General features: G+C 68.3%; 61 protein-coding genes, 1 tRNA gene, 1 pseudogene and 1 riboswitch (1 of these 64 running past the window's edge). Of the genes and pseudogenes, 23 read left to right on the top strand and 40 right to left on the bottom strand.

Features of this window, described 5'->3' with window-relative positions; genetic code table 11:
* Positions 1-193: 193 nt before the first annotated feature.
* Both ACIRG5_RS13385 and glyA read left to right on the top strand, forming a co-directional pair.
* On the top strand, positions 194-1297 hold the full coding sequence (locus ACIRG5_RS13385; RefSeq protein ID WP_319976539.1) for an FAD-binding oxidoreductase: 1104 nt from the start codon (positions 194-196) through the stop codon (positions 1295-1297).
* A gap of 6 nt (positions 1298-1303) precedes the next feature.
* Positions 1304-1388, top strand: a riboswitch (ZMP/ZTP riboswitch).
* A 13-nt stretch (positions 1389-1401) separates the two neighbouring features.
* The gene (gene glyA, locus ACIRG5_RS13380) at positions 1402-2619 is read left to right on the top strand and encodes a serine hydroxymethyltransferase (RefSeq protein WP_402904411.1); all 1218 of its coding nucleotides are present in this window, start codon (positions 1402-1404) and stop codon (positions 2617-2619) included.
* Here the strand turns inward: glyA and ACIRG5_RS13375 are convergent.
* Positions 2602-3177: a TetR/AcrR family transcriptional regulator gene (locus ACIRG5_RS13375; protein WP_402904409.1), complete on the bottom strand. Its 576-nt coding sequence runs from the start codon at positions 3175-3177 to the stop codon at positions 2602-2604. The two genes, glyA and ACIRG5_RS13375, sit on opposite strands and share 18 nt — an antisense overlap.
* An 83-nt stretch (positions 3178-3260) precedes the next feature.
* On the opposite strand from ACIRG5_RS13375, the gene ACIRG5_RS13370 reads away from it, so the two are divergent.
* Positions 3261-4160, top strand: a complete 900-nt coding sequence (locus ACIRG5_RS13370) for an SDR family oxidoreductase (RefSeq protein ID WP_402904407.1) — start codon at positions 3261-3263, stop codon at positions 4158-4160.
* Here ACIRG5_RS13370 and ACIRG5_RS13365 read toward each other — a convergent pair.
* From ACIRG5_RS13365 to ACIRG5_RS13325, 9 genes are all read right to left on the bottom strand, one after another.
* Complete coding sequence (locus ACIRG5_RS13365) at positions 4142-4645, bottom strand: hypothetical protein (protein WP_402904405.1); 504 nt, start codon at positions 4643-4645, stop codon at positions 4142-4144. The genes ACIRG5_RS13370 and ACIRG5_RS13365 overlap by 19 nt on opposite strands.
* On the bottom strand, positions 4642-5070 hold the full coding sequence (locus tag ACIRG5_RS13360) for a heat shock protein transcriptional repressor HspR (protein ID WP_360040674.1): 429 nt from the start codon (positions 5068-5070) through the stop codon (positions 4642-4644). Before ACIRG5_RS13360 ends, ACIRG5_RS13365 begins: the two co-directional genes overlap by 4 nt.
* Positions 5071-5075: 5 nt before the next feature.
* Positions 5076-6239, bottom strand: a complete 1164-nt coding sequence (gene dnaJ, locus ACIRG5_RS13355; protein WP_402904403.1) for a molecular chaperone DnaJ — start codon at positions 6237-6239, stop codon at positions 5076-5078.
* 34 nt (positions 6240-6273) lie between these two features.
* Complete coding sequence (gene grpE, locus ACIRG5_RS13350) at positions 6274-6894, bottom strand: nucleotide exchange factor GrpE (protein WP_402904402.1); 621 nt, start codon at positions 6892-6894, stop codon at positions 6274-6276.
* Entirely contained in the window at positions 6891-8759 is a 1869-nt protein-coding gene (dnaK, locus tag ACIRG5_RS13345) for a molecular chaperone DnaK (protein WP_319976531.1), read from the bottom strand. Before dnaK ends, grpE begins: the two co-directional genes overlap by 4 nt.
* A gap of 188 nt (positions 8760-8947) precedes the next feature.
* Entirely contained in the window at positions 8948-9790 is an 843-nt protein-coding gene (locus ACIRG5_RS13340) for a DUF4097 family beta strand repeat-containing protein (RefSeq protein ID WP_402904400.1), read from the bottom strand.
* 80 nt (positions 9791-9870) lie between these two features.
* Positions 9871-10425: a hypothetical protein gene (locus tag ACIRG5_RS13335; protein WP_402904398.1), complete on the bottom strand. Its 555-nt coding sequence runs from the start codon at positions 10423-10425 to the stop codon at positions 9871-9873.
* Between the two features lie 4 nt (positions 10426-10429).
* Entirely contained in the window at positions 10430-11002 is a 573-nt protein-coding gene (locus ACIRG5_RS13330) for a TetR/AcrR family transcriptional regulator (RefSeq protein WP_402904397.1), read from the bottom strand.
* Between the two features lie 14 nt (positions 11003-11016).
* The gene (locus ACIRG5_RS13325) at positions 11017-11340 is read right to left on the bottom strand and encodes a DMT family transporter (RefSeq protein ID WP_402904395.1); all 324 of its coding nucleotides are present in this window, start codon (positions 11338-11340) and stop codon (positions 11017-11019) included.
* 144 nt (positions 11341-11484) lie between these two features.
* Here ACIRG5_RS13325 and ACIRG5_RS13320 point away from each other — a divergent pair, with 144 nt between their 5' ends.
* Positions 11485-13710, top strand: coding sequence for a (Fe-S)-binding protein (locus tag ACIRG5_RS13320; RefSeq protein ID WP_402904393.1), 2226 nt, complete (start codon positions 11485-11487; stop codon positions 13708-13710).
* 134 nt (positions 13711-13844) lie between these two features.
* On the opposite strand, the gene ACIRG5_RS13315 is transcribed toward ACIRG5_RS13320, so the two are convergent.
* The 4 genes from ACIRG5_RS13315 to ACIRG5_RS13300 form a co-directional block, all read right to left on the bottom strand.
* Positions 13845-14225, bottom strand: coding sequence for a phage holin family protein (locus ACIRG5_RS13315; protein WP_402904391.1), 381 nt, complete (start codon positions 14223-14225; stop codon positions 13845-13847).
* Positions 14226-14257: 32 nt separating this feature from the next.
* Positions 14258-15529, bottom strand: coding sequence for a hypothetical protein (locus ACIRG5_RS13310; protein ID WP_402904390.1), 1272 nt, complete (start codon positions 15527-15529; stop codon positions 14258-14260).
* A 156-nt stretch (positions 15530-15685) separates the two neighbouring features.
* Complete coding sequence (locus tag ACIRG5_RS13305) at positions 15686-16237, bottom strand: MarR family winged helix-turn-helix transcriptional regulator (RefSeq protein ID WP_402904388.1); 552 nt, start codon at positions 16235-16237, stop codon at positions 15686-15688.
* A gap of 175 nt (positions 16238-16412) precedes the next feature.
* Entirely contained in the window at positions 16413-16793 is a 381-nt protein-coding gene (locus ACIRG5_RS13300) for an SdrD B-like domain-containing protein (RefSeq protein ID WP_402904386.1), read from the bottom strand.
* A 188-nt stretch (positions 16794-16981) separates the two neighbouring features.
* On the opposite strand from ACIRG5_RS13300, the gene ACIRG5_RS13295 reads away from it, so the two are divergent.
* Complete coding sequence (locus ACIRG5_RS13295; protein ID WP_402904384.1) at positions 16982-17962, top strand: cation diffusion facilitator family transporter; 981 nt, start codon at positions 16982-16984, stop codon at positions 17960-17962.
* On the opposite strand, the gene dcd is transcribed toward ACIRG5_RS13295, so the two are convergent.
* Entirely contained in the window at positions 17959-18540 is a 582-nt protein-coding gene (dcd, locus tag ACIRG5_RS13290) for a dCTP deaminase (protein ID WP_402904383.1), read from the bottom strand. The two genes, ACIRG5_RS13295 and dcd, sit on opposite strands and share 4 nt — an antisense overlap.
* Positions 18541-18634: 94 nt before the next feature.
* Here dcd and ACIRG5_RS13285 point away from each other — a divergent pair.
* Positions 18635-18708, top strand: a tRNA-Gly gene (locus tag ACIRG5_RS13285).
* A gap of 75 nt (positions 18709-18783) precedes the next feature.
* Positions 18784-19215, top strand: coding sequence for a PH domain-containing protein (locus ACIRG5_RS13280; protein ID WP_402904381.1), 432 nt, complete (start codon positions 18784-18786; stop codon positions 19213-19215).
* Here the strand turns inward: ACIRG5_RS13280 and ACIRG5_RS13275 are convergent.
* Complete coding sequence (locus ACIRG5_RS13275; protein WP_402904379.1) at positions 19212-19628, bottom strand: hypothetical protein; 417 nt, start codon at positions 19626-19628, stop codon at positions 19212-19214. The genes ACIRG5_RS13280 and ACIRG5_RS13275 overlap by 4 nt on opposite strands.
* 117 nt (positions 19629-19745) lie before the next feature.
* Between ACIRG5_RS13275 and ACIRG5_RS13270 the strand changes: the two genes are divergently transcribed.
* On the top strand, positions 19746-20108 hold the full coding sequence (locus tag ACIRG5_RS13270) for a hypothetical protein (protein ID WP_402904377.1): 363 nt from the start codon (positions 19746-19748) through the stop codon (positions 20106-20108).
* Here ACIRG5_RS13270 and ACIRG5_RS13265 read toward each other — a convergent pair.
* The gene (locus ACIRG5_RS13265) at positions 20068-21576 is read right to left on the bottom strand and encodes a sodium:solute symporter family protein (protein ID WP_402904375.1); all 1509 of its coding nucleotides are present in this window, start codon (positions 21574-21576) and stop codon (positions 20068-20070) included. The genes ACIRG5_RS13270 and ACIRG5_RS13265 overlap by 41 nt on opposite strands.
* Before the next feature lie 242 nt (positions 21577-21818).
* On the opposite strand from ACIRG5_RS13265, the gene ACIRG5_RS13260 reads away from it, so the two are divergent.
* Entirely contained in the window at positions 21819-22457 is a 639-nt protein-coding gene (locus tag ACIRG5_RS13260; RefSeq protein WP_402904373.1) for a response regulator transcription factor, read from the top strand.
* Here the strand turns inward: ACIRG5_RS13260 and ACIRG5_RS13255 are convergent.
* On the bottom strand, positions 22419-22994 hold the full coding sequence (locus ACIRG5_RS13255) for a TetR/AcrR family transcriptional regulator (protein ID WP_402904371.1): 576 nt from the start codon (positions 22992-22994) through the stop codon (positions 22419-22421). The genes ACIRG5_RS13260 and ACIRG5_RS13255 overlap by 39 nt on opposite strands.
* A gap of 82 nt (positions 22995-23076) precedes the next feature.
* Between ACIRG5_RS13255 and ACIRG5_RS13250 the strand changes: the two genes are divergently transcribed.
* Positions 23077-24111, top strand: a complete 1035-nt coding sequence (locus tag ACIRG5_RS13250) for an FAD-dependent oxidoreductase (protein ID WP_402904370.1) — start codon at positions 23077-23079, stop codon at positions 24109-24111.
* A gap of 151 nt (positions 24112-24262) precedes the next feature.
* Positions 24263-26098 (top strand): acyl-CoA dehydrogenase, encoded by a 1836-nt coding sequence (locus ACIRG5_RS13245; protein WP_402904368.1) that lies wholly within the window; start codon positions 24263-24265, stop codon positions 26096-26098.
* 71 nt (positions 26099-26169) lie between these two features.
* On the opposite strand, the pseudogene ACIRG5_RS13240 reads toward ACIRG5_RS13245, so the two are convergent.
* Positions 26170-27127, bottom strand: a pseudogene (locus tag ACIRG5_RS13240) (MFS transporter); the annotation flags it as partial.
* A gap of 173 nt (positions 27128-27300) precedes the next feature.
* Here ACIRG5_RS13240 and ACIRG5_RS13235 point away from each other — a divergent pair.
* Positions 27301-27747, top strand: coding sequence for a hypothetical protein (locus tag ACIRG5_RS13235; protein ID WP_402904365.1), 447 nt, complete (start codon positions 27301-27303; stop codon positions 27745-27747).
* On the opposite strand, the gene ACIRG5_RS13230 is transcribed toward ACIRG5_RS13235, so the two are convergent.
* The 4 genes from ACIRG5_RS13230 to ACIRG5_RS13215 all read right to left on the bottom strand — a co-directional run bounded on the left by ACIRG5_RS13230 (position 27737) and on the right by ACIRG5_RS13215 (position 32792).
* A complete protein-coding gene (locus ACIRG5_RS13230) occupies positions 27737-28528 on the bottom strand; it encodes a DUF1206 domain-containing protein (RefSeq protein WP_402904362.1) in 792 nt (263 codons plus the stop codon). The genes ACIRG5_RS13235 and ACIRG5_RS13230 overlap by 11 nt on opposite strands.
* Positions 28529-28574: 46 nt before the next feature.
* Positions 28575-30359: a VanW family protein gene (locus tag ACIRG5_RS13225; RefSeq protein ID WP_402904917.1), complete on the bottom strand. Its 1785-nt coding sequence runs from the start codon at positions 30357-30359 to the stop codon at positions 28575-28577.
* A gap of 282 nt (positions 30360-30641) precedes the next feature.
* On the bottom strand, positions 30642-30935 hold the full coding sequence (locus tag ACIRG5_RS13220; RefSeq protein ID WP_084401587.1) for a co-chaperone GroES: 294 nt from the start codon (positions 30933-30935) through the stop codon (positions 30642-30644).
* Positions 30936-30971: 36 nt separating this feature from the next.
* Positions 30972-32792 (bottom strand): NHL domain-containing thioredoxin family protein, encoded by a 1821-nt coding sequence (locus ACIRG5_RS13215; RefSeq protein ID WP_402904359.1) that lies wholly within the window; start codon positions 32790-32792, stop codon positions 30972-30974.
* Between the two features lie 127 nt (positions 32793-32919).
* Between ACIRG5_RS13215 and ACIRG5_RS13210 the strand changes: the two genes are divergently transcribed.
* A complete protein-coding gene (locus ACIRG5_RS13210) occupies positions 32920-34089 on the top strand; it encodes a Shedu anti-phage system protein SduA domain-containing protein (protein WP_402904357.1) in 1170 nt (389 codons plus the stop codon).
* Positions 34090-34153: 64 nt separating this feature from the next.
* Here the strand turns inward: ACIRG5_RS13210 and ACIRG5_RS13205 are convergent, their stop codons facing one another.
* The 3 genes from ACIRG5_RS13205 to ACIRG5_RS13195 are packed head-to-tail and all read right to left on the bottom strand — an operon-like array spanning position 34154 to position 36023.
* Positions 34154-34576, bottom strand: coding sequence for a DUF4259 domain-containing protein (locus tag ACIRG5_RS13205; protein ID WP_402904354.1), 423 nt, complete (start codon positions 34574-34576; stop codon positions 34154-34156).
* A gap of 9 nt (positions 34577-34585) precedes the next feature.
* Positions 34586-35485: a pentapeptide repeat-containing protein gene (locus ACIRG5_RS13200; protein ID WP_402904352.1), complete on the bottom strand. Its 900-nt coding sequence runs from the start codon at positions 35483-35485 to the stop codon at positions 34586-34588.
* 22 nt (positions 35486-35507) lie between these two features.
* Complete coding sequence (locus ACIRG5_RS13195) at positions 35508-36023, bottom strand: hypothetical protein (RefSeq protein ID WP_402904349.1); 516 nt, start codon at positions 36021-36023, stop codon at positions 35508-35510.
* 107 nt (positions 36024-36130) lie between these two features.
* Between ACIRG5_RS13195 and ACIRG5_RS13190 the strand changes: the two genes are divergently transcribed.
* Positions 36131-37183: an NAD(P)-binding domain-containing protein gene (locus ACIRG5_RS13190; protein ID WP_402904346.1), complete on the top strand. Its 1053-nt coding sequence runs from the start codon at positions 36131-36133 to the stop codon at positions 37181-37183.
* Here ACIRG5_RS13190 and ACIRG5_RS13185 read toward each other — a convergent pair.
* Together ACIRG5_RS13185 and ACIRG5_RS13180 are read right to left on the bottom strand one after the other, a co-directional pair.
* Positions 37180-37848 carry a dienelactone hydrolase family protein gene (locus tag ACIRG5_RS13185; protein WP_402904343.1) on the bottom strand — a complete coding sequence of 223 codons (669 nt, stop codon included), beginning with the start codon at positions 37846-37848 and terminating at the stop codon, positions 37180-37182. The two genes, ACIRG5_RS13190 and ACIRG5_RS13185, sit on opposite strands and share 4 nt — an antisense overlap.
* Positions 37849-37873: 25 nt before the next feature.
* Complete coding sequence (locus ACIRG5_RS13180; protein WP_402904340.1) at positions 37874-38791, bottom strand: SDR family oxidoreductase; 918 nt, start codon at positions 38789-38791, stop codon at positions 37874-37876.
* A 97-nt stretch (positions 38792-38888) separates the two neighbouring features.
* Here ACIRG5_RS13180 and ACIRG5_RS13175 point away from each other — a divergent pair, with 97 nt between their 5' ends.
* Positions 38889-39548: a TetR/AcrR family transcriptional regulator gene (locus ACIRG5_RS13175; protein ID WP_402904337.1), complete on the top strand. Its 660-nt coding sequence runs from the start codon at positions 38889-38891 to the stop codon at positions 39546-39548.
* A 21-nt stretch (positions 39549-39569) separates the two neighbouring features.
* A complete protein-coding gene (locus tag ACIRG5_RS13170; RefSeq protein WP_402904334.1) occupies positions 39570-40343 on the top strand; it encodes an HAD family hydrolase in 774 nt (257 codons plus the stop codon).
* Here the strand turns inward: ACIRG5_RS13170 and ACIRG5_RS13165 are convergent.
* The 5 genes from ACIRG5_RS13165 to ACIRG5_RS13145 form a co-directional block, all read right to left on the bottom strand.
* On the bottom strand, positions 40340-40684 hold the full coding sequence (locus ACIRG5_RS13165) for a hypothetical protein (RefSeq protein WP_093595428.1): 345 nt from the start codon (positions 40682-40684) through the stop codon (positions 40340-40342). The genes ACIRG5_RS13170 and ACIRG5_RS13165 overlap by 4 nt on opposite strands.
* A 14-nt stretch (positions 40685-40698) precedes the next feature.
* Entirely contained in the window at positions 40699-42069 is a 1371-nt protein-coding gene (locus tag ACIRG5_RS13160) for an aminopeptidase (RefSeq protein ID WP_402904332.1), read from the bottom strand.
* 52 nt (positions 42070-42121) lie between these two features.
* Complete coding sequence (locus tag ACIRG5_RS13155) at positions 42122-42985, bottom strand: NAD(P)-dependent oxidoreductase (protein ID WP_402904329.1); 864 nt, start codon at positions 42983-42985, stop codon at positions 42122-42124.
* 214 nt (positions 42986-43199) lie between these two features.
* A complete protein-coding gene (locus ACIRG5_RS13150) occupies positions 43200-43346 on the bottom strand; it encodes a hypothetical protein (RefSeq protein WP_169746017.1) in 147 nt (48 codons plus the stop codon).
* Positions 43347-43559: 213 nt separating this feature from the next.
* Positions 43560-44699, bottom strand: a complete 1140-nt coding sequence (locus tag ACIRG5_RS13145) for an AAA family ATPase (RefSeq protein WP_402904326.1) — start codon at positions 44697-44699, stop codon at positions 43560-43562.
* Between the two features lie 154 nt (positions 44700-44853).
* Here ACIRG5_RS13145 and ACIRG5_RS13140 point away from each other — a divergent pair, with 154 nt between their 5' ends.
* Positions 44854-45468, top strand: coding sequence for an SIMPL domain-containing protein (locus ACIRG5_RS13140; RefSeq protein WP_402904323.1), 615 nt, complete (start codon positions 44854-44856; stop codon positions 45466-45468).
* Between the two features lie 2 nt (positions 45469-45470).
* Complete coding sequence (locus ACIRG5_RS13135) at positions 45471-45653, top strand: hypothetical protein (protein ID WP_402904320.1); 183 nt, start codon at positions 45471-45473, stop codon at positions 45651-45653.
* Between the two features lie 155 nt (positions 45654-45808).
* Here the strand turns inward: ACIRG5_RS13135 and ACIRG5_RS13130 are convergent, their stop codons facing one another.
* From ACIRG5_RS13130 to ACIRG5_RS13120, 3 genes are all read right to left on the bottom strand, one after another.
* A complete protein-coding gene (locus ACIRG5_RS13130; protein WP_402904317.1) occupies positions 45809-46069 on the bottom strand; it encodes a hypothetical protein in 261 nt (86 codons plus the stop codon).
* Between the two features lie 71 nt (positions 46070-46140).
* Entirely contained in the window at positions 46141-47109 is a 969-nt protein-coding gene (locus ACIRG5_RS13125) for a serine hydrolase domain-containing protein (protein ID WP_402904314.1), read from the bottom strand.
* On the bottom strand, positions 47106-48311 hold the full coding sequence (locus ACIRG5_RS13120) for an acetyl-CoA C-acetyltransferase (protein WP_402904311.1): 1206 nt from the start codon (positions 48309-48311) through the stop codon (positions 47106-47108). Before ACIRG5_RS13120 ends, ACIRG5_RS13125 begins: the two co-directional genes overlap by 4 nt.
* Positions 48312-48364: 53 nt before the next feature.
* Here ACIRG5_RS13120 and ACIRG5_RS13115 point away from each other — a divergent pair, with 53 nt between their 5' ends.
* Together ACIRG5_RS13115 and ACIRG5_RS13110 are read left to right on the top strand one after the other, a co-directional pair.
* Positions 48365-49600, top strand: a complete 1236-nt coding sequence (locus ACIRG5_RS13115) for a 3-oxoacyl-ACP reductase (RefSeq protein WP_402904308.1) — start codon at positions 48365-48367, stop codon at positions 49598-49600.
* A complete protein-coding gene (locus ACIRG5_RS13110) occupies positions 49600-50361 on the top strand; it encodes a MaoC family dehydratase (protein ID WP_402904305.1) in 762 nt (253 codons plus the stop codon). The genes ACIRG5_RS13115 and ACIRG5_RS13110 overlap by 1 nt, the downstream gene beginning before the upstream one ends.
* Here the strand turns inward: ACIRG5_RS13110 and ACIRG5_RS13105 are convergent.
* Positions 50350-50988, bottom strand: a complete 639-nt coding sequence (locus ACIRG5_RS13105) for a TetR/AcrR family transcriptional regulator (protein ID WP_330271900.1) — start codon at positions 50986-50988, stop codon at positions 50350-50352. The two genes, ACIRG5_RS13110 and ACIRG5_RS13105, sit on opposite strands and share 12 nt — an antisense overlap.
* A gap of 98 nt (positions 50989-51086) precedes the next feature.
* On the opposite strand from ACIRG5_RS13105, the gene ACIRG5_RS13100 reads away from it, so the two are divergent.
* From ACIRG5_RS13100 to ACIRG5_RS13090, 3 genes are all read left to right on the top strand, one after another.
* Entirely contained in the window at positions 51087-51716 is a 630-nt protein-coding gene (locus ACIRG5_RS13100; protein ID WP_402904301.1) for an SCP2 sterol-binding domain-containing protein, read from the top strand.
* Positions 51717-51726: 10 nt separating this feature from the next.
* Positions 51727-52941 carry an acyl-CoA dehydrogenase family protein gene (locus ACIRG5_RS13095; RefSeq protein WP_402904299.1) on the top strand — a complete coding sequence of 405 codons (1215 nt, stop codon included), beginning with the start codon at positions 51727-51729 and terminating at the stop codon, positions 52939-52941.
* A gap of 82 nt (positions 52942-53023) precedes the next feature.
* Positions 53024-53752 carry a thermonuclease family protein gene (locus ACIRG5_RS13090; protein WP_402904296.1) on the top strand — a complete coding sequence of 243 codons (729 nt, stop codon included), beginning with the start codon at positions 53024-53026 and terminating at the stop codon, positions 53750-53752.
* A gap of 84 nt (positions 53753-53836) precedes the next feature.
* Here ACIRG5_RS13090 and ACIRG5_RS13085 read toward each other — a convergent pair whose 3' ends face one another.
* The 3 genes from ACIRG5_RS13085 to ACIRG5_RS13075 form a co-directional block, all read right to left on the bottom strand.
* Positions 53837-53986, bottom strand: coding sequence for a hypothetical protein (locus ACIRG5_RS13085; RefSeq protein ID WP_402904294.1), 150 nt, complete (start codon positions 53984-53986; stop codon positions 53837-53839).
* A 252-nt stretch (positions 53987-54238) separates the two neighbouring features.
* Complete coding sequence (locus ACIRG5_RS13080; RefSeq protein WP_402904292.1) at positions 54239-54373, bottom strand: hypothetical protein; 135 nt, start codon at positions 54371-54373, stop codon at positions 54239-54241.
* A gap of 107 nt (positions 54374-54480) precedes the next feature.
* Positions 54481-54880 carry the end of a MerR family transcriptional regulator gene (locus tag ACIRG5_RS13075; protein WP_402904289.1) on the bottom strand. It continues 521 nt past the right edge of the window, so the window shows 400 of its 921 coding nt (coding positions 522-921); the start codon falls outside the window, past its right edge; its stop codon occupies positions 54481-54483.

Genomic DNA, 54880 nt, shown 5'->3' with positions numbered 1-54880 from the left:
TCAAACAGCCCGATCAGGGGTTACTGTCCACCCTGTCGGGGGACGGATGCTTGACGAGGACGAACAGCGCCTTGCCGGCGCCACTGAACGCCAATGAGAACGTGGAGACTGCGCGCGGACCATGACTGCGAACGCTGTGCTGAGCCCCATCCCTACCCCGCCCCACCGAGAACCCCCGCCTGGTGTCACCGCGATGGTGCGGATGATCCGGGAGAGCTTCGCGGTGGTGGAGCCGCACTCCGAAGAAGTGGCGAAGTTCTTCTACGGAATGCTCTTCTCGCTCTCGCCTGCCACACGCGAGATGTTCCCCGCGAACATGGAGGTGCAACGCAGCCGTCTGCTGCGCGCCCTCGTGCACGTGGTGCAGATGGTCGACCGCCCGGACGACCTCATCCCCTTCCTGCGTCAGCTGGGTCGTGACCACCGCAAGTTCGGTGTCATCAACGTCCACTACGAGGCGGTCGGGACCGCACTGCTGTCCGCGGTGAAGAAGTTCTCCGGCGCCGCCTGGACGCCCAAGGTCGAGATGGCGTGGGCCGAGGCCTACACCCTCATGGCCAGGGCGATGCAGGAGGCGGCCGACGCCGACAACGGGCCCGCGTACTGGCACGCGACGGTGCTGGAGCACCAGCGCGTCTCGTGGGACCTGGCCGTCGTCCGGCTGCAACCGGACCACCCCGTCAGCTACAAGGCCGGTCAGTACGTCAGCGTGGAGACGCCGCAGCGCAAGCGCCTGTGGCGGTACTACTCGCCGGCGAACGCACCGCGCGAGGACGGCGTCATCGAGTTCCACATCCGGTCCGTCGACGGCGGCTGGGTGTCCCGTTCGGTGGTCGGCCACACGCAGGCCGGCGACACCTGGCGGATCGGACCGCCGATGGGACGTCTGTCGGTCGACCGCACGGCCGGCTCGGACATCCTGATGGTGGCCGGTGGCACGGGCGTCGCGCCGATGCACGCGATCATCGACGAGATGGCGCAGTTCGGCGAGAACCCGCGCGTGCACCTGTTCTACGGCGGCCGCACCCGCGAGGACCTCTACGACCTGGACAACCTGCAGCGCATCGCGACCACGAACCCGTGGCTCACGGTCGTGCCGGTGCTGGAGTCGGACCCCGGCGTCCGAGGTGTTGAGCAGGGCAGCCTCGCCGACGTGGTCACCCGTTACGGCGCGTGGGAAGAGCGCGACGTCCTGGTCTGCGGCAGCCCAGCCATGATCAGATCGACGGTGTCCCGCATGCTCGTCGCCGGAACTCCTCTCGACCGGATCAAGTACGACCCGTTCACGCTGGACTAAACTCGGCACGTCGTAAGCGACTGGCGTGCCGAGGGTGGAACTGACCACCGGGAAGCGACGGCCGAGCGCACCGAACGCCTGGGTGCCCGGCACGGAGTGATGCCGTGCTGCGCGAAGTCGATCCCGAGATCGCCACTCTCATCCAGGCAGAGGAACGCCGTCAGGCGAGCAAGCTGCGCATGATCGCGTCCGAGAACGACGTGTCGGCCGCCGTGCTCGAGGCGACCGGCTCGGTGCTGACCAACAAGTACTCCGAGGGCTACCCCGGCAAGCGGTACTACGAGGGCCAGCAGGTCGTCGACCAGATCGAACAGCTCGCCATCGACCGGGCGAAAGCGCTGTTCGGCGTGGAGCACGCGAACGTCCAGCCGCTGTCCGGCGCCCCGGCGAACCTCGCCGTCTACCTGGCGTTCCTGCAGCCCGGCGACACCGTGATGGGCATGTCCCTGCCGATGGGCGGTCATCTCACGCACGGCTGGACTGTGTCCGCGACCGGCAAGTGGTTCAACGCGGTCCAGTACGAGGTCCGCAAGGACACCGGTGTCGTGGACATGGACGAGGTCAGGGCGCTGGCCCAGGCCGAACGCCCGAAGGTGATCTTCTGCGGCGGCACCGCCATCCCTCGCACGATCGACTTCCCGGCGTTCGCGGAGATCGCCCGCGAGATCGACGCGATCCTGGTGGCCGACATCGCGCACATCGCCGGACTCGTCGCGGGCGGCGCGCACCCGTCGCCGGTCGGGCACGCACCGGTGATCACCACGACCACGCACAAGACGTTGCGCGGCCCGCGTGGCGCGATGATCCTGTGCGACGCCGAGCACGCGAAGGCGATCGACCGGGCCGTGTTCCCCGGTCTGCAGGGCGGTCCGCACGACCACACGACGGCCGCGATCGCCGTCGCGCTGCACGAGGCGTCGCAGCCGGAGTTCCGCGAGTACGCGCACATGATCGTGAGGAACGCGCAGGCGCTCGCGGAGGCGTTGCTGGAACGCGGCTTCGACCTGGTGTCCGGCGGCACCGACAACCACCTGGTGCTGATCGACCTGACGTCCAAGCTGATCGGCGGCAAGCCGGCCGCGCGGGCCCTGGACCGGGCGGGCATCGAGCTGAACTACAACGCGGTCCCGTTCGACACCCGCAAGCCGTTCGACCCGTCCGGCATCCGGCTGGGCACCCCCGGCATCACGACGCGCGGCCTCAAGCCGGAGCAGATGCCGTTGATCGCGAACTGGATGGACCGCGCGATCGCCGCCCACGACGACGACCAGGCGCTGGACCGCATCGCCGCCGAGGTCGGGGAACTACTCGGCACCCTCTAGCGAGGCGACGGCCTCACGCACCTCGCCGAGCGTCCGGCGGGCGACTTCCGCGAAGTCCCCGCCGGTCTCCAGCCAGCGCTCGTAGCCGCGGTTGAACGCCAGCACGCCCAGCTCGGCGGCCACGGCGGCGTCGAGCTCCGGCACTCCGCGCTGCTTCAGCGCGTCCGTCATCGCGATGACGAACCCGACCATCTTCAACGCGGACCGCTCGCGCAGCTCGTCGTTGCTCGCGATCACCTCCAGCCGCTGCGGCCCGTGCGCCCGGCGTTCGTCCGTGAACGTCACCGCTGTCGCCACCAGCGCCGCCTCGACCACCTCCAGCGGCCTCGCTTCCGCGGGTGCGGCGGCGATCGCGCCGGTCATCAGGTCTGCCAGCACGTCCTGGCCGCCGAACAGCACCTCGCGCTTGTCCCGGAAGTGCCGGAAGAACGTGCTCTTCGTGAGGCCCGCACGCTCGGCGATCTGCGCGACGGCGGTGTTCTCGTACCCCTGCTCGCTGAACAGGTCGAGTGCGGCGCGCACCAACCGCTCCCGCGCGTCCGGCTCCCATCGACCCATGCCCCCATCCTAAGTGATGCGACTTAGTCTCATCACTCTGCTACGGTTGATGAGACCAAGTCCCATCACTTGAAGGAAGTGTCATGAAGGTCTTCGTCACGGGTGCCAGCGGCCACGTCGGCTCGGCACTGGTCCCAGAACTGCTGAACGCGGGCCACGAGGTCGTCGGCCTGGCCCGTTCGGACGCGTCCGCCGCCAAGCTCGAAGCCCAGGGCGCCGGCGTGCGGCGCGGCGATCTGGACGACCTCGACGGACTGCGCAAGGGCGCGGCAGAGGCGGACGCCGTGATCCACCTGGCGTTCAAGCACGAGGAGATGTACGCGGGCGACTACCAGGGTGCCTCCGACGCCGACCTCGCCGTCGTCCGGGCGTTCCTGGACGAGCTCGCCGGTACCGGCAAGGCGCTGATCGGCACCGCCGGCACGCTGGCGTACTCGGGCCTGGGCCGCACCGCCACCGAGGAGGAGCGGATCTCGAGCGAGGGCCCGCGCGGCGCCGCCCGCAACGCGATCCTCGACGCCCAGGACGTCCGCGGCTCGGTCGTCGTACTGCCCCCGACCGTCCACAGTGCACTGGACACGGCCGGCTTCATCCCGATCCTGGTCAGGACCGCCCGCGCCACGGGGATTTCCGGCTACCCCGGCGACGGCACGAACCGCTGGTCGGCCACGCACACGCTGGACGCGGTGAGGCTCTACCGGCTGGCCGCGGAGAAGGCTCCGATGGGCTCAGTGCTGCACGCGGTCGCCGAGGAGGCCGTGACGATGCGGGAGATCGCCGAGGTCATCGGCCGGAAGCTGAACGTGCCCGTCGAAGCCATCCCGGCGGAACGCGCCCAAGAGCACTTCGGACCGCTCGCGTTCATGGTCTCGCGGGACGCACCGACGTCCGGTGCGCGCACGAAGGCGTTGCTGGGCTGGGAACCGAAGGAACCCGGCATCTTGGAGGACCTGGAGGCCGGGTTCTACTTCGAGCAGAGCTGAGCTTCGAGTTTCAGGTGGGCCTCGGACAGGACGCCGTCGGGGTCCGGTCCGGCCAGAGCGGATTCCTCAAGCACGGCAAGGGTTTCCGTTCGGCGCAGCCACGTGGTCAACGGTCCAACGTCTGGACCTTCGCGCACGAGTCCCGCCAGCGCGATCGGCGTCGCGAGGAAGTAGTCCTGCACGGCCGAACGCTCCCGCGGATCGCCCTTCGCGTGAGTCTCGGCCACCAGGCGCAGCCAGAAGAAGTCCGCTTCGAGCTCTCCGAGCGCGATCAGTTCCAGCACACGCGGAAGCAGGTACCGCACGAAGGTCTCGTCGCCGATCGTGCCCGACTTCAACCAGAACTTCTCGACCTGGCCGGAAGTCAGCTCCCGCAACGGCACGGTGGTGAAGGGCGCGACGCTCGCCGCGTCCACGCAGTGGTCGCAGAAGTCGACCACCCTGGGACGCGGCGTCGCGAAAACCTCGTAGACGCGCTCGATCACTTGCGCGGCTTGGGTTTCCACACGACCAACGCGGTCTCCTGCCGGATCGGCACGAGGTCACGCCGGTAGGAGGCGTGTACAGCGGCGGCCGTGGAATCGGCCGCCGCCAACGCCTGTGCGAGTTCCTGCTGGAGTTCGGCGACCCGCGATCGCAGAGCGTCGACCTGGTTCTCCAGGTCGATGATCCGCTTGATGCCCGCGAGGTTCACGCCCTCGTCCTGCGAGAGGCGCTGGACTTCGCGCAGCAACACGATGTCGCGCATGGAGTAACGGCGGCCGCCACCGTTCGTGCGGCCCGGCGAGACCAGACCCAGCCGGTCGTAGGACCGGAGGGTCTGGGCGTGCAGGCCCGACAGCTGGGCCGCCACCGAGATCACGAAGAACGGCGTGTCCTCATCGGTCCCCGGAGGGAACGGAAAACCCACCGGACTCACCGCCCTTCAAGGAGTGCGTTCAGATCGCCTCGCGGATCGTGGTCCTGCGTCACGTCGGCATACGCCTCGAGTGCCTTGCGTGCCTCGGACGACAGGTTGTTCGGCACCGCGACCTCCAGGGTGATCAGGAGATCGCCCGCGGTCCCGTCCCGCTTCGTGATCCCCTTGCCCCGCGCCCGCAGCACCCGCCCGGAGGCGGTGCCGGCGGGCACCTTCAAGGAAACCTTGCCGTCGAGGGTCGGCACGGTCAACGTCGATCCCAGAGCGAGCTCGGAGAACGTCATCGGCGCCGTCAGCGTCAGGTCGTTGCCCTGACGGCCGAACACGCTGTGCGGGTTGACGTGCACGCGCACGAACAGGTCGCCGTTCGGACCGCCGTTGCGGCCCGGTTCGCCCTGTCCCGCGAGGCGTATCCGCTGGCCGTCGTCGACACCCGACGGGATCCGCACGGTCAGCGTGCGGGTACGGGTGCTGACGCCGTCGCCACCGCACTCGGGGCACGGGTCGTCGATGATCCGGCCCGTGCCGCGGCAGTCGCGGCACGGCTCGCTGAACGCGAACGCACCCTGCGACCGCGTGACGAGTCCGGAGCCCGTGCAGGTCGCGCAGGTGTGCGGCGTGGTGCCCGGCTTGGCGCCGGAACCACCGCACGTCGCGCAGGCGGCGGGGGACGACAGGCGCAACGGCACCGTCGCCCCCTTGACCGCCTCGGTGAAGTCGATGCGGACGTCGGTCTCGACGTCCTCACCACGACGCGGACGCGTGGCCGACCCGGGAGTCGCGCCGCCACGCCGGTTGAACAGGCCGCCGAGCAGATCGCCCAGGCCGCCGCCACCGGTGTTCTGCGCGGCACGGCCGAACAGGTCGTTCACGTCGAACCCGCCGGAGCCGAAGCCACCGGAGCCCGGGAAGCCACCACCGCCCGCGAACAGGCGGCGGGCCTCGTCGTACTGCTTGCGCTTGGCCGGATCCGACAGCACGCCGTAGGCCTCGGAGACCGACTTGAAGCGGGCCTCGGCCTTGGCGTCACCGGGATTCGCGTCGGGGTGCAGCTCGCGGGCGAGCTTGCGGTACGACTTCTTGATCTCGTCCGCTGTCGCCTCGGAGGAGACGCCCAGCTCGCGGTAGAAGTCCTTCTCGATCCAGTCCCTCTGACTCACCGGACGGCTCCTCCTTCCCCTAGAGGAATAGAAATCAGGCTTCTTCGGACGACGCGGCGGGCTCGTGGTCGGTCACCGCGACGAGCGCGGGCCGGACGAGCTTGTCGCCGAAGGTGTAGCCACGACGCAGGACGGCGGTGACCGTCGGGCCGTCGACGTCCGGGGACGTGCTGTGCTGCACGGCCTCGTGCACCGACGGGTCGAACGCCTCGCCGTCGTGCGCGAACGGCTCCAGGCCGGTCTTGGCGAGCGTGGACACGAGCTTGTCCGCGACCGCCTTGAACGCACCGGTCAGGTCGCCGTGCGCGGCGGCCCGCTCGATGTCGTCCAGCACCGAGAGCAGTTCGGAGGCGACGGACGCCTTCGCGTTGTTGATCACCGCTTCGCGGTCGCGTTCCACCCGCTTGCGGTAGTTCGCGTACTCGGCGGTGAGCCGCTGGAGGTCGGCGGTGCGCTCGTCGAGCTGGGTCTTCAGCTCGGCGGCCACCTCGTCCACGACCTCGGCGACCAGAGGTTCGGCCGGAGCAGTGCCCTCTTCCTCGGCGACGTGGGCCGGCGGCCGGACCTCACCCGTTTCGGGGTCGATCCGGCGCCGGTCGTTCACGACGACCTGAGGCTGCTCCTCGTCAGGGGCGGCATGCCTCGGTTCGGTCACTTCTTCTCGTCCTCGTCCACGATCTCGGCGTCGACGACGTCGTCGTCCTTCTTGGCACCGGCACCCGCACCGGCGGCACCCGGCGCGTCAGCACCAGGGGCCTCGGCACCGGGAGCACCCGGCGCGTTGGCGTAGATGGCCTGGCCGATGGCCTGGGACTCGGTCGCGAGCTTCTCGACCGCCGTCTTGATGGCGTTGATGTCGGTGCCCTTGAGCGCCTCGTTCGCCTCGGCGATCGCGGCGTTGACCTTGTCCTTGATCTCGGCCGGGAGCTTGTCGTCGTTCTCCTTGACGACCTTCTCCGTCTGGTAGACCAGCGTCTCGGCCTGGTTGCGGACCTCGGCCTCCTCGCGGCGGCGCTTGTCCTCCTCCGCGTGGGCCTCGGCGTCCTTGACCATGCGGTCGATGTCGTCCTTCGGCAGCGCGGAGCCACCGGTGATCGTCATCGACTGCTCCTTGCCGGTGCCCAGGTCCTTCGCCGACACGTGGACGATGCCGTTCGCGTCGATGTCGAAGGTGACCTCGATCTGCGGCACGCCACGGGGGGCGGGCGGCAGGCCGGTCAGCTCGAACATGCCGAGCTTCTTGTTGTGCGCCGCGATCTCGCGCTCGCCCTGGAAGACCTGGATCTGCACGGACGGCTGGCTGTCGTCGGCCGTCGTGAAGGTCTCGGAACGCTTCGTCGGGATCGTGGTGTTGCGCTCGATCAGCTTGGTCATGATGCCGCCCTTGGTCTCGATGCCCAGAGACAGCGGGGTGACGTCGAGCAGCAGGACGTCCTTGACCTCACCCTTGAGGACACCGGCCTGCAGGGCGGCGCCGACGGCGACGACCTCGTCCGGGTTCACGCCCTTGTTGGGCTCGCGGCCGCCGGTCAGCTCCTTCACGAGCTCCGCGACGGCGGGCATGCGGGTCGAGCCACCGACGAGCACGACGTGGTCGATGTCGCCGACGGAGACGCCGGCGTCCTTGATCACGTTGTTGAACGGCGCGCGGGTGCGCTCGAGCAGGTCGTTCGTGATGCGCTGGAACTCGGCGCGAGACAGCGTCTCGTCGAGGAACAGCGGGTTCTTGTCGCCGTCGACGGTGATGTACGGCAGGTTGATCGAGGCGTTGTTGGAGCTCGACAGCTCGATCTTGGCCTTCTCCGCAGCCTCACGGATGCGCTGGAGGGCCATCTTGTCCTTGGTCAGGTCGATGCCGTTGGCCTGCTTGAAGCGCTCGACCAGCCAGTCGACGACGCGCTGGTCCCAGTCGTCGCCACCGAGGTGGTTGTCACCGGAGGTCGCACGGACCTCGACCACGCCGTCGCCGAGCTCGAGCAGCGAGACGTCGAACGTGCCGCCACCGAGGTCGAAGACCAGGATGGTCTGCTCCTTCTCGCCCTTGTCGAGGCCGTAGGCCAGAGCGGCCGACGTCGGCTCGTTGACGATGCGGAGCACGTTGAGACCCGCGATCTGGCCGGCCTCCTTGGTGGCCTGGCGCTGCGCGTCCTCGAAGTAGGCGGGGACGGTGATGACCGCGTCGGTGATCTCTTCGCCCAGGTACGCCTCGGCGTCGCGCTTGAGCTTCATCAGCACGCGAGCGCTGATCTCCTGCGAGGTGTACTTCTTGCCGTCGATCTCGTCGGTCTGCCAGGTCGTGCCGACGTGGCGCTTGACCGAGCGGATCGTGCGGTCGACGTTGGTGACGGCCTGGTTCTTCGCGGGCTGGCCCACGAGGACCTCGCCGTTCTTGGCGAAAGCGACGATGGACGGGGTCGTCCTGGAGCCCTCCGAGTTGGCGATGACCGTCGGCTCACCGCCTTCGAGGACTGCGACGACCGAGTTGGTCGTCCCGAGGTCGATGCCGACTGCACGCGCCATTGGAGTTCCTTCCGCTAGTACTTGTTGAGCGTTGCTGACTCAAGTTTGCCATCTGCTCAACGTTGAGCCTACCCGACTCAAGGTTTCTGACTGTCCCAACGGCCGACAAAGTCTGGTTGTTCCCTCACAACGCGACGAGGGCCACCCCTTGTGGAGTGGCCCTCGACACAGTTCACCCTGGCCGGCCCTCAGGCCGCGAGCACCTGGACGTCCCCCGAGCCCGCGTTGAGGTTGAGTTCGAGCGGCGCAACCGGATCGGTCGGAACGTGGATCGCGCGCTCACCGCTGCCCGACGAACCGACGACCTTGAACGGCCCACCCGGCACCCGGACGGTGATGTCGCCGGACCCGGTGGTGGCCCGCACGGACTTCGCCGCCGACAACGTCAGCCTGATCCCCCCGGAGTCGGCGTTCGCGATCACCTCGTTCTCCATCGAGGTGCCGTCGATCTCCCCGGAACCGGTGCCGAGCAGCGCCTTGCCCTTGATCGCGTCCAGCAGGATCCGGCCGGACCCCACGTCGGCCGTCACGGCGCCGCCGATCCTGGCACCCTCGAAATTGCCGGATCCGGTCTTCACCTTGACGTCCCCCGAGATGTCGCGGGCGATGACCCTGCCGGAGCCGGTCCTGATGTCGACGGAGGCCAGCCCCTCGACGGTCGCGTCACCCGAGCCGATGTCACCGACCACCGTGATGTCCGCGGCCGGGACCAGGACCTCGTAGTTGATCTCGCAGTCGTTGCCGCAGCCGTCCAGCACCAGCGTGCTGCCCTCGATGCGGTGCGCGACACCCGAGGGCTTGTTGTCCTTGTTGTGCTCGACCTTGCGGTGGACCTTCGTCTCGGTCAGGCCCTGCTGGTACCGGATCGTCACGTCCCCGGAGTCCTGGTCGCCGCGCACCTTCACCGAGGTGAACTTCTCGCTGACGACGTGGTCGTCGGAGAACTCGTACTTCATGATGCGGATGCCACAGCCGGTCGACACCGTGAGCACCGCCCCCACCACCAACGCCACCAGCGCAGTCCTCATCATGAGCACAAAACTAGAGGTGGCGGGGCTCAGCTACACGGCAGTCAGCCCCCGAAGGCGGGGTGGGGTTCTCCCTACCTAGGTCAGACCAGATCTTCGAGCACCGCGCGCAACGCTGGAGCCGTGCGCGCCGGGTCGTTCAGGAACCTCGTCGACGCCAGCACGTGCGCGGGCGCGATGCGTTCCCACAACAAGCCTTCTACCGGCACCTCGGCGATGTGCAGCTCCACGCTCTGCGCCCACCGGCCTATGCGCGACTCGATCCCGCGCAGCACGTCGCCGATCGGCAACGCCGCCGGGCTCTGCACCCGGTGCAACTGCTCGATGCCCGGCTTCAGCGCGAGCACCACTGCCCGGCTGGCCGGCCGGGTCAGCAACGCCTCGGCGTCCTCGGGCGTCCCGGGCTCGGCGCCGCGCCTGCAGGCGTCCAGCGCGTCGGCCCACCAGCCCGGCCACTCGGCGGTCACGGCGGCGCGGTCGGTACCCGGCGGCACCCGCACCGGCAACGACGGGTCCAGGCCCGGCACGTGCGGCTCGACGTCGACCGACAACGCCAGCGAGTCACGCACGTACAGCGCGGCGAGCAGCCCCAGGCTCACCCCGTGGCTGATGCCGGACACCTCTCGCGCGAACCTCATGGCTTCATTGTTCCCGCGGCGCGGCCGTGAATTCGTCGCGACCGCGGATCAAGAAGGACACGATTGGCTCCAGCTCGTCCTCGTTCGGCGCAACGTCGGCGATCAGGCCCTGCAACAGCAGCCCGTCGATGGCCGCGAGGAACGCCCGGAACGCGACGGGATCCTCCGGCCGCACGACCTCCACGGCCAGGTCGAGCCACCTGCGCGCGGCCGGCTTCAGCTCGGGACGCCTGCCCGCCAGCAGGTACAACTCGTACTCGGCGAGCGTGCGGCCGCGGTTCTCGTTCACGGCCTTCGAGAGGCTGCTCGCGATCTCGCGGGCGGTGCCGCCGCTCGCGACGATCTTCAGCATGTCGTCGCACAGCGACTCGGCCGACCACACGAGTGTGGCGATCAACAGGTCGTCGAGCGTCGCGAAGTAGTAGGTGGGTGCCGTCGTCGGCACACCGGCTTCCCGGGCGACGCTGCGGTGCGTCACGCCGGCGACGCCTTCGCGTTCGATCACGCGCAGGGTGGCCTCGACGATGGCGCGTCGCTTCTTCTCGCCGCGCGCCTTGCGACCGTCGACCTTCTGCATGTCTGCCACCGAGGTCAGTGCGTCCTCCCGAGTTCGAGCGTCACCACGCCTCCGATGATCAGGACCAGGCCGATGACCATCGTGGGGTTGAGGGTTTCGCCGAGGAACTTCCAGCCGATGATCGCGACTGCTGCAACGCCGATAGCGGACCACACGGCGTAAGCGACGCCCACGGGCATACCCAACTTCAACGCGCGCGAAAGTGCGGTGAAGGCGATGGCGTACCCGACGACGACAACGACCGAAGGCCACAGTCTGCTGAATCCGTCGGACAGCTTCAACGACACGGTGGCGGCGATCTCCGCCGCGATCGCCGCAGCGAGGTACAGGTACAACACGGCGACCTCCGGCTGCTCAGGACAACTACCTGAACAAGTGTTCCACAAGTTTTTGATCAATTTCCGGATACTTGACCGGTACGTGACGAGACACCGGCCACGTCCAAGTGGTTACTGATCAGTAACGTGGCCTAGAATCCCGCCATGACCCTCCAGCTGGTTCTCGGACTCGTCGCCGTGGCGGTGAGCGTCGTCGCCTGGGGCGTGTTCGTCGCCGCCGTGCTGAAGCAGATCAAGATCATCCGGCTCGGCCAGCCCGACGGCACCCGCTTCGGGCCGTTCGTGCCGCGCATGAAGACGATGATCGTCGAGTTCGTCGCGCACACCAGAATGGCGAAGTTCCGTTCGGTCGCCCCGTGGCACTGGATGGTGATGTGGGGCTTCCTCATCGGGTCCGCGGTGCTGTTCGAGGCGTACGGCGAGGTGTTCGACCCGCACTTCCACTGGCCGATCATCGGCACGTGGTCGGTCTGGCTGCTGCTGGTCGAGCTGCTGGGCCTCGGCACCGTGGTCGGTGGTGTCGCCCTGGCGGTCATCCGCCAGCGCAACCACCCGCGCCGCGCCGACCGGCTCTCCCGCTTCCAGGGTTCGGACTTCAAGTCGGCGTACTTCGTCGAGGCCGTCGTGATCATCGAGGGCGTCGGCATCCTGCTGGTCAAGGCGTTCAAGCAGTCGAGCGGCCTGGAGGTCGCCCCGCTGTGGACGTCGTTCGTGACGCAGCCGCTCGCGCAGATCCTGCCGTCCGCGCCCATCTGGGTGTCGGTGATGGCGCTGGTCAAGCTGCTGAGCGGGATGATCTGGCTGATCGTGGTCGGCCGCAACCTCACGATGGGCGTCGCCTGGCACCGGTTCTCGGCGTTCTTCAACATCTACTTCAAGCGCGAGGACGACGGTGGCGTCGCCCTGGGCGCGCTGAAGCCGATGATGTCCGGCGGCAAGGTCCTGGACCTCGAGGAAGCCGACCCGGACAAGGACGTGTTCGGCGTCGGCAAGGTCGAGGACTTCACCTGGAAGGGCGTTCTCGACTTCTCCACCTGCACCGAGTGCGGCCGCTGCCAGTCGCAGTGCCCCGCCTGGAACACCGGCAAGCCGTTGTCCCCCAAGCTGGTCATCACGCAGCTGCGCGACCACATGTACGCGAAGGCGCCGTACCTGCTGGCCGGCGGTTCGCGGGACATGGCGGGCGACGAGGTCGGTCTCACCGAGGACAAGTACGAGGACTACAAGAAGCGCCTCGAGTCCATCGACGTGCTGGCGATGGCCGAGTCCGAGCGCCCGCTGGTCGGCGGCCCCGACGAGCTGGGCGTCATCGACCCCGAGGTGCTGTGGTCCTGCACGACCTGCGGCGCGTGCGTCGAGCAGTGCCCGGTGGACATCGAGCACGTCGACCACATCGTCGACATGCGCCGCTACCAGGTGCTGATCGAGTCGAACTTCCCGTCCGAGCTCGGCGGCATGTTCAAGAACCTGGAGAACAAGGGCAACCCGTGGGGTCAGAACTCCAAGGACCGCCTGGCGTGGACCGAGGGCCTCGAGTTCGAGGTGCCGGTGTTCGACGGCGAACTGGGCGACGCGGAGTACCTGTTCTGGGTCGGCTGTGCCGGTGCGTACGAGGACCGGGCGAAGAAGACGACGCGCGCCGTCGCCGAGCTGCTGCACACCGCGGACGTGAAGTACACGGTGCTCGGCCCGGAGGAGACCTGCACCGGTGACCCGGCTCGCCGCGCCGGCAACGAGTTCCTGTTCCAGATGCTCGCGCAGCAGAACGTCGAGGTGCTCAACTCGGTGTTCGAGGACCGGCCCGCCGGTCAGCGCAAGATCGTCGTGACGTGTGCGCACTGCTTCAACACGCTGGCCAACGAGTACCCGCAGGTCGGTGGCACGTACGAGGTCGTGCACCACACGCAGCTGCTGAACAAGCTGGTGCGCGAACGCCGTCTGGTGCCGGTCGCGCCGGTCACCGAGGACGTCACGTACCACGACCCGTGCTACCTGGGCCGTCACAACAAGGTCTACGAGGCGCCGCGTGAGCTGATCGGGGCGTCCGGCGCGACGCTGCGCGAGATGCCGCGGCACGAGGAACGCTCCATGTGCTGCGGTGCCGGTGGCGCGCGCATGTGGATGGAGGAGCGGATCGGCAAGCGCATCAACGTCGACCGCGTGGACGAGGCGTTGTCCACGGCGCCGTCGAAGATCGCGACCGGCTGCCCGTTCTGCCGCGTGATGCTGACCGACGGTGTGACCGCGCGTCAGGCCGACGGCCAGGCCGGGGCGCATGTCGAGGTCGTGGACGTGGCGCAGATGCTGCTGGAGTCCGTGAAGCGCGGGCAGCCAACGCCGGAGACGGCAGCCGAGGACGCGAACGTCTGAGTCAGGCAACGGAAACGGCCCCGGTCCACTGTGGACCGGGGCCGTTCTGCTCTGTCGTCAGAAAGGCCCAGACCTCGAGTGCGGAAAGTCTTGGCACAGCACGCGTTTCAAATCCCCCGCACAACGAGGTTGGGTCAGTCGTTGTTGGTGACCTTGTCGTAGACCACGTTCAGCACCCAGCCGGTCAGGGCGACGATGATCGCGCCCCAGAACGCCGGCCAGAAGCCGTCGACGCGGAACGGCAGGTCCAGCTGTTCGGCCAGCCACCCGGTGAACATGAACAGCAGCGCGTTCACCACGAGCCCGATCAGGCCGAGCGTCAGCAGGTAGAACAGGCAGCCGAAGAACTTCACGACCGGCTTCACGATCGCGTTGATCAGGCCGAAGATCACCGCGACGCCGATCAGCGTGAGGATCCTCGAACCGGTCGAGCCCTCGCCCAGGTCGATGCCCGGGAGGGCGGTCGACACCCAGACCGCCACGGCAGTCAGCAGCACTTGCACCAAGATGCCCATGCCGCAGACTAACCGTGACGGATCCTAAGTGGTCAGGAGCGGCGGCGGCGCGCCACGAAGAATGCTCCCAGACCGGCCGCGAGCAGCACCGAGCCGAGGCCGAGGAAGCCGAGCGGCGAGGCGCCGGTCGACGCGAGGCCGGAGTTGTTGCCCGCCTTGGCCACGGCCGGGGTCGTCGTGGTGGCCGGCGCGACCGTGGTCTCCGTGGTGGTGGTCGTCGTGGTGGTGCTCTTCTCGACGATCTTGATCTGCTTGACCGCGACGTTGTTCCGGTGGTTGGTGTCCGGCAGACGACCGAAGTTGAAGCGCGCCATGGCGTGCACCTCGGTGTACGTGATGTCGTCCAGCTCGAGCTTCAGAGCGACCTCGATCTGCTTGCCGGGCAGGATCTTGTCCTTGACGGTGAAGTCCTCGCGGGTGCCGGGGCGCAGCGTCACGTTGTCGCTGTACGACAGGACCTTCGCGGCCAGGCTGCCCAGGACGAACGTCGGCGCGACCGGCACGTTGCCCTTGTTGGAGAGCGTGAGCTTGAGGTCGATCTGGTCGCCGAGGGTGTAGGTGTCCTTGACGGGCGAGATCGCGGAGTCGAGGGCGATGTCCGCCTGGGCCTCGACGTAACGCAGGTCGAGCCGGTGCGTGCGGTTGTCGAGCATCTGCTGGATCTTGCGCGAGCCGGTCAGCCAGTCGATGTCGTCGGCCGACCTCGGCTCGGCCAGAGCGAGGCGGTTCGCGGTGAGATCCGGTGCGGCGACGGTGAACTCGCCGTTCGGCAGGTCGAGCGAGTAGGTGCCGTCCTGGCCGGCCTGGGTCTCCAGTTCGACCGCGCGGCCACCCGCCGCCGTGCCGACGGCCTTGACCTTGCCCTGGTGGACCTTCTCGTCGGCCTGCTTCACGCCGTCGCCGTTGGTGTCGACGAAGGTGGAGCCGGTGACGACGTGGCCGAGGAGGTTGAAGTCGGCGTCCGTCCTGCTCTCGGTCACGCTGTCGTAGCTGACCCGGTTGAAGCTGTACTCGAGTTCCCAGATGGCCACCGAGTACGACGGTCCCTTGGGCAGCACCGCCCGGTAGCGGCCGTCCGCGCCAGTGCCGAAGTCGCCGACGGTCTCATGCGTGTCCTGGTCGGTGACCCGCACGCCGGCACCGTTCGCGCGGATGCTGTCACCGGCGTCGAAGGTGCGGTTGGCGTTGCGGTCGAGGTAGACGAGCCCCTCCACTGTGATCGTCTCGTCCTGCGCGAAGGCGGGCGCGCCTGTCGCGGCCAGGACGAGGGCAGCCGTCAGCGTGACGGCGAAGACGTTCTTCACTGATCCCCCAGCGTTCGTTCGATCCACTTAGGACATCGGAACGCCGGGGGTCAGCGTTGCATGACACCGGTCACTCGGACAGCGGGTAGCCACCCATCTCGCCCCCCTCCCTCTCGCGCAGTTAGCACGATATCGGATAGTACGAGTTCGTAGCAATTACTCCTTGCCGTCGAGTGCGAGCCGAGTGCGACGGTGCGCGGGCCCCAGTTCGCCGGACAGCACCTCCATCACCTGGCGCAGCAGCTCGCGCAGGTGCTCCAGGTCGGCACCCGGCAGCGCGGTGAAGAGGTCGCGCTCCCGTTCGGCCTGACCGGCGACGATCCGCAGGAAGATCTCGCGGCCGGCGTCGGTCAGCGTCGCGGGCAACGACCGGCGGTCGCTCGGATCGAGTTCGCGGACGACGAGGCCCGCCTTCTCCAGCCGGTCGAGCCTGCTCGTGATCGTGGTGGCCGGGCTCAGCGTGCCGTTCGCGAGCTGCTTGGGCGTGAGCCGGTGCGGCGGCCCGATCCAGAAGAGCCGCGCGAGGATCTCGTAATCGGCGCGGTTGAGCCCGTGCGGCGCGGCGATCTCCGTGGCGAGGAAGTCGAGATACTTGCTGATCTGGTGCACCCGGTCGACCACGCCTTCGACCACCGGATCGATCGCCGGAACCATGGCCCTCCACGACTCGACCTCGGCATCGGTGTCGTCCGCACCACGCTTGCCCATCCTGCGATGGTAGTTGCGCCCGCATGCAGAACGGCCCGCGTCTCTCCCGGACGCGGGCCGTTCCGTCTTACCCCCTGGTGATCAGCGTCCCCCCGGAGCAGATCCCAGCCTTAAGACACGTCAGGACATCTGGATGTTGCCCCGACCCCCGAATGTCACTCGAATGCAGCAACGATCAGGCGCGGCGGACAGCGAAGTTGACTGACGGAAGCTCGTCGTCGCCGATCTCCACCAGCACGGTGGAGTCCGAGATGTTGACGAACTCCGGGTCGTTGAAGCTGACCTGATACCAGCCGTACGGCGCGCGCTTCATGGTCCAGACGCCGTAGCTGCTGGTCGGGAAGTCCGTGCTCACCCCATCGGCGCCGGAGACCACCACGTCGACGTCGCCGATGCCGGGCTCGCCGTCCTGCCACACGCCGTCGTGGTTGAGGTCCTCGAAGACGATCCCGCCGACGTACCCGGTCGGCTCGGCGGCCTGCGCGGACGCGACACCGGCGAACGCGACCAGCGAGGCCGTGACGGCGATGAACGCAGCACGAATCTTGGTACCCATTTGCTTCCCCCAGGAACATTTCACGCAGTACGAGCAGCGCATTTTTCAGCGGATTTCCCGGACGCTCCCCAGCATCCGGTCGCTATAGAAGTCGTTCGAGAGGCGTCGCCGATTGCCCCCGTGACACAACCGTGATCCCCGCTTGTCGCAGCAGGTGCGCGCCCGGCCGCCGTCCTAAGCTGACCGTCATGAGCGAGAAGCCGCAGGCCTCCGGCGAAAGCACACTCACCGTCGTACTGGCCCTGCTGGTCAATCTGGCGATTGCGATCATGAAGGCCGTTGCGGGCGTTTTGACCGGTTCAGCCGCGATTCTTTCCGAAGCCGCCCACTCGGTGGCCGACACGTTCACCGAAGCACTCCTGCTGACCGCCCTGCGCCGCTCGGACCGACCGGCCGACCGCCGCCACCCGTTCGGCTACGGCAAGGAGCGCTACTTCTGGTCGCTGCTGGCCGCGGTCTCGATCTTCGCCTCCGGCGCGATGTTCGCGTTCTACGAAGGCTTCCGCACGGTCTTCGGCGAGCCGGAAGAGCAGACCCGTCCGCTGGTCGGCTACATCGTGCTGGGCCTGGCGTTCGCGCTCGAGTCCATCTCGTGGACGCAGGCGTTCCGGCAGGTCCGCTCCGAGTCCGCCGCACACGGCCGCGGCTTCTGGGACTTCCTGCGCGTGTCGGACGACCCCACCGTCAAGACCGTCTTCCTGGAGGACTCGGCCGCCCTCATCGGTCTGCTGCTCGCGTTCGCGGGCCTCGGCCTGCACCAGCTGACCGGCTCGTCGCTGTGGGACGGCCTCGCGTCACTGGCGATCGGCGTGCTGCTGGCGTCGGTGGCCTACGTGCTGGCTCGCACCAACCGCGGCCTGCTGATCGGACGGCAGGCGGACCCGGTGATGGTGAAGGCGATCTGGCGCCGGCTCGGCGAAGTGGCCGAGGTGGACGCCGTCGTGGACATCCTGACGATGCTCATCGGCACCGACCGCGTCCTGCTGTGCGCACGGCTGGACTTCGACGACGCCCTGACGGCCCACCAACTGGAAGACGCCTGCGTGCGCATCTCCGCGGAACTGCGCGCGGAGTTCCGCGACCTGGACGAGATCTTCCTGGAGCCGGTCCCGCGCACCGACCCCGAACTGCGCCGCCGCGTGCTGGAGCGTTACGGAGACCTGAGCTAGCGGCGCGTGTCCGTGCGGCTGAAGTTCAGGTAGGCGCGGCTGGGCGTGGGCCCGCGCTGCCCCTGGTACCGGCTGCCGGCCTGCGCCGAGCCGTACGGGTGCTCCGCCGGGCTCGACAGCTTGAACAGGCAGAGCTGCCCGATCTTCATGCCGGGGTGCAGCGTGATCGGCAGGTTCGCGACGTTCGACAGTTCCAGCGTGATGTGGCCGGAGAAGCCGGGGTCGATGAACCCCGCCGTGGAGTGCGTCAGCAGCCCGAGCCGGCCGAGGCTGGACTTGCCTTCGAGCCGCCCCGCCAGATCGTCCGGCAGCGTCACCATCTCGTAGGTCGACCCGAGCACGAACTCGCCGGGGTGCAACACGAACTGCTCATTCTCGGGCGTCTCGACCAGGCTCGTCAGCTCGTCCTGCTGCTGCGAGGGGTCGATGTGGGTGTACTTGGTGTTGTTGAAGACCCGAAAGAACCGGTCCAGCCGCACGTCGATGCTCGACGGCTGAAGCATCTCGACGTCGAACGGGTCGAGAGCGAGACGGCCGGACTCGACCTCTTTGCGCAGATCCTGGTCACTCAGCAGCACCGGGACAGGCTAACCGAGTTGGCGTCGTTGGCGAGCCAGCACCGTGAGACGTCACGTTGCCGCTCTGTGTATGATCGGCTGCGAGCTTGACCCTGCGGGTGTAGTTCATTGGTAGAACGACAGCTTCCCAAGCTGTAGAGGCGGGTTCGATTCCCGTCACCCGCTCCACCACGAAAGCCCTCCAACTGGAGGGCTTTCGTCGTTTCCGGGTCAGCCAGGTCCGCACGGCGCTAACTTCGGCGCATGGGGGTAACCACTTTCCGCAGGCCATCGGCCCGTGTCGCCGTCGTGATCATCGCGGTGGTCGCGTACTTCGTTCTGTCGTTCCGGATCTACGACCTCGTGGACGGGCTGGCCGAGGACCTTCTCGCCGCGTTGCTCTTCGGTCTTCTGGCGGCGATGGTGATCCAGACCTGGCGGCTGGCGGTGATCGTGAGGTCGGACGGGGTGCTCGTGCGCAACTCGTGGCGTGACCAGTTCCTGCGGTGGGACGACATCCAGGGCATCGACCACGAGCAGAGCCGCGTCCAGCGCGTGTCGATCTTGATGACCGACGGCCGGGTTGTGCCGTGCGACGCGATGCGCGGGTGGGCCACCCGTGACGAGCCGCACGCGAAGGCACTCGTGCAGGCGGTCACCGAACGCCTTGCGGCGCGGGAACAACAGGCCGATTAGTCGACCGGCAGGCCCCACGGGCGGCGGTCCAGTTCCGCCCAGCCGCCGCCTCGGGCCAGGGCCGCTCGCACCCCGGCCACGTGGTCGGCGAACGAGGCGAGGTCGCCGTGCAGCAGTTCGGCGCGTTCCACGTCCAGCGGGTGCGTGTCGTCGTGCCACAGTTCGACGGCGAACGAGGCGACGAAGGACATCGACTGCAGCAGCTGCAAAAGCGCCGTGGACGGCCGCATCGACTCGGCGAGGTAGGAGAGGCGGATCTCCTCGCAGACCGCGAGCAGCGAGCGGACCTGGCGGATGGCGTCGGCCGGTGTGCCGTCCCACGACGGGTCCGGCCACACGCGGTCGCTCAGCTCCAGCCAGAGCCGCCAGCCCGTGGCGAGTTCCGCGTCGTCTGCGGGAGACCACTTACCCATGCATCCACTGTGCATGGGTAAAGAGGAAGAGTCTCGTGACGATGACGCACGCCACGGCAACCAACGGGTCACACATACGTCCTGTAGCGCATGACGCGTTCGTGGCAAGGACAGAGCGTGAAGAGTCTCGCTGTCGGGCTCGCCCTGGGTGTGGTCCTCACGGTGCTCGCCCTGCCAGCGCTCCAGTACGAGATCACCGATCACGCCAACCTGATCACACGCGTGTTCGCCTACGGCTTCCTGCTGGTGCCCGTCGCGGTCGGCACGGTGCTGAGGAGCCAGTACCCGGTGACGCAGACGACCGGGCTGGTCGCGGGTGCGACGGTGGTGCTGGCGTCCACGGCGCAGACCTACACCGGCACGCCTATGCCGTACGTGTGGCTCGCGGCGGCGACCCTGTTCGGGTGCGCCGCCGCGAGGATCATGCGGAACGAACGGCTTACGCCTTCACCCTCTCCGGTTCGGGTTCATCGGAGTTGAGCGAGTCGAGCAGGACGTCGCGCTCGGTGTCGGGCTCCTTCTTCAGGAAGCCGATCGCCAGGTAGAGCACGAGCGAGAGCATCAGCGGCCACGACACGAGCACGCCCTTGGTGACCCAGGCGACCTTGTTCATCTGCTCGATGTACAGGAACGCCCACATGCCCAGGCCGCCGACCACCGAGGCGATCGCCGCCGTCGAACCGACCTTGCGGAACCACGGCAGCAGGCCGAGCATCAGCGGGATCGCGATCGGGCCCATCGTGGCGGCGACCAGGTCGACCACCACCTTGAGCACGAAGCCCTGGCCTCCGGAGGCGATCGCGATGATCATGCTGGCGCCGATGAAGGTGAACGTCGTTATCCGGGCCAGCAGCAACTGGTTGTCCGCCGAGAACGTCTTCACCTTCTTCCACAGGTGGGGCAGCATGTCGCGGTTGATGACAGCGGCGATGACGTTCGCGTCCGACGACACCATGGCCATGGTGTGCGAGAAGAAGCCGGCCAGAACCAGGCCGATCATGCCCGCGGGCAGCATCTGCTTGCCCATCTCGATGTACGCGTTCTCCGCCTGCGCTCCTTCGAGGCCCGGCACGATCAGCGGCGCCGCCCACATCGGGAAGAACAGCACGAGCGGCCACACGAGCCACAGCGCGGACGAGAGCAGCGCCGAGCGCTTGGCCGCGAAGCCGGACGGCGCGGCCATGTAGCGCTGCGCCAGGTTCCACATGCCGCCGTTGTACTCCAGCGTCTTGATCAGGAAGAGCGCCATGAGGAACGTCGACGTGTACGGGCCGGCCAGCGGGTCGCTGTGGCTCTCCGGGAGCTTGTCCCAGATCGTCACGGGGAAGTCCCAGCCGAGGGTGCCGGCGACGGCGAACAGCATCGCGAAGCCCGCGGCCGCCTGGATGATGAACTGGCCGAAGTCGGTGAGCGCGTCGGCCCAGAGGCCACCGAGCACGGAGTAGATCATCGTGACCACGCCGATGATGATGATGCCCCAGGTGATCGGGACACCCGCGAAGCCGCGGAGCAGGATCGAGACGGCCGCCCACTTGGCGGCGATGTCGACGACCTTGAGCAACGCACCCGCGTAGGCCATGACCTGCTGGGTGGGCACGTTGTAGCGCTTGGCCAGGTACTCGAGCGGCGACTTGACGTCGTGCTTCGAGCGCAACCTGTTCCACCGGGGCGCGAACAGGAACGCACCGATGCCGACACCGATGCCGATCGTCAATGACCACCACACGTAGACGGTGAGTCCCAGCCGGTACGCCTCAGAGGCGAACGCGACGAACATGACCGCGCTGTAGCCCGACATGTGGTGCGAGATGCCGGACAACCACCACGGCATCTTGCCGCCTGCCGTGAAGAAGTCGGCGATGTTGTGGACCCGCCCACGCGACCAGAGCCCGATCCCGACCATCACGAAGAAATAGCCGACAACCACGACCCAATCGAGGGTGCCCATGTGACCTCCTTGCGTGCACACACGTGTGCCCGCGAGAGCACCAGGCCTCATGGCGGCGGAACCTGGCACATCCGCACGGGATATGTGACGTAGGTCTTACGAGACTGTTGCGGGGGTGCGGAAGACCTTCGGCCGTCTTGAATCACATTCGTGACCCTTGTTCATCCACATGAACCGACTGTTCCGCGTCACACGTCCGAGGGAACTACGTCACTCCTCTGGAAGCACGAACGGAGGTGCTGATGCTCCCGCCCAGCCGGCCTGCCCCCGGCGTCGCGCTGATCGATCCGGTGCCGCTCTACCGCGAAGGCCTGTCCGCCCTGATCAGGAGGACCCCAGGCCTGCGCTGGCTCGGTTCGACCGGCGATCCGCACGCTGCCGTTCGCCTGCACGAACGACTGCGTCCCGACGTGCTGCTCATCGACTCAGTGCTCGACCCGGTCGGCCACGTGGCCCGGCTGCTGGCCGAACGCGACCCGACCCTGTTGATCATCGGACTGGTCCGCGACGCGCACTCGCACGCGAACTACGTGACGACGGCGTTGGAGGCGGGCGTCCGCGGCGTCGTACCGCGATCGGCCCAGCCGGAACAGATCGTCCGAGTGATCGCCGAGACCTTCCGTTCACGCGGGTACGTGCACCCCGACCTGCGACCGAAGGAACGACCGACGCTGACCAAGCGCGAGTACGAGGTGCTCACGCTCATCGCGGACGGCCTGGAGAACCAGCAGGTCGCGAACGAGCTGATCTTGTCCGTGGAGACCGTGCGGACCCACGTGAAGGGCATCCTGCGCAAGCTCAGCGCGCGCGACCGGACGCACGCGGTGTCGCTCGCCTACCGGTCAGGCCTGCTGATCGGCCGCCCAGCCGTGCTCGAGTAACCCGAACACCTCGTCGGCCGCCCGTTCGCGGTCGGGCCGATCGAAGATCACGTCCCGCGCCTCCAGGGCGAACCGGGCCAGTGCCGCGCACCTGACGTCATCCGCAGGCGCGCCGATCTCCTCCGCGATGGCCGCCGCCAGCGCGTGCTGATGCCGCGTCCACATCCGGTGCCCGTACTCGCGCAGCGCCGAGGTGTCGAGCACCAGCCGCTGGAAGACCTCGAACTGCGGGTGGTCGGCGTGCCCTTTCGCCGCCTGCACGAAGTGATCGCGCAACGCCATCGGGATCGACCGGCCCTCGCGGTTGCGCACGGCCGCGACCAGCGCCGACTCCTGCTGCTCGTCCTCGTCGAAGAGCAGCGCCTCCTTGCTGGGGAAGTGCTTGAACAACGTCGTCACCGACACGTCCGCGGTGTCGGCGATCTCCTTCACGCCCACGGCGTCGAACCCGCGCTCGATGAACAGCCTCGTCGCCGCGTCGGAGATCGACTGACGGGTCTGCTGCTTCTTCCGCTCGCGGCGGCCGAGCTCGGTCACCCGCCGATAGTACCGCAAGAGTTGAGCCGGTTCAAAAGTGTAGTGGTTGCACTTTTGCAGTCGATACGCTTTTATTGGAGCCATGACCTCACCACGCATCGCCATCGCAGGGGCCGGCATCGGCGGCCTCACCTGTGCCCGCGTCCTCCAGTTGCACGGCTTCGAGAACGTCACCGTCTTCGAGCGGGAGAGCTCACCGGAGGCCCGTCAGCAGGGCGGCACCATCGACCTGCACGCCGACAGCGGCCAGGAGGCCGTGCGCGCCGCCGGACTGTTCGAGCAGTGGCGCGCGCTCGCCCGCTTCGAGGGCCAGGAGCAGCGCAAGGTCGACCACGCCACGGCCGCGTTGATCGAGCACGAACCGGCGGAGGGCGACTTCCGGCCGGAGATCGACCGCGGCCAGCTCCGCCGGCTCCTGCTCGACTCGCTCACGCCCGGAACCGTCGCGTGGGGTCAGGGCATCGACTCGGCGAAACCGGGCGAGGTCACGTTCCTGGACGGCTCCACGTCCACGTTCGACCTGGTCATCGGGGCGGACGGCGCCTGGTCGCGGGTCCGTCAGGCCTTGTCACCGGCCGTGCCGCTGTACACCGGCGTGATGTTCGTCGAGACGCGCCACGACAACGACGAACGGCTGCTCGACCTCACCGGTCAGGGCACGATGGTCGCCGACGGCGGGGGCCTGATGATCTGGTCGCAGCGCAACAGCGGTGATCACATCCGCGCGTACGCGTGCATGCGCGCGGATGAGGATTGGAAGCCCTCCAACGCCGACCTGATGGAGCTCTACGCGGGCTGGCACCCGTCGCTGCTGGCGTTCCTCGAAGGCGAGCTGATCCACCGCCCGCTGTACTCGCTACCGGCGCCCCACACCTGGGAGCACACGCCCGGTGTGACGCTGCTCGGCGACGCCGCCCATCTGCAGCCTCCGCTGGGCGTCGGGGCGAACCTCGCCATGCAGGACGCGGCCGAACTGGCGCTCGCGATCGCCGCAGACGGTGTCCGAGACGGGGTGCGGGCCTACGAATCTGTCATGGTGCCCCGCTCGGTGAGCTTCGCCGAACGGACGAACCCTGCGTTGCTCGAGATGGTCCCCGAACGCCCGGTACGCGTCTGACCGGCCCTCATGCCCGATTCAGGTCACTCAGAGGACTGTCTACTTCGCCACCAGTGGGTGGTCGGCCTTGCCGGGGTTACTGTCGAGTAATACTCTGTTGTTACCGGTCAGTAGGCGACCCCGCCGCGACCCTGAGGAGTGAGCTGACGAGATGGGCCACTACAAGAGCAACGTCCGGGATCTCGAGTTCAACCTGTTCGAGGTCTTCAACGTGCAGGACCACCTCGGCACGGGGCCGTTCGAGCAGTCCGACGAGGACACGGCGCGCAGCGTGCTGGCCGAGGTGAAGAACCTCGCGGAGGGTGTCCTGGGGGACTCCTTCGTCGACGCCGACCGCAACCCGCCGGTGTTCGACCCGGCGACGCACTCGGCAACCCTGCCGGAGTCGCTGAAGAAGTCGTACCAGGCGGTGTGGGACGGCGAGTGGTACCGCCTGTTCCTGCCGAACGAGCTGGGCGGCTTCGGCACCCCGCCGTCGGTCACGTGGGCCGCGTCCGAGCTGCTGCTCGGCGCGAACCCGGCCGTCTACATGTACCTGGCGGGTCCGAGCTTCGCGACGGTCGTCTACAACAACGGCACCGAGCGCGACAAGCAGTGGGCCCAGCTGATGATCGACCGCGGCTGGGGCGCCACGATGGTGCTGACCGAGCCGGACGCCGGTTCCGACGTCGGCGCCGGCCGCACCAAGGCCTTCAAGCAGGAGGACGGCTCCTGGCACATCGACGGCGTGAAGCGCTTCATCACGTCCGCCGACCAGGACCTGACCGAGAACATCATGCACATGGTGCTCGCGCGTCCCGAGGGCGAAGGCGTCGAGGCGAAGCCGGGCACCAAGGGCCTGTCGCTCTTCCTGGTGCCGAAGTTCCACTTCGACCCGGAGTCCGGTGAGCTGGGCGAGCGCAACGGCGCCTTCGTCACCAACGTCGAGCACAAGATGGGCCTCAAGGCGTCCACCACGTGCGAGCTGACGTTCGGCCAGCACGGCGTGCCCGCCAAGGGTTGGCTGCTGGGCGAGGTGCACGACGGCATCGCGCAGATGTTCGACGTCATCGAGTACGCCCGCATGATGGTCGGCACCAAGGCCATCGCGACGCTGTCGACCGGCTACCTGAACGCGCTGTCCTACGCCAAGGAGCGCGTGCAGAGCGCCGACCTGACGCGCATGACGGACAAGACCGCTCCTCGCGTCACCATCACCAACCACCCGGACGTCCGCCGCAGCCTGATGCTGCAGAAGGCGTACGCCGAGGGCCTGCGCGCCGTGTACCTGTACACCGCGACGCAGCAGGACAAGGTGATGCTCGGCGGCGAGGACGCGAAGCTGGCGGCGAAGGTCAACGACCTGCTGCTGCCGATCGTCAAGGGCGTCGGTTCCGAGCGCGCGTACGAGCAGCTGGCGCAGTCGCTGCAGACCCTGGGCGGTTCGGGCTTCCTGCAGGAGTACCCGATCGAGCAGTACATCCGCGACGCGAAGATCGACTCGTTGTACGAGGGCACCACGGCCATCCAGTCGCTGGACTTCTTCTTCCGGAAGATCATCCGTGACCAGGGCCAGGCTCTCGCGTTCATCAACGGCGAGATCCAGAAGTTCCTCGACAACGAGGGCGGCAACGGTCGCCTGAAGGAGGAGCGGGCGCTGCTCAAGCAGGGTCTCGAAGACCTGCAGGGCATGCTCGGCGCGCTGGTCGGGTTCCTGACCACCTCGCAGGAGGACGTCCGCAACCTCTACAAGGTCGGCCAGAACTCGGTCCGCCTGCTGATGACCGCGGGCGACGTCCTCGTCGGCTGGCTGCTGCTGCGCCAGGCCGAGGTCGCGCTGGAGAAGCTCGGTGGCACGCCGTCCGCCAAGGACAAGGCGTTCTACGAGGGCAAGATCGCGGTGGCGTCGTTCTTCGCGAAGACCGTGCTGCCGGAGCTCACCTCGCGCCGCAAGATCGCCGAGCAGACCGACAACGCACTGATGGACATCGACGAGAGCGCTTTCTAAGCACCTCGAAGACGACGGGTCCGCGCATCCCCTGCCCGGGGTGCGGGGACCCGTTTTTCATTGCCTCACAACAGAATCGGACCGATGGCGGCGCCGACGTTGAACGCCGCGGTCGCGTAGGAATCGGCCATCGTGGGCGCACCCGTCGCATGGTGCAGCACGCGAGCGATCAACGTGCTGCCGACCGCGAACGACAGCACGCCGAGCACGAAGACCAGTGCCGGCAACACGATCGACTCCCTGCCGAGCACGTCCAGACTCACCCAGCCGGCGAGCGTCAACGGCCCGCAGAACGCCACGACAGGCCGTGGCGAGGTGTCGGCGAACCTGCCACCGATCGCGACGCCGAGGAAAGAACCGACGCCGAACAGCACCAGCGCGACCGGCACCCACCACTCGCTCAGCCCGGCGACGTCCGTCACCACCAGGTGGCTTCGGGAGTTCGGTGAGTTCCGGGCGCAACGCGGGCGGCACGACACGCTCCCGGTGCGCCGGAATCCCTTGCAGTACACCGATAGCGGCGGGTACGCAGAGCACAGCGACCGCGAGGAACGTGGCACGCCAGCCGAGTGAGGTGCCGAGCAACGACCCTCCCGGCACACCGGCGACGGTGGCCACCGTCGTGCCGGACAGCAGCACGGCGAGCGCCCGTCCCCGTCGTCGCGGCGGTACGAGCGCGGCGCCCGTTGTCAGTGCCACGGCGAGAAACCCGGCATTCGCGAGTGCGGCGAGCACCCTGGACATCAGCAACACCGCGAAACTCGTCGTGACGGCACCGGCCACGTGCGCGACCAGGAACACGACGACGAACCCGAACAGGCTCAGGCGCGGGGACCAGGTGCGGGCGAGCACCGCCATCAGCGGCGCGCCGACGGCCATGCCCGCGGCGAACGCGGAGGTGAGCAGTCCGGCGGTGCCGACGGACACGTCGAAGTCGACGGCGATGGCAGGCAAGAGCCCGGAGAGCATGAACTCTGAGGTGCCCATGGCGAACACGGCCAGGGCAAGCAGGTACAGCGAAAGAGGCACGGAGGAGCTCCGAGGAATGAAGGGGGTTTCCGGGGCTGACGGCTACACCGCAGACCCGGCCCTGGATGCCTCAGGACTCGACATGACCGGCACGCCAGCGCGATCACCTCACCAGACGCAGCTTGATTTCGTTGTCAGTTGACAGTCCCTCGTTCGGAATCAAAGATTGGCCGGTGTTCCTGTACCTGCTGATGGTGTGCGCGATCGCCGGCCTCGTGGCGCTCGCGACGGTCGTCCTGCGACGCCTGAAGAACCGGCAGGTGCGCCAGGACGAGCTGTGGTTCGGGTACCGGCGGCACATGAACGAGCTGCGCGACGCGTCGCCGGGAGCAGAACTGGCGAGCGTCGCGCAGGTGTACCAACGAGCGGGGAGCGGCACCAAGGCCGTGATCGCGTGGCAGCGGACCGGCGTCGAGCAGGACTCCTGGTTCGAGGGGATGAACCCGGATCCTGGTGATCTCCTGCTGCTGCGGGGAAGTCCCGGCTGGGGACCGGACAACGCCAGCCCGAACGTCTTCTACGTGGCGGCGGGGCAGGTCCTGGCGTCGATGACGGTGGAGGCGCAGGCGGCCGCGGCCCGGCACGAGCACGGGCTCGCGGCCTCCGACGTCACTCCTTGAGGGCGCGCGCCGCCGCGAAGCAGTACACGCCGAACGCGGCGATGCCGATCGCCACCGCGGACAGCAGGAACACGCCGTAAGGCTGTGCCGCCAACGTCTTCAGCGCCTTGTCCATGCCGCCGGACTGCTGGGGGTCCGCGTTGATGGCGGCGAGTCCGACGAGGACACCGATCACGCCGTACGCGGCGCCCTTGCCGATCCAGCCGATCCTGCCGACCGGCTCGATCCACTTCGGGGCCTTGCCCATGTCGAGGTCCTTCTCGAAGGACTTCTTGACACCCTTGTAGACGATCACGCCGGCGATCGAGAGGATGCCGATCGCCACGGCACCGACGATGAACTGACCACCGGGCCAGGAGAGCACCTGAGCCGTGAGTTCTTGCTGCTGCTGGTTCTGGTCGCCGCCGCTACCGGAGCCCGTCGCGTACTTGAAGGCAGCCAGGGCGATACCGGTCGCCGTGACGGCGCGGGCAGCGGAGCCGATGCGCTTGGAGATGCGCTTCCGCTTCTTGCCGATGTAGGTGTACCCGACGAAGGCGAGAAGCAGCTGCCACAGCGCGAAGCACACGAGTCCGATGCCGAGCGTCCACAGCAACCACGCGCCGCCCTGAGCGATGTCGCTCACCGCGCCTTTCGAGTCGGCCTGTTCGGAGTCACCGAACGCGACCTGGATCGCAAGCCACGCCACCAGGACGTGCACGACCCCGTACAGCACCATTCCCGCCCGCCCGAGCGTCTGGACGACGGGGTGTCTTCGCGCCTCTTGCGCAACAGTGGCCACGAAGGAGTGAATACCCCCGCGTGGCCACCGTGAACCTGAAACTTGCTCAGCCGCCGGGCGGCGGCTCACAGATGATCTTGAACTGCGGGTCGTAGCGGACCGTGCGCGACTCGTTGCGCGACTGGCCGGTGCGGCGGTCCGTGATCGTGCGGGTGTCCGTCACCGAGAAGCCGGGGGCGCCGTTGCTCGGCGCGCAGCCGGCCTTGCTGACCTTCTTCTCCTGCGGCTGGGTGGGGTTGAAGTCGCCACTGGTGGAACCGGTGACGTCGTAGTTCTTGGTACCCCAGAGCACGATCTTGATCGAGGAGCCCGTCCAGATCGTCTGGATGGCGACGCCCGTGTCGTCCGGGTTCGTGAACGCGACGTCGATCAGGCTGTTGCCCGCGGTGTCCATGAACACGGTGGCCTCGCGGCCCTTCGGGTACCGCGTGATCCAGTAGCTGTGCTCCTTGTGACCCGCGTCCTTCATGCCCGCGTAGTAGTACGCGTTGTAGAGCGTGGTCGCGAACTGCGAGATGCCGCCACCGACCGCCATACCGGGGATGCCGTTCTCGATGATGCCCGCCTCGACGTAGCCCTGCGCGGTGCCGCGGGGGCCGGTGTACTTGTTGAGGCTGAACGTCTCCTTGGGCTTCACGATCGCGCCGTTCACCTTCTCGGCGACCACCCGGATGTTCACGCCGGAGGCGGCAGCGAAGCCACCGGTCTGGAACTCGCCGATGACCTCCTTGATGCCCATCTTGTTCGCCTGCTCGGTGGTGACCTTCGCGGGCGTGTGCTTGTACTCGAACTTGACCTCGCGCGCGTCCGTCTTCTTCAGCGTGTCGAAGTAGGGCTGCAGGTTCTTGTCCCAGTCGAGGTCGAGGCCGTCCACCGACGGCTTGACCGTCGGCTTGCCGCCCTCGAAGACGATCTCGGCGTCCTTGCCCTCCTTGACCGTGTCCTTGAGCTGCGGCGCGATCACCTCGGCGAGCTTGTCCTTGTTGGGCGTGACGTTCAGCGCGCCGCCGTCACCGGGAGCGAAGGCCAGCGTGGCGCCGATCTGCTCCGGCGAGAGCGTCGCGTCCTTGCCCTCGCCCTTGATGACGACAGGGCCGGAGACCGCGGTCTTGACGACGTCGTTGAGCGCCTTCTCGACGCCCTCCTTGGTCGTCTTGACCGGGGTGAAGTCCATCGGGACCTCGACCGGGTTCCCGGACGCCCAGTTCGAGACCACCGCGCCGGCCGCGTCCTCGGCCTTGAGCTTCTGGCCGTCGTGCGGGTCGACGGCGACGGGCTTGGCGCCCTCGAACTTGATGGTGCCCTCGATCGGATCGTGGTCGAGCTTGGGACGCAGAGCCTCGAGCGCGCCGGAGACCTTCGCGTCGTCCGCCTTCGTCGCGACACCGACCTCGCGGCTGGTGAAGAACGAGGTGACGCGCGTGATCGGGCTGAGCGGCTGGCTGCCCGCACGGTCGATCGTGCCGTTCCAGTCGAGCTCCAGACCCGCGTTCTTCGGGTCGAGCTCGGCGGTGACGTCGCCGGCCTTGAGCGCGACGGGCTTGTCGAGGCGCGGGCCGATCTCGTCGCGCAGCTTCTTCTCGGCGTCGGCGTGGCTCATGCCGCCGACGTCGACGCCCGCCACCGTCACGCCGCGCGGCACGTTGCCACTGGAGACGAGGATGTCGAGGCCGTAGAGCAGGCCGAAGGCGCCGACCACGGCCGCGGCCACGATGACCGCCCGCTTCCGGTTGAACTTCGGCTGGGCCTCGTCCTCACCGGGCTCGATCATCACCGGCCCGTAGACACCGGAGTCCTCAGGCCGCGGTTCCGGCGGCAGCACCGGCTTCATGTACTCGGTGGCGTCCTCGCTGGCCGGGAACCCGACACCGGGCACGGCAGCGGTGACGGTCGGCTCGCTCGGGTCCGGCTCCTCGGACGGCCAGGCCTCGGTCGAGGCGTCCACCCGGACCGGGGTGATCTTGGTCGTCTGCTCGGAGGAGGTGCCGCCGGGACCCACCGGAGGCATCGCTCTCGTCTTGTCAGCGTCGTACGGCACAGCTCTCCCCGTCGCCCTGTCTCTCCTGAGGTGGCAAATGTGTGCAGCTATCAGGCGTCGATCACAACCGGCGGCTCATAGATACAGACCAGTACCGTGCTCGGTGAGCTCCGTCGCAACCGCGTGCAGATCGCGTTCCCTCATCACGAGATACGTGGTGCCGTGCACCTCGACCTCAAGCTGATCTTCCGGGTTGAACATCACCCGGTCGCCGACCTTCACGTGGCGCACGCTGGTACCGACTCCGAACACATCACCCCACGCCAACCGCTTCGCCATCTGGGCCGTAGCGGGGATCACGATGCCTCCGCTGGAACGCCGCTCGCCGTCCTCCGGCGAGATGCGGACCATGACGCGGTCGTACAGCATCTGGATCTCGAGCTTGACATCAGGCACCCGCAGAGTCTACGTGGCTTGCGAACCCTCCTCGTCCATGCCGCCCATGAGCAACGGCAACCTGGTAGGTGCATCGGCAACAACTCGAACCGGCACCCCCCAGTCCTGCCTGGTCAGGCGACAGACCGGGTGTTCGTCGGCAGGATCGTCACTGCAACTGGCGGCCTGCGCTACGACGTGCAAAACGCCGTTCGTGACCTGATCGTTGATCCGCAACGCGCGTACCAGTTCCGTGCCGACACCCGCGCCTTCCAGGATCAGCTCCGGCGGTGAGCTGGTGATCTCCAGACGGGTGGACGGTCCGTACCTTTCGTCCAGTTTCGTCCCAGTCGGCGGGGTGAAGACGACCGCGAGCTCGAACGCGCCCGGCCCGATGTCGGTCGACGGACGCTTCACCTCGTGGGCCGCGCCGTCGATCTTCGTCGCGGCCGCCGCGAACCGTTCGAGCCGATGCGCCGCACTCGCGACGACCACGAGCTCGTCGTCGATGATCAGCGCGTCAGACGGCTCGGCGATGTCCGTGGCGATGGTGGTGAGGGTGTTCGTCTCGGGGTCGAAGCGCCTGATGGCGTTGTTGTAGGTGTCGCTGATGGCGACCGAGTGGTCTTTCAGGACCGTGACGCCCAGCGGGTGCTGCAGGAGGGCCTCGTCCGCGGCGCCGTCCTTGTGGCCGAACGCGAACAGCCCCTTGCCGATGACCGTGTGCACCTCGCCGTTCTCGAGATAGCGCAGCGAACTCGTCTCGGAGTCGACCATCCACAACCGATCGCCGTCCGCCGCGAGCCCGGACGTCTGCGCGAAGAAAGCTTGGTTCGCCGCGCCGTCGTTGATGCCCTCGACGGTGGTGCCGGCCAGTCTTTCGACGGTGTTCCGGGCGGGGTCGAAGAAGCTCAGCGTGTGGTTGCCGGCCATGGCGATGGCGACGCCACCGTTCCACCAGGCGACGTCCCACGGGCTGGTCAGCTCGATCTTGTCGGCGGGCCCGTCCGTCTCGCCGTCACGCCACTGCTCGCCGGTGCCCGCGAGGGTCGTGACCTCGCCGGTTTCGAGGTTGAGGCCGCGGAGGAGGTGGTTGACCGTGTCCGCGATGACGACGTCGTAGCCGTGGGTGTTGGGGACTTCGGTGAGACCCGCGGGCTCGGAGAAGGTGGGCGAGGTGCCGTCCTGGCGGCCGCGTTCGCCGGTACCGATGCGGCGGATGACGGTCTCGCCGTCCGCTTCGAGCTCCACGATGCTGTGGTGAGCGGAGTCGCTGACGAGGATCGTGTTGCGCGGCGTGACGATGGCCTTCGCCGGGAACCGCAGCGTGGTGTTCGCCGGCTCCGGCGCCTGGTACGGCCCTTCGCCGCGGTCCAGCGTGCCCTTCTCGTCGTGTTCGTCGATCAGCTCTTTGATGATGGTTCTGAGAGCCTCAACGTGCCCCTCACCAGCGGCAACGTGCACCACGTAGCCCTCGGGGTCGACCAGCGTGAGCGTCGGCCACGCCTTGACGGCGTAGTGCTGCCAGGTCGTGAGCTCCGGGTCGTCCAGGACCGGGTGGTGCACCTCGTACCGCTCGACGGCGGCCTTGAGCGCCTCGGGGTCGGCCTCGTGGACGAACTTCGGCGAGTGCACGCCGATGGTGACGAGGACGTCCTCGAACTCCTTCTCGAGGGGCCGCAGCTCGTCCAGGACGTGCAGGCAGTTGATGCAGCAGAAGGTCCAGAAGTCGAGCAGCACGATCTTGCCGCGCAGGTCCTTGAGGCTGATCTGCTCGCCGCCGGTGTTCAGCCAGCCCCGTCCTACCAGTTCAGGGGCACGGACACGGGCACGGCGCTTCACAGTCGTCACGGCCGTATCCAACACTGTGGACGGTTGGGGTGTTCCGACGTCCAGGATGTGGACGCGTCCGGAGCCGCGCGGACCGCCCATTCGATCGGCGGACAGATGCTTTGCCGTTGCACCAAGATCACCGCCTATGGCGCTCAGGTCCGACTACACGCTCAAGTCTCTACTCCTGTCCCTGCACGAACTGGCTTCCCCTGAAGTTGCACAGCACTTCATGGACGCGCTCGACCTGATGGGCGCGCAAAGCCCCTACAAGGGCGGGAAGCCCTTGGTCGAACTGCTGGAGTTCATCCAGCGAGAAGCACATCGGGCCGGGGACTCGGCGAGTCAGGAAGGTGCCCAGGACGCCATTGCCTACATGACCGGCGTACTGCTGGAAACCGACCTGAACGTCAAGCACGACCTCTACAACAACTCCGGACAGTTGACGGATGTCCAAAACCTTCAAACCACAGTGAGCGGCTTGAGGGCGTTCATCAAACATGAGATCGACCATCTGCTCGCCGAGGACCCGAGCGCCACCGCGGCCGACATTGCCGCCTACTACGAACGTGAAGGCCGTCGCGCTCTGCGGTTCGTGCGAGCCAGGAGAGCCGGACACTACGGCGCGTTCCGAGTCAGGTCGGATATCGGGGCCTGGCTGACCGACGTCTTGGTCGACCGGGTCGAGTTCCGCGCGGAAGAGGACATCGACCCCCAGGTCGACGCACTGTTGGCAACACCCGACGCCGATCTTCTGGTCGCGGCGGCCCAACTCCGAATCAGGCGCGGACAACTGGACGAGTTGGAGACGGCGATCGAGAACCCGTTCACCAAGGAAAGCGGGTTGCAGCGATTGGTGGAGCGCGCGTCCTGGCTGTTCGGAGGCGGATACGTCGGCCTCTCGGGAGTCAGGCGCCTGACTCCCGGTTCAGAGGTCGACTTGGCGCTGCTGCGACCGGATGGAGTGCTGCACGTCGTCGAACTGAAAAAGGCGAACACCCGGTCCGTGAAACTCCACCGAGGTGTCCCGATCACCTCCGACGACGTCAACCGCGCCACCGCACAGGTCGCGAACTATCTCCGGGCGTTCGACGAGCACCGGGCGGAGATTCTGGAACGCCACGGCATCGATGCGAGGAGAGCGAGTGGCACCGTGGTCATCGGGCACCCGATGTACGACGTCGACTTCACCGAGCAGCAGGTCAACGAGGTGCTGCGAAGTTACAACACCGACCGCTCCCGGATCGAAGTCGTCACTTACAAGCAGTTGATCGACCGAGCTCGCCGTGCGCTGGACATCGGCGTACCGAGCCGCTGAACCGGTACGCGACGTCGTCACGGCCATGTCCAGCTCCATAGACAGTTGAGTTTTCCGCCGTCCATCAGGTGAGAAGGACGGCTTTGAGGTCGGCGACGCTCTGCCGCCACTGCGGGCCGTGCTCGGTGTCGTCCCACAGCTCCGGGAGCTCCGAATCCGCTGCCAGGATGCGGTCCAGGGCTTGAACGGCGAGGGGTCGCAGGTCAGGTGAGAAGACCGGCAGCGGCTCGTCGGGGCCGTATGCCGTGGTGATAGGCGTTCCGCCAGGACACTGCGCGGCGATCAGCGCGGCCGAGGCCAGGGCCTCGCACGCCTCATGGCTGTCGAGGTACTCGCCGGCTTCGATCGTGCGGGTCAGCGTGGTGCGGATGATGTTCTCGCGCTCGGCCTCCGGTGCCTCGTCGAGCGAGCCGGAGAAGTCCGCAGCGATGTCGTTGTCGAAATGACCGATGTCCCAGGTGCCCATGGCGGCGATCTTGGCAGCCACCCCTGACAATCACGGGAGCTTCAGGCCCGGCTTCTCGCCGTCGTCGAACACCGGCGCCGTCGTGATCACCGCTTCCGACAGGTCCACCTCACCGCCGGCGAACCGGGCTCCGCGAAACGACACCTCGCCGCTGTTGAACTCCGCGCCCTCGAACTTCACGCGGCCGCCGGTGAACTGGGCCCCGTGGAACGTGACGCGCGCTCCGGCGAAGGTCGCGCCGCCGAACCACACCTCGCCGCCACTCACCTTCATGCCGTCGAACGACACCCAGCCGCCGGGGAAGCGCGCCAGGCTGAGCACCAGGTTCCCGCCGGTCATGTGGATTCCGGCGAAGTCCGCGGCGCGCAGGACCGCCCTGGTGAGGTGGAAGTCGTGGCCCTGCCAGCTCGTCGGGGCATCGTCGCGGAGGTGGGCGGCGATGACGCTGGTGATCGAGAGGCGGACCTCGGTCTCCTCGTCGTGGTCCCATTCGGAGTCCAGCGACGGCTCGTACGGGATGCGGAGGTACGCGCACAGGACGTCGATGCACGTCTGACGTTGCGCGGTCCACTCGTCGGCCAGCGATGCCATGGCGTAGAGGCCTGCGAGGCGGACTGCGGGCTTGTCGTGGCCGATCTGGTTGCAGGCGGTGGCGAAGCGTTCGTTGAGGACCTTGGCGTGTTCGCGCTTCTCTGCGGATTCGCCCACGCGTTGCTTGCGGTAGGCCACTACCAGCGCGACCACGCCGCCCACGCCGGCGACCACCGACAGTGCGATCTTGATGATGTCGACTCGGGTGTTCACCGCGGTCGGCATGCTCAGCGCCAGCCACAGGAGGGTGGCGGCCACCGCGAAGACCACCAGGCCGATCAGCACCACCGTGCCGATGTGCGTCCGGATCGACCAGAGTTCGCGATCAGCCTTCGCCACGGCGCGAGCGTAGTGGCGAGGGTCAGGTGCCGGCGTCGTAACGGAAGATCACGTTGGGCGCCACGTCCTCCCAGTGGACGACGACGCTGGTCTGCCCGGCCTTGGTGTGCCGCATCGTCAGGGTGAGCGGGGACCAGGTGCCGCCTGCGGCGGTGGTGCCGGTGGCGGTGCAGGCGATGTCGCGGCCGCCCTCGCACGTCCATCCTTCGCCGCCGACGGTCAGGTCGCCCTCGCCGTCCATGTCCTCGACGACGAACCTGATCCGGGCGTCCGACTGCGGTGTGCTGCCGGTGTTGCGGGCTGTCAGGGTGAAGTCGATGGGCTGCACGCGGTAGACGAACCCCATCTGCTCCGGGGAGTTCTGCCACTCGCGGACGCCGCTGACCTCCGTCGTGATCTCGAACGGTTCCTGCCTGGGCGGCGTCGGCGGCATGGGGGACTCGCTCGTGGGCTCGGAGGACGGAGTGGGCTCAGGCGCGGCCTGGGAGGCGCAGGCGGCCAGCAGCAACATCAGTGCCGGCACCGCGATGAACCTCATCGGCTCAGCCTATCCGCGCGGCAGGTGTCCGGCAGGCGGGAAGGTTGGCCAGAACTCGCCGGTAGCGGTCATCATGGAGGCAGACCGCCCGTCTGAACCTTTTCGCCGTGCTCGGCGTAGAGGACGCCGGGAGGTGCGTGATGGTGGAGTACCTGGTGATCGGTGCGGGTCCGGCGGGCTTGCAGATGGGGCGCTTTCTGCACCGTGCAGGCCGCGACTACCTGATCGTCGAGGCGGGGCCGGAGCCGGCGAGCTTCTTCCGGACGTTCCCGCGGCATCGAGTTCTCTCGACGGACGACAACTCTCTGTTCGAGGGCGTGCCGTTCGCGCGCTACAGCAAGCGATCCTTCCCCAACGCGGACGACCTGGTGCGGTACCTGGAGGACTTCGCACGGCCGTTGAACGTCCGCTACAACACGCCGGTCAGCGATCTCAGCCAGTACAACGCGCGGCACGTCATCGTCGCCACCGGCAAGAAGCCCTATCTGCCCAGTGTTCCCGGCGTCGAGCACGCGGAGACGTACGCGACGGCCAGCACCGATCCGACCGAGTACGCGGGGAAACGGGTGCTGATCATCGGACGTGGGCACAGCGCGTTCGAGACGGCGGACAACATCGCGTCGACAGCACGGGTCACGCACACCGTCGGGCGGACGGTGCAGCGGGTCGTCAAGGAGGGCAACGAGTTCGTCGCGACGATCGACGGCACCGGCGAGCTGCGGTACGACAGGGTGATCGTGTGCACCGGGTTCCGCAGGGACACGACGCTGGACGCGCCCGAGGTGCACGTGCTCACCGGCGACTCGATCAAGGCGATCCGGCACGCGGCCAGGGCGTTGCACCGGACGCTGGAGGCCGAACACCACGGGGTGCCGTGGCCGCATCGCCGGTTGCGCAACCGGCCGGACGCGCTCGCCGCCACCATCGCGACACGCGCCAGCGAGATTCCGGACGGTCTGGCGGATGTCGTTGTGACGCAAGGACAGCACGCGTTGCTCTACGACGAGATGCCGACGGCCGAACGCAACGGGTTCGTCGTCACGAGCACGCAGGTGAGGCACTACCGGCGCAACGAGCTGATCGCGGTCGAGCGCCGGTTGCACCGCAAGCCGCTGGAGAGGTACTTCTCGCAGCAGCTCGCGGTGCCGTGCATCGCCTAGGCGGGAAGCGTGCGCGCGAGGAACTTCACGGACTGGTCCCAGGCGCGGTCGGCCGCGTCCTTGTCGTACCAGGGGCCGAGGTGGTTGAGGAACGCGTGGCCCGCGGCCTCCAGATGGATCTCGGCGCCCTCGTGCGACGGCACCGCGTCCGCGACCTTCTGGTAGCCGGTGATGAACGCGTCCTCGGTGCCGAAGATGAACTGGATCGGGCACGACACCTGGTCCAGCGTGCCGATCTGGTCCGGCACGCCCGAGCCGTAGAACGACACTGCGGTGTCCGGGCCGTCGGCGACGGCCGCCGAGTAGGCCAGGGTGCCGCCGAGGCAGAAGCCGAACACGCCGACGCCGCCGGTGACCTCGGGCAGCCCGCGCAGGTACTCGACCGACGCGACGACGTCCTGCACGGCGAGCGGGAAGTCGAGGTTGCCGACGACCTCCATCGACTTCGCGATGCCGGCCTCGTCGTGCTCGCCCACCCAGCCCGGCTGGAAGCGGTGGAACAACTCGGGCACGGCCACGACGTAGCCGAGCGCGGCGAGCTTCTCGGCAACACCGCGCAGGTACCCGTCCAGGCCGAAGATCTCCTGGATCAGCACGATGCCGGGGCCGGAACCGGACTCCGGGAGCCAAACCGGCAACGGCATGTCGTCAACTCGATGGGTCATGCTTCGATCTTGCCCGAACGCGGGATCACCGGCCCACGACCTCCACCGACGTGCCGGTGAGGCGTTCGGCCTCGGCCCACAGGCGGGCGGCCAGCGCCTTGTCCCTGGCAGGCCGCGGCAACGAGGCGGGCCTGGTCGGACCGACGAGCGCCCAGCGCGGGCCGTAGTAGCCGCTGGGGACCACGTCGGGGTCGGCCGCCGCGTACAGCAGCGGCTCGGAGCCCTGCTCAACGCCCTGCGACGGCACGACTTTGTACATCAACGACTCGACGAGGCCGGGCCGTCCACCGTTCAGGTGCGGACCGGAGGTCGTCAGGTTGGTGCGGGTGTAACCGGGGTGCGCGCCGACCGACAGCAACGGCCACCCGCGCTCCTGCGCGAGGTCCGTCAGGTGCACCATCAGCAGCAGGTCGGCCAGCTTGGAGTGGGAGTAGGTCAGCGTCGGGCTGTACCGGCGGCGGGACTGCAGGTCGTCGAAGTCGATCTTTCCCCGGAACGCGGCCCCGCTGCTCATCGTGGCGACCCTGGGCGCGGGAGCGACCAGCAGCAACGGCAGGAGCCGGACCGTCAGTGCGAACGGGCCGAGGAAGTTGCTGGCCAGCTGGAGTTCGAAGCCGTCGGCGGTCTCGGTGCGGGCGGGCACGTTCATCACGCCGGCGTTGTTCACCAGCACGTCCAACGGCCTGCCCTCGGCGATCAGGCCGTCGGCGAACGCGCGCACCGAAGCCTGGTCCGCCAGATCGAGCCGGCGGACCTCGACCTGGGCGCCGGGGTGCGCGGCGAGGATCTCCGCCTTCGCCTGCTCGCCCTTGGCCTCCGTGCGCACCGCGAGCACGACGTCGGCCCCGGCCCCTGCCAGTCGCTTGGCCGTCTCCTTGCCCGTGCCGCTGTTCGCGCCGGTCACGACGATGCGCTTACCTCGCTGGTCAGGAACCTGGTACACGACGAACACCCCTTAAGTACTGGCGGTCTCTTATTCGTCCAACATAACGGACCATCGGTCTCTTAGTAAAGTACCGCCGGTCTGTAACATGCCCGGTATGGGTTTCCAGCGAGCGCGCACCGACGAGCAGCGTGGCGAGCGCCGACGGCAGATCCTCGGTGCCGCGGCCGCGATGCTCACCGAGATGCCGGTGGCCGAACTGACCCTCAACGGCCTGAGCCGCCGGGTCTGCCTGGCCAAGGCCAACGTGCTGCGCTACTTCGAGTCGCGGGAAGCCGTGCTGCTGGAACTGCTGGAAGCCGAGGGCGCGGACTGGATCGCGGAACTGGAACGCGAAGCCGTGCCCGGCGGCGTTCTTCGCGAGCGCGAGAACCGGCTGGCCGAACTTCTCGCTTCCTCGCTGGCACGCCGCCCGGTGCTGTGCGATCTGATCAGCGCGCAGGCCACCGTCCTGGAGCACAACATCTCCGTCGAGACCGCGCTCCGGCACAAGCACGCCGTTCGCGGATACCTGGAGGCACTCGTCCGGTTCACCGTTCGGCACCTGCCGGAACTGGGCGAAGAGAGGGCCTTCGTCCTCGTCCGGACGGTGTGGATGGTGGTGGGCACCGCCTGGCCCAGCAGCCGTCCCCCGGAGGCGCTGCTCGCCGTCTACGCCGCGGACCCGTCCCTGGCCGCCATGCGGATCGACTTCGAGGACGTCGTGCGCCACACCGCCGAGGTGACGGCTTCCGGGCTTCTCGCCCGCGATCAGTAGTCCCTGCCCGATAATCGGCCGATGATCAGGTTGATCGCGACCGACCTCGACGGCACGCTGCTGCAACCGGGCGGGGTGCTGAGCGACCGCACCCGCGCCACGCTCCACGCCGTCGACGCGGACGTCGTGGTCGTCACGGCCCGGCCGCCGCGGTTCGTGCAGGACCTGGAACTGACCGGCACGGCGATCTGCTCCAACGGCGCGATGATCTACGACCTGACGAACCGCGAGGTCACGCACGCGCAGACGGTGCCGCTGGACGTCGTGCGGAAGGTGTCGGAGGCGTTGGCCGAGGTGATCCCGAACGTCGGCATCGCGGTCGAGACCGGGCTGGAAGTGTTGTCAGAGCCTGGTTTCCAGGGGTTCGGGCCGAAGAATCCACACAGGACACTGGAGTTGCTCGCCCACGTCTTCGAGGAGGCGCACCAGGTCGTGCAGATGCTCGCCTGGGCGCCGGACGCCGAGGTCGACCACATGATGGAGATCGCCAGAGAGGCCGTCGGGCAGCACGTCACCGTCACGCACTCGGGCGGACTCGGGTTGCTGGAGATCAGCCCGCCTGGCGTCTCGAAGGCCGTCACGCTCGAATCCCTGTGCAACACGAGGGGAATCGGCAAACACGAGGTCATCGCGTTCGGTGACATGCCGAACGACCTGTCGGTGCTCGGCTGGGCCGGCACGGCGTACGCGATGGGCAACGCGCACCCGCTCGTGAAGCAGGCCTGCGCCAACCACGCGCCGCCGAACACCGAGGACGGCGTCGCGCAGGTCCTCGAGCAGCTGTTCCGGCTCTAGCGGCGCGGCACCGAGGTGGGTCCCGCCACCCCGGCGCCCAGCGCCATCACCCGTTGCCGCAACGCGCGGTCAGCGGTCACCACCGTCACCACGCGCCCGGCACCTTCGGCACGCACGACCTCGACGATCGTGTCGTCGCCCTCGCCGGGGGCGGAGACCACCCGGACGTCGTCGACGGAAGAAACGTTGCGCGCCTTGCCTTCCACGACCAGGACGACCTCCTCGTCGCGGCCGCGCAGGGCGTCGCGGAGGCGTTCGGCCGCGCCCGCTCTGTCGCGCCACCACCCGTCCGGGACCGATCCCACGACGTTGGCTGCATCGACCACGAGCAACGGCTTCACGTCCTCAGAGTGCCTCAGCCCCGGCGTGCCCGCAGTGCGTCCAGCGAGTCCGGGCCCTCGTCCACGGCAAGTGCCGCAACGGGAGCGGCGGAGACTCCGGCCCAGCGCAGCACGGCCGCCGTCGCGGCAGCGCGTTCCTTCTCGGGCAGCTTGGCGATGTTCGAGCCGTGGTTGCCACCGGGAACCGTGAACGACAGCGAGTCGCGCGTGCCCCGCCCGAGTTGGAACGGTTCCGCGCTCCACGGGTCGTTCTGGCCGTTGACGAACAGCAGCCGCGAGCCCTGGTAGCGCACCCACGAGTCCACGTCGCGCATCGCCGAACGGTCGAAACGCGGGAACCTGATGTCCGGTGACACCATCGAACGCGGCACCGAGGAACCGGGGTGGCGCAGCAGGTCGCGCACCGCGGACTCGTCCGCTTCCGGCCAGCCGAGCTGCGTGCCCGCCTGGTAGTAGTACGCCGTGTAGGGCGCGACGCCGGCGTCGTTGTAGAAGTCCCAGCCCACGGTCTTGTCGATGAACGTCCAGAGGTCGTCCACCGAGGCGCCCGTGCCGGGAACCAGCGCGCACTGCTCCTGGGTGCCGTACTGCCAGAACGTGAACGGCGTGTCCAGCACCAGGATCTCCAACGCCTTGTGCGCGCTGCCGAACTGCTCGTACGTATAGCCCTTGGCTTCCAGGCGGGAGACGATCTCGTCGCGGTGCTGCAGGATCTGCCGCTGCACGCCTTCGAGGCGACGGTTGCACGTCGGGTCGTTGCCGACCTCGCGGATGAACTCGCCGTAGACGTCACGGTCGTTCACCACGTCGTTCGGCGCCACGTACGCGATGGTCGCGTCGACGTCGCGCGGGAAGAACCGGCGGTGGTAGATCGACGTCATGCCGCCCTTGCTGGCACCGGTGGAGAGCCAGCGAGCGCCGTAGATCTTCTTGAACGCGGCGACGATCCGGTGGTGGTCGCCTGCCGCCTGCCAGATGTTCAGGTCGTCCCAGTCCGCCGGCTCGGGCCGCGAGGGCGTGAAGAACCGCTGCTCGACGCTGATCTGGTTGCCGTCGACGAGCCTGGCGGGCTCGGACGGGCTGACCGTGCCGGGCAGGTTGTAGCCGGTGGTGTGCAGCACCATCGGCTTCGACTCGGCCTTGTGCAGCAACGAGAAGCGCTGCTCGAACTTCGTGCCGCGCGGCCTGCGGTGGTCCACGGGCTGCTGGATGCCGAGGACGAACGTCCGCGCGGCGCCGGACGTCCCCTCGCTGATGATCCGCACGCCGGGAATGGCGGCGATGCGGTCCTTGATGTCCTGGGCGGCGGACACGACCGCCGCGGTGGCCACGACCTGCGCGGATGCCAGGCCGAACGCCAGCAGGGAGCGTGCGAGTCTGTTCACCAGGCCACGCTATTGAGCCCGCACGCCCCGCCGGACCGGCCGATCGTCGGGCTTATTCGTAGCTGGCGAAGTAAGACGCGGCCATGTCCTTGTCGCCGTGCCCGCCGTCGACGGCGCGGCTCAGCCGTTCGGCGGACGCCTGCGCAACGTCGAGGCGCACGTTCGCCCGTTCCGCCGCCTCTTCGACGAGCCGCGCGTCCTTCAGCGCGTTCTCCACGGTGAACGCGGGCTCGAAGGAACGTGCGATGATCGCGCCGCCCTTCATCTGCAGGTACGGGGTGTCGATCGCGCCGCCGGACACGGCCTCCAGGAACAGCTTCGGGTCGAGCCCGGACGCCTCCGCGAGCGACACGGCCTCGCCGACCGCCGCGGTCAGCGCGAGCACCCAGCTGTTCGCGACGAGCTTCAGCTTCGACGACGCACCGGCGTCGCCGACCCACATCGTGCGGGCGCCGATCACGTCGAACACGGGCTGCACGCGTTCACGCAGTTCCTCGGCACCGGACGCGAGCACGACGAGCTTGCCTTCGGCGGCGGGCTTCGTGCTGCCGAGCACGGGCGCGTCCACGAACTCCAGCCCGAGCGAACGAGCGAGTGCGATGTGGTCCTCGGTGGACGCGATGCCGACGGTGGACGCCTGGATCCACACGGCGTCGTGCGGCAGGGACTCGACGGCGGCCTGAATGGCCGCGGTGACCGTGGGGCCGTCGTTGAGCATCGTCAGCACGATCTCCGCGCCCTCGACCGCGGCGGCGGGGGAGTCGGCGACGGTGGCGCCCTGCGCGGCGAGCGGTTCGGCCTTGGCTCGCGTGCGGTTCCAGACCCGGACCTCATGTCCGGCCGCGGCGAGGTTGGCTGCGATGGGGGCACCCATGAGGCCGGTGCCGAGCACGGCGATCTTCATGTCCCCCAGCAAACAAGAAACCCCGCGGTGCTGCCAGGTCGGGGGTCCGACAGCACTGCGGGGTCAACAGTGACATCGGCGGACCGACGTGCGCTGTTACAACGCCATCATACTGTGGCGTGGATCACGTTTAACAGAATGAAACCCCTGGAGCGCGGGAGGTGCTCCAGGGGTTCCCGTTGGGGAGGCACTCGCGACGGGGCGCCGTGCGAGTGCCGGGTCGTGGTCAGCGGAGGGTGGTGACCTGAGCCTGGGCGATGGCCATCAGCTCGTGACGCATGGACGGGGTGGTCGCCATGTCGATCGCGCGAGCCACGGCCTTCCGGTTACGCGCCTCGGCACGACGGGCGCGGAGCTTCGCTGCGAAGTTCATCTGGGTCTGCACTTCCCTCTGTGAGGTCTGTTTGGCTGGTAACCCAAGTATGCACCTACGCGCGCGTTAAAGCACGCGATTATCCGGTGAGTTGGGGCACATGCCGATGAATCATCGGCTGACAACGTGAACAGCCGGACAACGCCGGGGTGCCTCGGGTCACTCCTCGCGGCCGAGCAGGAACCTCCCGAAGTGCGGCACGGTGAAGGCGATCTACCCCCGTTCCGCGCTGTAGACCAGGCCTTTCTTGATGAGCGAGTCCCGCGCGGGCGACAGCGACGAGGGCTTGCGCTTCAGGTGGTCGGCCACCTGGGCAGTGTTGACGCCCGCATCCTTTCCGTCGGTCAACTCGGCCATCGACCGGAGATACTCGCGTTCAGCGGGCGTCGCACGCTCGTATCGGGAGCCGAAGAAGCCCACGGCCAGCTCCGCGTCGGCCTCCGGAGCGGCCACGGAGACGTCCGTCGCGGTGATCGGGTCGGCCGGGGCGGCGTCCCAGGCGGCCTTGCCGTAGGCCTGGATGAAGTACGGATAGCCGCCGGACGCGTCGAACAACGCGTCGAGCGCCTCGTCCGTGATGCCCGCGTCCTCCCGTTCGACCGGGGCCAGCACCGCGCGGTCGGCGTCCTCGCGACTGAGCCGGTCAATGCGGACGTAGCGGAAGAGGCGTTCCGAGTACGACTTGCTCGCGGACAGGACCGCCGGCAGGTGCGGCAGACCCGCGCCCACGACCACCAGCGGCGCGCCGATCTGCGAGAGCTCGTGACACGCCGCGCACAACGCGCTGATGTCGTCCGGCTTGAGGTCCTGCATCTCGTCGATGAGCAGCGCGACGCCGGTGCCGACGTCCTGCGCGAGCTCGGCGACGTCGGTGAACAGCTCGACCAGGTCGATCTCGATGTCACCGGAGTCCGCCCGGCCGGACGCCGCCGGGACGTCGATGCCGGGCTGCCAGCGGTCGCGCAGCTTGGCGCCGTCCGGGGCCGCCCTCAGCGCGAACGCCTTGAGGATCCCGAGGATCGCCTCGACCCGGTCCGGTGCGCGGTGCCGGACCGCGAGATCCCGGATCGCCCGGTGCAGGGCGGCCGACAGCGGCCTGCGGAGATCCGCGTCGGGCCTGGCCTCGACCTTGCCCGCACCCCAGCCGCGCTTGACGGCCATCGACCGCAGCTCGCCGAGCAGGACGGTCTTGCCGACGCCCCGCAGTCCTGTCAGCACGAGGCTGCGTTCGGGACGACCGCGGGCCACTCGTTCGAGCACCACCTCGAACGCGCCGACCTCTTTGTCCCGGCCGGCGAGCTCAGGAGGCCGCTGGCCTGCACCGGGAGCGAACGGATTGCGCACCGGGTCCATGGCTCGCACCGTATCCGCGTTTCTAGCGACGGCTCTAGAGACGCGCAGACGAACCTCGAAGTGGGGCCGGATGCCGCTGTATACCTTTATCTAGTGATTGAGCAATAGAGGCGAATAGTTGCGGATGAACCCCAGTGCCGGTTGGCTGCGTGACGTGGCTGAAGTCGTGACAAAGGGGACCGGCGAGGTCGAGCGCACCGCCGACCGCGCCCAGGTGGACGTGACGTTCGAGGCTCTCGGCGCCGAACGCTCCGAGGCGGTGAGCACGCTCAACCAGCGCATTTCCGCCATCGAGCCGCTGCTCACGGAGTTCGAGGTGCGGTCGCGGCAGCTGTCCGCGCACGACAACTGGGACAACAACCAGCGCGTCGGCAGCCGCGCGTCGCAGCAGTACGTGATCTGGGTGAAGGACCTGGACCGCCTCGACGGGCTGCTGGCCGAACTCGTGCAGGCGGAGCCGTCCTGGATCAACGGCCCGTCGTGGACGCTCGTCGACGACACCGAGGCCATCCGTGAGGCGCAACGAGAAGCCGTGGCGGACGCGCTGCGCCGTGCCGAGGGCTATGCATCGGCGCTGGGGCGGCGGCTCGGGCCGTTGCTGCGCATCGGCGACACGGAGGGTGGCGCGCACTACCAGCCGCGGATGATGAGCGGCGCCGCGTCGTTCGAGATGGCGGGGCCGGCCGGGATGGTCGACCAGCTGAACCTGAAGGCGCAGCAGATCACCGTGTCGGCTTCGTGCACCGCGGCGTGGTCGTTGCTGGACTGACGATGCCGACAGGACTGCTTCTGGGCATCGTCGGCGTGACGTTGCTCCTCCTGATCATCTTCACGGTCCTGGTCCTGGCCGGCCGCCGAGTGCGGCGCGGGCGCAGGGAAGGGCGCTACCAGTACCGCGCCAAACCGAACGGCACCTACGACAACTCGTCCTCGTGTGCGGCCGGCAGCGGGTGAGTGATGACCAGTGCTCTTGCCGCACGCGGGGGGGGGGGGGGGGGGGGGGCGCCCCCCCCCCCCCCCCCCCCCCCCGCGTACGGTTGAAGATGGCGCGGATGAGGTGGCGTGCGGCCGGTGGAACGACTTCAGCGACGAACTTGCGGCGCGGCACACTAGTTCCCGCTGAGTGACTCCATCGTGTTGTGCACCGCAACGGCGTCGCGGTCGCCCGGACGGGCCTTGAGCCAGTTCTTGAGCCACTCGACGCGGCGTTTGGCGGCCGCTGCCAGCGTCAGCATGATGTAGGCGCGGCGCTCCCACTCGCGCGCCGACCGCATCGCGTCGGCGGCCGGTCGCCACTCGTCGCGAAGGGTGCCGACGAGTGCGCGCGCCAGCACCGGATCTTTTTCGGGATCGACCTGCAGGTCCGGCATTCCCCCACCCCCAGTGTCGCAGCGACGCGACACTGTGAGTGTGCATGAGGGACCGTCCGGTTCGGCAAGCCTTACCCGGCCGCGTACCGCCAGAAGTCGCGCATGATCGCGGTCGGGGTGGGACTCGTCATGGCCGTGCGGGTGAGCAGGACCGTGACCGCGTCCTGGGCCGGGACGACGTGCGCGGCCGTGCCGGAACCGCCGACCCAGCCGTAGCGGCCGGGCGAGTTCCACGGGTCGATCTCGGCGATGTCGACGCTGCCGCCGATGCCCCAGCCCTGGCCCTCCAGGAAGATGCGCGCGGCCTCGCGTTCCTGTTCGGACGTCGTGTCGGTCGCCAGTTGCGGCAGCAGGTCGCTGGTGAGCAGGAAGCGGTTGAAGGCCAGCAGGTCGTCCACAGTGGACTTGAGTCCGCCGGCGCCGGACGGGAAGACGTCGCTGACGAAGCCGGTGTTCGTCATGCCGAGCGGCTCGTAGAAGCGGTCGGCCAGGTAACCGGGCAGCGATCCCGTGACGCGGTCGACCAGCAAGCCGAGCACGTCGTAACCGGTGTTGTAGAGCCACCCGTCGCCGGGCTGGTGCAGCAGGGGGACCTGGGCGAGGCGCTTCAGCCACTCGTCAGGGGCCGGCAGGTCCGCGATGCCGTGCAGGTGTGTCTCTTCGAAGAGCTTGGCGGTGGCGGGCAACGAGAAGTCCGCCGTGAAGCCCCAGCCGGAGCGGGACGTCAGCAGGTGCCGGACGGTGATCGGCCCCGTTGCCGGGACGACGTCGGCGATCTCGCTGGCCGGTGTGCGGACGACCAGCGGGTTCGCCAGTTCCGGCAGCCAGTTCGCGATCGGGTCGTCGAGCCCGATCCTGCCGTCCCGCACCAGGAGCGTCGCCGCCGTGGCGACGATCGGCTTGCTGATCGAGGCGATCGGGAAGACCGCCTCGCGGGACTCTCCGACCGCCGCGAACTCGACGGCGTCGCCTCGGGCGATGACGGCGACCGAGGCCGGAACGGTGTCGCGGTGGGACTCGAGCAGCGTCTGCAGCGTCACCGTTCCAAGATAGCCGTGATGCCCTGACCTCCGGCGGCGCAAATGGACACGAACCCGCGTCCACTTCCCCTCTGGTGCAACAACTTCGCCAGGGTCGCCACGATTCGGGCGCCGGTGGCGGCGAACGGGTGGCCTGCCGCGAGCGACGAGCCGTTGACGTTCAGCTTGGACCTGTCGATCTCGCCGAGTCCCTTCTCCCAGGCCTTCAGCGTGGCGAGCACCTGCGACGCGAACGCCTCGTGCACCTCGTAGAAGTCGAAGTCCTGCAGCGTGAGGCCCGCCTTGTCGAGCATGCGCGGTGCGGCGTGCACGGGTGCCATGAGCAGGCCCTCGTCGCCGTGCACGTAGTCGACGGCGGCGGTCTCGGCGAACGTCAGGTAGGCGAGGACCGGAAGCTTGCGTTCAGCGGCCCACTCCTCGGTCGCGAGCAGGACCGCGGAGGCGCCGTCGGAGAGCGGGGTCGAGTTGCCCGCGGTCATCGTGTCGCCGAAGACCGGCTTGAGCTTGGCGAGCTTCTCGGCGCTGCTGTCCGGACGGAGGTTCTGGTCGCGGGTCAGGCCCAGGTACGGGGTGACGAGGTCGTCGAAGAAGCCCTCGTCGTAGGCGCGGGCGAGGTTCTGGTGGCTGCGCGCGGTGAGCTCGTCCTGGTCCTCGCGCGTGATGCCGTACTCGGCGGCGGTGATGGCCGCGTGCTCGCCCATGGACATGCCGGTGCGCGGCTCGCCGTTGCGGGGCAGGTGCGGGACGACGTGGCTGGGGCGCAGCTTCGTCAGCAGGCTGACCTTGCGGGTGCGGTTGAACTCCAGCAGGAGCTTGCGGAAGTTCTCGTTCACGCCGATCGGCGCGTCGCTGGTGGTGTCGACGCCGCCCGCGATGCCCGACTCGATCTGGCCGAGCGCGATCTTGTTCGCAACCGCGATGATCGCCTGCAGGCCGGTGCCGCACGCCTGCTGGAGGTCGTAGGCGGGGGTCTCGGGGCTGAGTTTGCTGCCGAGGACCGACTCGCGGACGAGGTTGAAGTCGCGCGAGTGCTTCAGCACGGCGCCGGCGACCACCTCGCCGAGGCGTACGCCCTGCAGGCCGAAGCGGCTGACCAGGCCGTCCAGCACCGTCGTGAACATGTCCTGGTTCGACGCGGTGGCGTACGGGCCGTTCGAGCGGGCGAACGGGATGCGGTTGCCGCCGATGATCGCTACTCGCATGCCGCCATACTACCTACTAGCGGGTAGACTTACTAGCGAGTAGGTTGTGTGACGTGGACAGGTACCAGAAGTTCGCGACGTCGGGGCTGGGCCGCCAGCTCGTGCGCAGGCTCGGCCTGCCGAACCCGTATCCGCTCCGCCGTGACGCCGCCCTGGCGACACCCGTTCTGGTCGGTGGCGCTTCCCGGCTGCCCTTTCTGAAGCAGCTGGAAACAGGCTCGGCTCCCTACGGCGCGCTCGTGTTCGACGCGTCGGAGATCGGTTCGGTCGGAGACCTGCGGCAGCTGCACGACTTCTTCCACCCGGCGATCACGCAGCTCGGGCCGTGCGGGCGGGTGATCGTGATCGGGCGGTCGCCGGACTCCGTGGCGCAACGCGCGCTCGAAGGGTTCGTGCGGTCGGTCGGCAAGGAGCTGCGCCGCGGCGGCACGGCCAACCTCGTGCACGTGGCGGACGGCGCCGAGGACGGGGTCGAGTCGACGCTGCGGTTCCTGCTCTCCGGGCGGTCCGCGTACGTGTCCGGGCAGGTCGTCCACGTGTCCGCGAATTCGCCGACCGGCACGCTCGACGGCAAGGTCGCGCTGGTCACGGGTGCCTCCCGGGGCATCGGCGAGGCGATCGCCACGGCTCTGGGACGCGATGGCGCGCACGTGGTCTGCCTCGACGTGCCCGCCGCCGGCGACGAGCTGTCGAAGGTCGCGAACGCCGTCGGCGGGTCGGCGTTGCAGCTCGACATCACCGGCGATCCCGCGCGGCTGACCTCGTACCTGCTCGAACGGCACGGCGGCGTCGACGTAGTCGTGCACAACGCGGGCATCACCCGCGACAAGACGCTGGCGCGCATGGACTCCTCGCTGTGGGACTCGGTGCTGGAGGTCAACCTCGCCTGCCAGGAACGGATCAACGCCGCGCTGCTGGACGGCGACGTGCTGCGCGACGGCGGGCGGATCGTCGGGGTGTCGTCGATCGCCGGCATCGCGGGCAACGTCGGCCAGACCAACTACGCCACGTCGAAGGCCGGCGTGATCGGGATGGTCCGGACGCTCGCGCCCGTGCTGGCCGCCCGCGGGGCCACGATCAACGCCGTGGCGCCCGGTTTCATCGAGACGAAGATGACCGCAGCGGTGCCGTTCGCGACGCGCGAGGTCGGGCGGCGGATGAACAGCCTGTCGCAGGGCGGGTTGCCGGCGGACGTCGCGGAGACCGTGGCGTGGTTCGCGTCGCCGGGTTCCGGCGGTGTGAACGGGAACGTCGTGCGGGTGTGCGGCCAGATGCTGCTGGGGGCCTGATGTTGCTGCGTGCCGCTCTCACGTCGTTCCGGCGCGGGGAAACCCTTGCCGCGCAACCCGTTTCGGCTTCTTTGGACGTGTCGCTGAAGCACCTGGCGGCGTACAACGCGGTGTGCGGGTTCGGGCTGCGTGACGCGTTGCCGCTGACGTATCCGCACGTGCTGGGCTTTCCCTTGCAGATGAAGCTGATGTCGGGCGCCGGGTTCCCGTTCCCGTTGCCCGGCCTCGTGCACGTCGCGAACCGGATCACGCAGTCGCGGCCGCTGACGTTGGACGAACAGCTGGACATCACGGTGTCCGCGCGCGAGCTGCGGCCGCACCCGCAGGGCACGCAGGTCGACGTGGTGACCTCGGTTTCCGGTGTCTGGGAAGGGGTTTCGACCTATCTGCGACGGACCGGCGGCTCGTCGGGACAGGGCGAGGAGCTGCAGCGTCCGGCCGGATCGGCGGTGTGGCGGGTGCCCGCGGACATCGGGCGGCGTTACGGCGCGGCGTCCGGCGACCGCAACCCGATCCACCTGCATCCGTTGAGCGCCAGGCTGTTCGGCTTCAAGCGGGCGATCGCACACGGGATGTGGACGAAGGCGCGCTGCCTGGCCGCGCTGGAGGGACGGCTTCCCGAGGCCGTGACGGTGGACGTCCGGTTCAAGAAGCCGCTGCTCATCCCCGGTCGTGTCGAGTTCTCGGCGGCCGAGGGCGCGGACGGCTGGGAGTTCGCCGTGTGGGGCAAGGGACCCCACCTGGTCGGTTCAGCGGCGTGACGGTGGATGCCAGACGTTGCCGTCGACGAGGTCGCCGAAGCCCATCCAGACGAGGTTCATGAGGCGGGCCGCGACGACGCCGGCGGGTTCCTCCGGGTGGTCGAGCCACCAGTCCGCGAGCGACTCGCCGGCCCCGACCAGCGCGGCGGCCAGCGACTCGGCCTCCAGCTTGGTCGCCGGCGCCTTCGTGGACTGGGTGAGCAGCGCCGCCACCAGTGAGACCGCGCGGCCGCGCATGTCCGTGAGCTCGATCGCGAACGGACCGCCCTGGGTGGACGCCTGCCGGTGCAGCACCTGCCAGCTCGCCCGGTTCTCGCCGACGAACCCGAAGAACGCCCGCAGGCCGCTCCACAGCTGCACGTCAGGTTCCTGGTCGGGCTCGACGCCCGTCGCGATGGCCTCCATCATGCGGGTGGCCTCACGCCGGATGCAGGTCGCGAACAGCTCCTCCTTCGAGCCGAGGTAGGCGTACAACATCGGCTTGGAGATGCCCGCCACCTCGGAGATCTCGTCCATCGACGCCGAGTGGAAACCGAGCCGTGAGAACACGTCGACGGCGGCATCCATGATCTGCCGCTCACGCACGGCGCGTGGCAAGCGCTTGGCTCGACCTTCTGTGCGCATCATTACCCCTCGGTTCGGAGCAGCAAGATTATCCGATCGGCTTGCCGCTCTATCTACTCACCAGTAGTCTTACTCGCGAGTAGGTACCAGGAGGTGTGTCCATGACGCTCGACCTCACCACCGAGGCGATCGCGAAGCTCAGCCCGGCCGAGCTGATCAGCACGTTGCAGCAGATCACGCCGGACGACCCGGCGCTGGCCGATGTGAACATCGACGTCATCGCCCGCGGCATCGACCCGAAGAAGCTGGGCAGGGACGACTTCGCCGCGCTGCTGAACGCCCTGGGCGCGCTCGCCGACGGCGGCGCCGACCTCGACCTGTCGAAGATGGACCCGTCCAACTTCGCCCGCATCATCTCGCGCGCCTCGAAGGACCAGATCGAGGCCGTCGTCGCGGATCCCGGTCTGCGCGTGCGCGTGCTGGACGAGGTGTTCCGCCGCATGGAGGTCCACTTCCGTTCGGACCGGGCGGGCTCCACTCGCGCCGTCGTGCACTTCCACGTGCTGGAAGACGTCTACGAGGCCATCATCGAAGACGCCCAGTGCACCATCAACAAGGGCGTGACGCGCGAGGCCCGTGCCATCGTGACGCTGACGCCCGCCGACTTCCTGAAGCTCGCGACCGGCAACGCGTCCGCGCCCGTGCTGTTCATGACGGGCAAGCTGAAGGTGAAGGGCGACCTGGGGTTCGCAGCCGGGTTCATGAGCCTGTTCAACATCCCGAAGGCTTAGGAGACTTCTTGTGGGTGGCTTCTCGCTCGAGCTGAACGAAGACCAGACGGACCTGCGCGACTGGGTGCACGGCTTCGCTCGCGACGTGATCAGGCCGGCGGCCTCCGAGTGGGACGAGCGCGAGGAGACACCGTGGCCGGTGATCCAGGAGGCGGCGAAGATCGGCCTCTACGGCTTCGAGTCCCTCGCGACCTGGTTCGCCGACCCGATCGGCCTCTCGCTGCCGATCGCGACCGAGGAACTCTTCTGGGGTGACGCCGGCATCGCACTGGCCCTGATGGGCACCGGCCTCGCCGTCGCGGGCATCTTCGCGGGCGGCGAGCCCGAGCAGCTGGCCGAGTGGGTCCCGGAGTGCTTCGGCGACGAGTCGGACCCGAAGCTGGCCGCCTTCTGCGCCTCCGAACCCCAGGCGGGCTCCGACGTCGCCGGCTACCGGACTCGCGCGCGCTACGACGAGGCCACCGACGAGTGGGTGCTCAACGGCCAGAAGGCATGGGCCACCAACGGTGGCATCGCGAACGTGCACGTGGTCACCGCCGTCGTCGATCCCGCACTGGGTTCTCGCGGCCAGGCCGGTTTCATCGTCCCGCCCGGCACACCCGGCCTGTCGTCCCCCGGCAAGATCAAGAAGCACGGCATGCGCGCCTCGCACACGGCCGACGTGTTCCTCGACGACGTGCGCGTCCCAGGCCGCTGCGTCCTGGGCGGCAAGGAACGACTGGAGGCGCGGCTCGCCCGTGCCCGCGAAGGCCTGAAGTCAGGCGGCCAGGCGGCGATGGCCACGTTCGAGACGACGCGTCCGACCGTGGGCGCGATGGCGGTGGGTGTCGCCCGTGCCGCCTACGACTACGCGCTGGACTACGCGAAGGACCGCGAGGCGTTCGGACGCAAGATCATCGAGAACCAGTCGATCGCGTTCGACCTCGCGAACATGCGGATGGAGATCGACGCGTCACGGCTGCTGGTGTGGCGGGCGGCGTGGATGGGGCGCAACAACGTGCCGTTCACCGCCGGCGAGGGGTCGATGTCGAAGCTCAAGGCGTCCGAGGTGTCGGTGTGGGCGACCGAGCGGGCGATCCACATCCTCGGCGGGGCCGGGTACACGCGGGAGCACCCGGTGGAGCGGATGCATCGCGACGCCAAGATCTTCACCATCTTCGAGGGGACTTCGGAGATCCAGCGGCTGGTGGTGTCCCGCATGATCTCGGGCATGCAGATCAAGTGAGCCGTGCCCGAGAGTGATTGAGGAGTAACACCACGTCCCACTGCGCCGATCAGCCCAGTAGGTCGGCGTTAGGGGGATCGTGGTGCTCCCGAATGTGTTCCTGATGGCCGCCGCGGTCCTGGCCGGGGCCGCGAGCAGTGCCTACGTGGTGACGGTCGTGGACCGTCCGCAACCGGTCGTCGTCAGTCATGTGGTGCGCGTCGTCGACGCGGAGACGGTCGAGGTGCGCGAAGGCGATCGCACCACGGCCGTGAAGCTCGTGAACGTTGCCGCACCCGCCGCGGACGAGTGTCTGCACGCGGAGGCGCGGAATCTGCTCACCCAGCTGCTGCCCGAGGGCACACAGGTGACCGTGACGCGGGAAGGGCCGTTCGCTGCTCTGTCCACACAGGACGGGAAGCTGGTCAACGCCGCGTTGATCGGTGAGGGGCTCGCGGTGCCCACTGTCAACGGCATCCGGTTTCTCGGCCAGGCCAAGGAAGCGAACAACTCGGCCGTGGAGAACCGGAAGGGGCTGCATTCGCCGGACGTGCCGTGCACGTTGCCCGGACAGGTCAAGGCGATCACCGAGGCCGCGGCAGTGGTCGAGGCGCAGCCGCTCAAGGGCAGCAGGGCCGAGTTGACGGTGGCCGCGGACACGGCGAAGACCGCCATCGAGCTGGTGGATCAGCTGGCCAAGCCCGGCGGGCTGACGTGGGACGCGGTGGCGCCGGTGGACCAGACGGTGTTGCTGGCGAAGGTCACCAAGGTGGTGCCGACGTTGTACCGCAAGGAAGCCGAGCTGCGGAACGTCGTCAAGGGGTTGAAGTGATGGCCCGCCGTTCCCCTGGGCCGGCGGGCCACCTGCGCAAGCATCGGGGTTCGCGGTTATGGCTCGATAAACAGCCTGGTGATCCTAGGGTTCCGAGGCATGAGGTTGTTGCCGCCGCAGTGGGCCGCGTTCGTGGTGCTCTTCATCGACGTCGTCGTCTATCGTGTTCGGGTTCCTGACCGGCAGTCCCTTGTTGCCGCGGGCGGCGAACCTCGTGCTGACGGTGGTTTCCATCGCCCTCATGCTCGGGACGCGGTTGTGGTCCAAGGGCGGTTTCGGCTACGACAGCTTCGGGTCGATGTGGACGCTGCTGCGCAGGACGCTGCCGTTGTGGTTGATCGTGGCGGCGACGATCGCGTTCTGGGGTGGGGTCTTCCTCTTCGCTCACCCGCTGCTGACCGTCGACGACATCGGAAGTCTCGACGAGGTGGCGAACCAGCGCGGGTGGGTTGGTCTGTCCGCCGCGTTCGCCTCGGGCACGCTCGTCTACGCCGGGATCGTCCAGCGCGCCGCGGACTCGCGTTGGAGGGGCAGCGTCAGGATCGCGCCCACACGCTTGAGTTCGCGGCGGTGCACTGCCAGCAGCACCACGTCGGACGGGCGGCGGAAGTGCAGCACCACGAAGTTCGGGTGTGGCGGGTCCTGGTCGACGATCTGCTCGACGCGGCCCCTTCGTTGCCACAGGAACGAGCTGGGCGCCCAGCTGGTTCCCGCGCTGTCTCGGAGGTCTAGCCGAACGGCTGGCCGGCTTCGCGCAGCCAGGCGCGCTCACGCGAGTGGTCCGGCATGGCGGGCCAGCCGTTGATCCTCGCGATCAGGACCCAGTACCGCTCGGCACGCGGGTCCGCGAAGTCGGAGAGTTCGCGCAGCCGCTCGACGAGGCGTTCGTCGTTCGGCAGGTTCAGCGCTTCCGCCCAGTTGGCGTTCACCCGGTCCACGACCGTGCGCGCCTCGGCGGACTCCGGCGCGATGCCCGCGTCGAGAGCCCCGCGGGCCTGGGCGATCGCGAAGTTGAACGCCTCCATCTGCCCCTCGGCCGGCGGGCCCATGTCCGCCCCCGCCCTGCGTTGTTCCTCGTGCTGCTGGGACATCCGCTTGACCGACGCACGGAAGTCCGGGTCCTGCACG

The organism is Lentzea sp. NPDC102401 (assembly GCF_044765805.1).
GTDB lineage: Bacteria > Actinomycetota > Actinomycetes > Mycobacteriales > Pseudonocardiaceae > Lentzea > Lentzea sokolovensis.
Note: the sequence above shows the minus strand (reverse complement) of the source record. Positions and strands in the feature narration are given on the sequence as shown.

Coding starts and splice junctions, on each gene's coding strand:
- ACIRG5_RS13385 (WP_319976539.1), top strand. CDS start 194: ATGGTGCGGATGATCCGGGAGAGCTTCGCGGTGGTGGAGCCGCACTCC.
- ACIRG5_RS13375 (WP_402904409.1), bottom strand. CDS start 3,177: ATGGGTCGATGGGAGCCGGACGCGCGGGAGCGGTTGGTGCGCGCCGCA.
- ACIRG5_RS13370 (WP_402904407.1), top strand. CDS start 3,261: ATGAAGGTCTTCGTCACGGGTGCCAGCGGCCACGTCGGCTCGGCACTG.
- dnaK (WP_319976531.1), bottom strand. CDS start 8,759: ATGGCGCGTGCAGTCGGCATCGACCTCGGGACGACCAACTCGGTCGTC.
- ACIRG5_RS13340 (WP_402904400.1), bottom strand. CDS start 9,790: ATGATGAGGACTGCGCTGGTGGCGTTGGTGGTGGGGGCGGTGCTCACG.
- ACIRG5_RS13335 (WP_402904398.1), bottom strand. CDS start 10,425: ATGAGGTTCGCGCGAGAGGTGTCCGGCATCAGCCACGGGGTGAGCCTG.
- ACIRG5_RS13330 (WP_402904397.1), bottom strand. CDS start 11,002: ATGCAGAAGGTCGACGGTCGCAAGGCGCGCGGCGAGAAGAAGCGACGC.
- ACIRG5_RS13320 (WP_402904393.1), top strand. CDS start 11,485: ATGACCCTCCAGCTGGTTCTCGGACTCGTCGCCGTGGCGGTGAGCGTC.
- ACIRG5_RS13315 (WP_402904391.1), bottom strand. CDS start 14,225: ATGGGCATCTTGGTGCAAGTGCTGCTGACTGCCGTGGCGGTCTGGGTG.
- ACIRG5_RS13305 (WP_402904388.1), bottom strand. CDS start 16,237: ATGGGCAAGCGTGGTGCGGACGACACCGATGCCGAGGTCGAGTCGTGG.
- ACIRG5_RS13300 (WP_402904386.1), bottom strand. CDS start 16,793: ATGGGTACCAAGATTCGTGCTGCGTTCATCGCCGTCACGGCCTCGCTG.
- ACIRG5_RS13295 (WP_402904384.1), top strand. CDS start 16,982: ATGAGCGAGAAGCCGCAGGCCTCCGGCGAAAGCACACTCACCGTCGTA.
- ACIRG5_RS13280 (WP_402904381.1), top strand. CDS start 18,784: ATGGGGGTAACCACTTTCCGCAGGCCATCGGCCCGTGTCGCCGTCGTG.
- ACIRG5_RS13275 (WP_402904379.1), bottom strand. CDS start 19,628: ATGGGTAAGTGGTCTCCCGCAGACGACGCGGAACTCGCCACGGGCTGG.
- ACIRG5_RS13265 (WP_402904375.1), bottom strand. CDS start 21,576: ATGGGCACCCTCGATTGGGTCGTGGTTGTCGGCTATTTCTTCGTGATG.
- ACIRG5_RS13260 (WP_402904373.1), top strand. CDS start 21,819: ATGCTCCCGCCCAGCCGGCCTGCCCCCGGCGTCGCGCTGATCGATCCG.
- ACIRG5_RS13250 (WP_402904370.1), top strand. CDS start 23,077: ATGACCTCACCACGCATCGCCATCGCAGGGGCCGGCATCGGCGGCCTC.
- ACIRG5_RS13245 (WP_402904368.1), top strand. CDS start 24,263: ATGGGCCACTACAAGAGCAACGTCCGGGATCTCGAGTTCAACCTGTTC.
- ACIRG5_RS13225 (WP_402904917.1), bottom strand. CDS start 30,359: ATGAAGCCGGTGCTGCCGCCGGAACCGCGGCCTGAGGACTCCGGTGTC.
- ACIRG5_RS13220 (WP_084401587.1), bottom strand. CDS start 30,935: ATGCTGTACGACCGCGTCATGGTCCGCATCTCGCCGGAGGACGGCGAG.
- ACIRG5_RS13210 (WP_402904357.1), top strand. CDS start 32,920: ATGGCGCTCAGGTCCGACTACACGCTCAAGTCTCTACTCCTGTCCCTG.
- ACIRG5_RS13195 (WP_402904349.1), bottom strand. CDS start 36,023: ATGAGGTTCATCGCGGTGCCGGCACTGATGTTGCTGCTGGCCGCCTGC.
- ACIRG5_RS13185 (WP_402904343.1), bottom strand. CDS start 37,848: ATGACCCATCGAGTTGACGACATGCCGTTGCCGGTTTGGCTCCCGGAG.
- ACIRG5_RS13175 (WP_402904337.1), top strand. CDS start 38,889: ATGGGTTTCCAGCGAGCGCGCACCGACGAGCAGCGTGGCGAGCGCCGA.
- ACIRG5_RS13170 (WP_402904334.1), top strand. CDS start 39,570: ATGATCAGGTTGATCGCGACCGACCTCGACGGCACGCTGCTGCAACCG.
- ACIRG5_RS13150 (WP_169746017.1), bottom strand. CDS start 43,346: ATGAACTTCGCAGCGAAGCTCCGCGCCCGTCGTGCCGAGGCGCGTAAC.
- ACIRG5_RS13145 (WP_402904326.1), bottom strand. CDS start 44,699: ATGGACCCGGTGCGCAATCCGTTCGCTCCCGGTGCAGGCCAGCGGCCT.
- ACIRG5_RS13135 (WP_402904320.1), top strand. CDS start 45,471: ATGCCGACAGGACTGCTTCTGGGCATCGTCGGCGTGACGTTGCTCCTC.
- ACIRG5_RS13130 (WP_402904317.1), bottom strand. CDS start 46,069: ATGCCGGACCTGCAGGTCGATCCCGAAAAAGATCCGGTGCTGGCGCGC.
- ACIRG5_RS13120 (WP_402904311.1), bottom strand. CDS start 48,311: ATGCGAGTAGCGATCATCGGCGGCAACCGCATCCCGTTCGCCCGCTCG.
- ACIRG5_RS13110 (WP_402904305.1), top strand. CDS start 49,600: ATGTTGCTGCGTGCCGCTCTCACGTCGTTCCGGCGCGGGGAAACCCTT.
- ACIRG5_RS13105 (WP_330271900.1), bottom strand. CDS start 50,988: ATGATGCGCACAGAAGGTCGAGCCAAGCGCTTGCCACGCGCCGTGCGT.
- ACIRG5_RS13100 (WP_402904301.1), top strand. CDS start 51,087: ATGACGCTCGACCTCACCACCGAGGCGATCGCGAAGCTCAGCCCGGCC.
- ACIRG5_RS13085 (WP_402904294.1), bottom strand. CDS start 53,986: ATGGAAACCACCGTCAGCACGAGGTTCGCCGCCCGCGGCAACAAGGGA.